General features: G+C 40.5%; 60 protein-coding genes and 1 other RNA gene (2 of these 61 running past the window's edge). 19 read left to right on the top strand and 42 right to left on the bottom strand.

Annotated features, from left to right (window positions below; all coding sequences use genetic code 11):
- Positions 1-124: the 3' end of a hypothetical protein gene (locus tag CXF95_RS30055; RefSeq protein ID WP_198556647.1), read on the top strand. 320 nt of this gene lie to the left of the window's left edge; the window shows 124 of its 444 coding nt (coding positions 321-444); the start codon falls outside the window, past its left edge; the stop codon is at positions 122-124.
- Here CXF95_RS30055 and CXF95_RS19820 read toward each other — a convergent pair.
- Positions 63-572: a PEP-CTERM sorting domain-containing protein gene (locus CXF95_RS19820; protein ID WP_101200307.1), complete on the bottom strand. Its 510-nt coding sequence runs from the start codon at positions 570-572 to the stop codon at positions 63-65. The genes CXF95_RS30055 and CXF95_RS19820 overlap by 62 nt on opposite strands.
- A 969-nt stretch (positions 573-1,541) precedes the next feature.
- Here CXF95_RS19820 and CXF95_RS19815 point away from each other — a divergent pair.
- From CXF95_RS19815 to CXF95_RS19800, 4 genes are all read left to right on the top strand, one after another.
- A complete protein-coding gene (locus tag CXF95_RS19815) occupies positions 1,542-1,949 on the top strand; it encodes a hypothetical protein (RefSeq protein WP_101200306.1) in 408 nt (135 codons plus the stop codon).
- Between the two features lie 279 nt (positions 1,950-2,228).
- The gene (locus CXF95_RS19810) at positions 2,229-2,813 is read left to right on the top strand and encodes a hypothetical protein (protein ID WP_101200305.1); all 585 of its coding nucleotides are present in this window, start codon (positions 2,229-2,231) and stop codon (positions 2,811-2,813) included.
- A gap of 90 nt (positions 2,814-2,903) precedes the next feature.
- A complete protein-coding gene (locus CXF95_RS19805) occupies positions 2,904-3,446 on the top strand; it encodes a hypothetical protein (protein ID WP_101200304.1) in 543 nt (180 codons plus the stop codon).
- Between the two features lie 49 nt (positions 3,447-3,495).
- The gene (locus tag CXF95_RS19800; RefSeq protein WP_101200303.1) at positions 3,496-4,260 is read left to right on the top strand and encodes a hypothetical protein; all 765 of its coding nucleotides are present in this window, start codon (positions 3,496-3,498) and stop codon (positions 4,258-4,260) included.
- Positions 4,261-5,341: 1,081 nt separating this feature from the next.
- Here CXF95_RS19800 and CXF95_RS30050 read toward each other — a convergent pair.
- From CXF95_RS30050 to ssrA, 8 genes are all read right to left on the bottom strand, one after another.
- The gene (locus CXF95_RS30050) at positions 5,342-5,671 is read right to left on the bottom strand and encodes an HGGxSTG domain-containing protein (RefSeq protein ID WP_198556646.1); all 330 of its coding nucleotides are present in this window, start codon (positions 5,669-5,671) and stop codon (positions 5,342-5,344) included.
- Positions 5,672-5,744: 73 nt separating this feature from the next.
- On the bottom strand, positions 5,745-6,398 hold the full coding sequence (locus tag CXF95_RS19790) for a hypothetical protein (RefSeq protein ID WP_198556645.1): 654 nt from the start codon (positions 6,396-6,398) through the stop codon (positions 5,745-5,747).
- A 238-nt stretch (positions 6,399-6,636) separates the two neighbouring features.
- The gene (locus tag CXF95_RS19785) at positions 6,637-6,879 is read right to left on the bottom strand and encodes a hypothetical protein (protein WP_101200301.1); all 243 of its coding nucleotides are present in this window, start codon (positions 6,877-6,879) and stop codon (positions 6,637-6,639) included.
- Positions 6,876-7,121 carry a hypothetical protein gene (locus tag CXF95_RS19780; protein ID WP_101200300.1) on the bottom strand — a complete coding sequence of 82 codons (246 nt, stop codon included), beginning with the start codon at positions 7,119-7,121 and terminating at the stop codon, positions 6,876-6,878. Before CXF95_RS19780 ends, CXF95_RS19785 begins: the two co-directional genes overlap by 4 nt.
- The gene (locus tag CXF95_RS19775; protein WP_101200299.1) at positions 7,118-7,432 is read right to left on the bottom strand and encodes a helix-turn-helix domain-containing protein; all 315 of its coding nucleotides are present in this window, start codon (positions 7,430-7,432) and stop codon (positions 7,118-7,120) included. Before CXF95_RS19775 ends, CXF95_RS19780 begins: the two co-directional genes overlap by 4 nt.
- 10 nt (positions 7,433-7,442) lie before the next feature.
- Positions 7,443-7,721: an AlpA family transcriptional regulator gene (locus CXF95_RS19770; protein ID WP_101200298.1), complete on the bottom strand. Its 279-nt coding sequence runs from the start codon at positions 7,719-7,721 to the stop codon at positions 7,443-7,445.
- Positions 7,722-8,095: 374 nt separating this feature from the next.
- The gene (locus CXF95_RS19765; RefSeq protein WP_101200297.1) at positions 8,096-9,349 is read right to left on the bottom strand and encodes an integrase domain-containing protein; all 1,254 of its coding nucleotides are present in this window, start codon (positions 9,347-9,349) and stop codon (positions 8,096-8,098) included.
- A gap of 186 nt (positions 9,350-9,535) precedes the next feature.
- Positions 9,536-9,892: a transfer-messenger RNA gene (gene ssrA / locus CXF95_RS19760) on the bottom strand.
- Between the two features lie 156 nt (positions 9,893-10,048).
- On the opposite strand from ssrA, the gene CXF95_RS19755 reads away from it, so the two are divergent.
- Positions 10,049-11,287 carry an NADH:flavin oxidoreductase/NADH oxidase family protein gene (locus tag CXF95_RS19755; RefSeq protein ID WP_101200296.1) on the top strand — a complete coding sequence of 413 codons (1,239 nt, stop codon included), beginning with the start codon at positions 10,049-10,051 and terminating at the stop codon, positions 11,285-11,287.
- A 212-nt stretch (positions 11,288-11,499) separates the two neighbouring features.
- Here the strand turns inward: CXF95_RS19755 and CXF95_RS19750 are convergent, their stop codons facing one another.
- A complete protein-coding gene (locus CXF95_RS19750) occupies positions 11,500-12,222 on the bottom strand; it encodes a dimethylarginine dimethylaminohydrolase family protein (RefSeq protein WP_232787941.1) in 723 nt (240 codons plus the stop codon).
- A 31-nt stretch (positions 12,223-12,253) separates the two neighbouring features.
- The gene (gene smpB, locus CXF95_RS19745; RefSeq protein WP_101200294.1) at positions 12,254-12,730 is read right to left on the bottom strand and encodes an SsrA-binding protein SmpB; all 477 of its coding nucleotides are present in this window, start codon (positions 12,728-12,730) and stop codon (positions 12,254-12,256) included.
- 133 nt (positions 12,731-12,863) lie between these two features.
- On the opposite strand from smpB, the gene CXF95_RS19740 reads away from it, so the two are divergent.
- Both CXF95_RS19740 and CXF95_RS19735 read left to right on the top strand, forming a co-directional pair.
- Positions 12,864-13,295, top strand: coding sequence for a type II toxin-antitoxin system RatA family toxin (locus tag CXF95_RS19740; protein ID WP_101200293.1), 432 nt, complete (start codon positions 12,864-12,866; stop codon positions 13,293-13,295).
- A gap of 23 nt (positions 13,296-13,318) precedes the next feature.
- A complete protein-coding gene (locus CXF95_RS19735; protein WP_101200292.1) occupies positions 13,319-13,678 on the top strand; it encodes an RnfH family protein in 360 nt (119 codons plus the stop codon).
- On the opposite strand, the gene CXF95_RS19730 is transcribed toward CXF95_RS19735, so the two are convergent.
- Both CXF95_RS19730 and CXF95_RS19725 read right to left on the bottom strand, forming a co-directional pair.
- Complete coding sequence (locus CXF95_RS19730; protein WP_101200291.1) at positions 13,667-14,350, bottom strand: DUF2461 domain-containing protein; 684 nt, start codon at positions 14,348-14,350, stop codon at positions 13,667-13,669. The genes CXF95_RS19735 and CXF95_RS19730 overlap by 12 nt on opposite strands.
- A 24-nt stretch (positions 14,351-14,374) precedes the next feature.
- Positions 14,375-15,187: a pyruvate, water dikinase regulatory protein gene (locus CXF95_RS19725; RefSeq protein ID WP_101200290.1), complete on the bottom strand. Its 813-nt coding sequence runs from the start codon at positions 15,185-15,187 to the stop codon at positions 14,375-14,377.
- Positions 15,188-15,396: 209 nt separating this feature from the next.
- On the opposite strand from CXF95_RS19725, the gene ppsA reads away from it, so the two are divergent.
- Complete coding sequence (gene ppsA, locus CXF95_RS19720) at positions 15,397-17,772, top strand: phosphoenolpyruvate synthase (RefSeq protein ID WP_101200289.1); 2,376 nt, start codon at positions 15,397-15,399, stop codon at positions 17,770-17,772.
- 106 nt (positions 17,773-17,878) lie between these two features.
- On the opposite strand, the gene CXF95_RS19715 is transcribed toward ppsA, so the two are convergent.
- The gene (locus CXF95_RS19715) at positions 17,879-18,100 is read right to left on the bottom strand and encodes a tellurium resistance protein TerC (protein WP_101200288.1); all 222 of its coding nucleotides are present in this window, start codon (positions 18,098-18,100) and stop codon (positions 17,879-17,881) included.
- Positions 18,101-18,302: 202 nt separating this feature from the next.
- Between CXF95_RS19715 and CXF95_RS19710 the strand changes: the two genes are divergently transcribed.
- The gene (locus CXF95_RS19710) at positions 18,303-21,332 is read left to right on the top strand and encodes an FAD-binding and (Fe-S)-binding domain-containing protein (RefSeq protein WP_101200323.1); all 3,030 of its coding nucleotides are present in this window, start codon (positions 18,303-18,305) and stop codon (positions 21,330-21,332) included.
- A gap of 73 nt (positions 21,333-21,405) precedes the next feature.
- Here CXF95_RS19710 and CXF95_RS19705 read toward each other — a convergent pair whose 3' ends face one another.
- The 9 genes from CXF95_RS19705 to CXF95_RS19665 all read right to left on the bottom strand — a co-directional run bounded on the left by CXF95_RS19705 (position 21,406) and on the right by CXF95_RS19665 (position 30,047).
- On the bottom strand, positions 21,406-21,864 hold the full coding sequence (locus CXF95_RS19705) for a GNAT family N-acetyltransferase (RefSeq protein ID WP_101200287.1): 459 nt from the start codon (positions 21,862-21,864) through the stop codon (positions 21,406-21,408).
- A 15-nt stretch (positions 21,865-21,879) separates the two neighbouring features.
- Entirely contained in the window at positions 21,880-23,037 is a 1,158-nt protein-coding gene (locus CXF95_RS19700; RefSeq protein ID WP_101200286.1) for a cupin domain-containing protein, read from the bottom strand.
- A complete protein-coding gene (locus CXF95_RS19695; protein ID WP_101200285.1) occupies positions 23,021-24,271 on the bottom strand; it encodes an adenylate/guanylate cyclase domain-containing protein in 1,251 nt (416 codons plus the stop codon). The genes CXF95_RS19700 and CXF95_RS19695 overlap by 17 nt, the downstream gene beginning before the upstream one ends.
- Before the next feature lie 102 nt (positions 24,272-24,373).
- Entirely contained in the window at positions 24,374-25,756 is a 1,383-nt protein-coding gene (gene purB / locus CXF95_RS19690; protein WP_101200284.1) for an adenylosuccinate lyase, read from the bottom strand.
- A gap of 9 nt (positions 25,757-25,765) precedes the next feature.
- Positions 25,766-26,413 carry a high frequency lysogenization protein HflD gene (hflD, locus tag CXF95_RS19685; RefSeq protein WP_101200283.1) on the bottom strand — a complete coding sequence of 216 codons (648 nt, stop codon included), beginning with the start codon at positions 26,411-26,413 and terminating at the stop codon, positions 25,766-25,768.
- Positions 26,413-27,543, bottom strand: a complete 1,131-nt coding sequence (gene mnmA, locus CXF95_RS19680) for a tRNA 2-thiouridine(34) synthase MnmA (RefSeq protein ID WP_101200282.1) — start codon at positions 27,541-27,543, stop codon at positions 26,413-26,415. Before mnmA ends, hflD begins: the two co-directional genes overlap by 1 nt.
- A gap of 259 nt (positions 27,544-27,802) precedes the next feature.
- Positions 27,803-29,122, bottom strand: coding sequence for a type II toxin-antitoxin system HipA family toxin (locus tag CXF95_RS19675; protein ID WP_101200281.1), 1,320 nt, complete (start codon positions 29,120-29,122; stop codon positions 27,803-27,805).
- On the bottom strand, positions 29,116-29,451 hold the full coding sequence (locus CXF95_RS19670; RefSeq protein ID WP_101200280.1) for a helix-turn-helix domain-containing protein: 336 nt from the start codon (positions 29,449-29,451) through the stop codon (positions 29,116-29,118). Before CXF95_RS19670 ends, CXF95_RS19675 begins: the two co-directional genes overlap by 7 nt.
- Positions 29,452-29,555: 104 nt before the next feature.
- On the bottom strand, positions 29,556-30,047 hold the full coding sequence (locus CXF95_RS19665) for a GNAT family N-acetyltransferase (protein ID WP_255418943.1): 492 nt from the start codon (positions 30,045-30,047) through the stop codon (positions 29,556-29,558).
- Positions 30,048-30,407: 360 nt separating this feature from the next.
- Here CXF95_RS19665 and CXF95_RS19655 point away from each other — a divergent pair, with 360 nt between their 5' ends.
- Positions 30,408-31,160 (top strand): ABC transporter substrate-binding protein, encoded by a 753-nt coding sequence (locus CXF95_RS19655; protein ID WP_101200277.1) that lies wholly within the window; start codon positions 30,408-30,410, stop codon positions 31,158-31,160.
- An 800-nt stretch (positions 31,161-31,960) separates the two neighbouring features.
- Here CXF95_RS19655 and CXF95_RS19650 read toward each other — a convergent pair.
- Positions 31,961-32,560 carry a pseudouridine synthase gene (locus CXF95_RS19650; protein ID WP_101200276.1) on the bottom strand — a complete coding sequence of 200 codons (600 nt, stop codon included), beginning with the start codon at positions 32,558-32,560 and terminating at the stop codon, positions 31,961-31,963.
- A gap of 273 nt (positions 32,561-32,833) precedes the next feature.
- Between CXF95_RS19650 and CXF95_RS19645 the strand changes: the two genes are divergently transcribed.
- Entirely contained in the window at positions 32,834-35,062 is a 2,229-nt protein-coding gene (locus CXF95_RS19645) for an NADP-dependent isocitrate dehydrogenase (RefSeq protein WP_101200275.1), read from the top strand.
- A 97-nt stretch (positions 35,063-35,159) separates the two neighbouring features.
- On the opposite strand, the gene cspD is transcribed toward CXF95_RS19645, so the two are convergent.
- Positions 35,160-35,378: a cold shock domain-containing protein CspD gene (gene cspD / locus CXF95_RS19640; protein ID WP_101200274.1), complete on the bottom strand. Its 219-nt coding sequence runs from the start codon at positions 35,376-35,378 to the stop codon at positions 35,160-35,162.
- Positions 35,379-35,612: 234 nt separating this feature from the next.
- Here cspD and clpS point away from each other — a divergent pair, with 234 nt between their 5' ends.
- Positions 35,613-35,933 (top strand): ATP-dependent Clp protease adapter ClpS, encoded by a 321-nt coding sequence (gene clpS, locus CXF95_RS19635; RefSeq protein WP_101200273.1) that lies wholly within the window; start codon positions 35,613-35,615, stop codon positions 35,931-35,933.
- 57 nt (positions 35,934-35,990) lie between these two features.
- Positions 35,991-38,267, top strand: a complete 2,277-nt coding sequence (gene clpA / locus CXF95_RS19630) for an ATP-dependent Clp protease ATP-binding subunit ClpA (RefSeq protein WP_101200272.1) — start codon at positions 35,991-35,993, stop codon at positions 38,265-38,267.
- Positions 38,268-38,408: 141 nt separating this feature from the next.
- Here the strand turns inward: clpA and infA are convergent, their stop codons facing one another.
- The 6 genes from infA to CXF95_RS19600 form a co-directional block, all read right to left on the bottom strand.
- Complete coding sequence (infA, locus tag CXF95_RS19625) at positions 38,409-38,627, bottom strand: translation initiation factor IF-1 (RefSeq protein WP_007618153.1); 219 nt, start codon at positions 38,625-38,627, stop codon at positions 38,409-38,411.
- An 84-nt stretch (positions 38,628-38,711) separates the two neighbouring features.
- Positions 38,712-39,425, bottom strand: a complete 714-nt coding sequence (locus tag CXF95_RS19620; protein ID WP_198556650.1) for an arginyltransferase — start codon at positions 39,423-39,425, stop codon at positions 38,712-38,714.
- A 10-nt stretch (positions 39,426-39,435) separates the two neighbouring features.
- The gene (gene aat / locus CXF95_RS19615; RefSeq protein ID WP_101200270.1) at positions 39,436-40,149 is read right to left on the bottom strand and encodes a leucyl/phenylalanyl-tRNA--protein transferase; all 714 of its coding nucleotides are present in this window, start codon (positions 40,147-40,149) and stop codon (positions 39,436-39,438) included.
- 80 nt (positions 40,150-40,229) lie between these two features.
- Positions 40,230-41,183 (bottom strand): thioredoxin-disulfide reductase, encoded by a 954-nt coding sequence (gene trxB / locus CXF95_RS19610; protein ID WP_101200269.1) that lies wholly within the window; start codon positions 41,181-41,183, stop codon positions 40,230-40,232.
- Between the two features lie 138 nt (positions 41,184-41,321).
- Positions 41,322-43,457: a phosphate acetyltransferase gene (pta, locus tag CXF95_RS19605; RefSeq protein WP_101200268.1), complete on the bottom strand. Its 2,136-nt coding sequence runs from the start codon at positions 43,455-43,457 to the stop codon at positions 41,322-41,324.
- Between the two features lie 9 nt (positions 43,458-43,466).
- Positions 43,467-44,657: an acetate/propionate family kinase gene (locus CXF95_RS19600; protein ID WP_101200267.1), complete on the bottom strand. Its 1,191-nt coding sequence runs from the start codon at positions 44,655-44,657 to the stop codon at positions 43,467-43,469.
- A gap of 158 nt (positions 44,658-44,815) precedes the next feature.
- On the opposite strand from CXF95_RS19600, the gene yfbV reads away from it, so the two are divergent.
- A complete protein-coding gene (gene yfbV, locus CXF95_RS19595; protein WP_101200266.1) occupies positions 44,816-45,262 on the top strand; it encodes a terminus macrodomain insulation protein YfbV in 447 nt (148 codons plus the stop codon).
- 31 nt (positions 45,263-45,293) lie between these two features.
- Positions 45,294-45,647, top strand: a complete 354-nt coding sequence (locus tag CXF95_RS19590; protein ID WP_101200265.1) for a PQQ-binding-like beta-propeller repeat protein — start codon at positions 45,294-45,296, stop codon at positions 45,645-45,647.
- Between the two features lie 9 nt (positions 45,648-45,656).
- Here CXF95_RS19590 and CXF95_RS19585 read toward each other — a convergent pair whose 3' ends face one another.
- Positions 45,657-46,148, bottom strand: coding sequence for a SprT family zinc-dependent metalloprotease (locus tag CXF95_RS19585; RefSeq protein WP_101200264.1), 492 nt, complete (start codon positions 46,146-46,148; stop codon positions 45,657-45,659).
- 86 nt (positions 46,149-46,234) lie between these two features.
- On the opposite strand from CXF95_RS19585, the gene CXF95_RS19580 reads away from it, so the two are divergent.
- The gene (locus CXF95_RS19580) at positions 46,235-46,726 is read left to right on the top strand and encodes an acyl-CoA thioesterase (RefSeq protein ID WP_101200263.1); all 492 of its coding nucleotides are present in this window, start codon (positions 46,235-46,237) and stop codon (positions 46,724-46,726) included.
- 334 nt (positions 46,727-47,060) lie between these two features.
- On the opposite strand, the gene sppA is transcribed toward CXF95_RS19580, so the two are convergent.
- The gene (sppA, locus tag CXF95_RS19575; protein ID WP_198556644.1) at positions 47,061-48,920 is read right to left on the bottom strand and encodes a signal peptide peptidase SppA; all 1,860 of its coding nucleotides are present in this window, start codon (positions 48,918-48,920) and stop codon (positions 47,061-47,063) included.
- Positions 48,921-49,080: 160 nt separating this feature from the next.
- Here sppA and CXF95_RS19570 point away from each other — a divergent pair, with 160 nt between their 5' ends.
- On the top strand, positions 49,081-51,108 hold the full coding sequence (locus CXF95_RS19570) for an NADPH-dependent 2,4-dienoyl-CoA reductase (protein ID WP_101200262.1): 2,028 nt from the start codon (positions 49,081-49,083) through the stop codon (positions 51,106-51,108).
- A gap of 81 nt (positions 51,109-51,189) precedes the next feature.
- Here CXF95_RS19570 and CXF95_RS19565 read toward each other — a convergent pair whose 3' ends face one another.
- The 6 genes from CXF95_RS19565 to CXF95_RS19540 form a co-directional block, all read right to left on the bottom strand.
- Positions 51,190-51,987: a hypothetical protein gene (locus CXF95_RS19565; protein ID WP_101200261.1), complete on the bottom strand. Its 798-nt coding sequence runs from the start codon at positions 51,985-51,987 to the stop codon at positions 51,190-51,192.
- A gap of 22 nt (positions 51,988-52,009) precedes the next feature.
- A complete protein-coding gene (locus CXF95_RS19560; RefSeq protein ID WP_101200260.1) occupies positions 52,010-52,792 on the bottom strand; it encodes a trypsin-like serine protease in 783 nt (260 codons plus the stop codon).
- Positions 52,785-53,417: a tetratricopeptide repeat protein gene (locus CXF95_RS19555; protein ID WP_157828190.1), complete on the bottom strand. Its 633-nt coding sequence runs from the start codon at positions 53,415-53,417 to the stop codon at positions 52,785-52,787. Before CXF95_RS19555 ends, CXF95_RS19560 begins: the two co-directional genes overlap by 8 nt.
- A gap of 71 nt (positions 53,418-53,488) precedes the next feature.
- The gene (locus CXF95_RS19550) at positions 53,489-53,932 is read right to left on the bottom strand and encodes a hypothetical protein (protein WP_101200258.1); all 444 of its coding nucleotides are present in this window, start codon (positions 53,930-53,932) and stop codon (positions 53,489-53,491) included.
- A 33-nt stretch (positions 53,933-53,965) separates the two neighbouring features.
- On the bottom strand, positions 53,966-55,189 hold the full coding sequence (locus tag CXF95_RS19545) for a M56 family metallopeptidase (RefSeq protein WP_101200257.1): 1,224 nt from the start codon (positions 55,187-55,189) through the stop codon (positions 53,966-53,968).
- Positions 55,182-55,574 carry a BlaI/MecI/CopY family transcriptional regulator gene (locus CXF95_RS19540; protein WP_101200256.1) on the bottom strand — a complete coding sequence of 131 codons (393 nt, stop codon included), beginning with the start codon at positions 55,572-55,574 and terminating at the stop codon, positions 55,182-55,184. The genes CXF95_RS19545 and CXF95_RS19540 overlap by 8 nt, the downstream gene beginning before the upstream one ends.
- A gap of 299 nt (positions 55,575-55,873) precedes the next feature.
- Between CXF95_RS19540 and CXF95_RS19535 the strand changes: the two genes are divergently transcribed.
- A complete protein-coding gene (locus CXF95_RS19535; RefSeq protein WP_007618104.1) occupies positions 55,874-56,080 on the top strand; it encodes a cold-shock protein in 207 nt (68 codons plus the stop codon).
- Between the two features lie 116 nt (positions 56,081-56,196).
- On the opposite strand, the gene CXF95_RS19530 is transcribed toward CXF95_RS19535, so the two are convergent.
- From CXF95_RS19530 to CXF95_RS19520, 3 genes are all read right to left on the bottom strand, one after another.
- Entirely contained in the window at positions 56,197-56,523 is a 327-nt protein-coding gene (locus CXF95_RS19530; RefSeq protein ID WP_157828189.1) for a hypothetical protein, read from the bottom strand.
- Between the two features lie 48 nt (positions 56,524-56,571).
- Complete coding sequence (lpxH, locus tag CXF95_RS19525; protein WP_198556649.1) at positions 56,572-57,300, bottom strand: UDP-2,3-diacylglucosamine diphosphatase; 729 nt, start codon at positions 57,298-57,300, stop codon at positions 56,572-56,574.
- Positions 57,301-57,389: 89 nt separating this feature from the next.
- Positions 57,390-57,671, bottom strand: the 3' portion of a protein-coding gene (locus CXF95_RS19520; protein WP_101200253.1) for a peptidylprolyl isomerase. Its footprint extends 213 nt past the window's final position; only the last 282 of its 495 coding nucleotides appear in the window; the start codon falls outside the window, past its right edge; it ends in the stop codon at positions 57,390-57,392.

Raw genomic sequence — 57,671 nt, 5'->3', positions numbered from 1 at the left:
GCTTGATGACTATATTACCCGCTGGTTACGATGGGTAAATGCAGGGCTAGATGACAAGCCGATTAATATTGTTTTCTGTATCGAGCAAATGACAAGCCCGCTAAACCCAGCAGCATCAATATAATCGAACTAGGTTCGGGTACTGTCACGCGATTAACAAACGTAGGTACTGGATAGGGTGCTATGAAAATAGTGGGGTCGTACGGTGACCTATAGCCCCATCGATTGGTCCATAAATCGAGGACTCCAACTAACGACGGTGAGTAGACCAAAAACTCGTTACGCGTGATCGCGCCGCCGACGACATCAAAATCATTAAATGCGGGGGCGTCCCAGATCGAACTGTCAAATATATTCCACTCCGGGCGCCCACCGTAAATCCCGGCAACGCTCGTAATCTTTAACCCGGTAGCGGCCTGCCCTGCTGTGTTGTCCACTAACCCTAATATTTCGCCAGTAACTGTACCGTTAGCAGAATTCCAAGAAAAATCAAATATCAACGTCGCATTTGCAGCTCCCATCCATCCTGTTAATGCTATTACTCCTAAAATCTTTGTAATCATCTTAAACATACCTATTTCCTTTTATATAATAAATCGAACCTTGTGTCGCGTGGTCATGAATATGCATTAACTGCGCCATTATAAATAAACCATTTTAATTCAATGGCTTATTATACACTTACAAAAACATGGGATTGAAATAGTAAAGAAACCTGACACATTCATATGGATGAAAAAAACGTAAAAACTGGGGTGTAGGGGATTTCCCATTTTAAAGGGCATAAGATGTGTAAAAATCCCCACCTCATCAATTTGGTTTAAATTGTAAGGTCGGTTGTGCCTGTCATTCTGGGTCCATGCCATCACTTGGTTTGATAAATAAGGCGGTGAAAGGGTGGCCTTTGATGGCATGTCAGTCATGATGTGGACTGCCCGGTATTTGCTCGGTTGAGTCAGATATCATTTTATTGTGAACGGCTGCGATGAGCCAATTTTTGACTTTTACCGAGGTACTCAATGACTTCTTTGGTCAATCGCTTACCATTCACGTTTATTCAGTCGTATGACCGCTTTTCGCTCTAAGAAGACATTAATTTTTTCAATTCGTTATGTCAATTAAGCGCACCAATAAGACCTAAATGACAAAAGAAAGGAACCACAACATGTAGTGGTTGGTCGGGCTAAGTGGATAGCCCTTATATAAAATCAGGTATAATGAAATTTAATGAATAATGCCTATTTCGCTTCGTATTGTGTAATTTTGCCTAGTCTTAATTTGTTTTTCTCAAAAATTCTAAGTCATTCATTTTATGATGGAAAATATTTTGCTCATAGTATTTAATAGGAAGCATAAAAAGTCGCGTTAAAGTCAGTTTTCTTTTTAGGTTTTCATGTTTTTGTAACTACAAAAGTAAAAAACATGTACTTAAATCAAATGGTAAGTAGTGATAACGGCGGCGATTAAATCAAACTGAGCAATTACATATACGAAATGCTCAATAATAAGTGTGATATGTTTTTCAATTAAGGAGTTCATAAATGGATCTTAAAGACTTTGTTTCAGAAACACTCGTTTCAATAATTAGCGGTGTTGCTGATGCACAAGAAAAATCAAAAGAGTTAGGTGCAAATGTTAACCCTTCAGGATTAATGAGAAATACATCTAATGTCGCTAGCAATGCTGTGTGGGATAATTCTAATAACAACTATGCGCAATCTGTTAATTTTGATATTGCGGTAACGGCTGAGGACACTGCAAAAGCAGGAGCTAAAGTTAAGGTTATCACTGGAATATTTGGGGCTAACGCAAATGCAGAGTCTGGTAATAAAAACAGTCTAGCTAGTCGTGTTCAATTTACTGTTCCTATTTTACTTCCACCACAAGATATAAAAAAGCCATCTGCAAGTAAAAGTACTGCTGGTAGCACTCGTTTAATTGGTCCTTAATTCGGTGCATAAACATATAGTAAACAAGTCATTCAAAAGGACAAAAAACAGTTGGCTGTTTTCACTCCGTTCAACATTTTAGCCAACAATTTTTTGCCTCTTAATGAGGCGTTGAGGCTGTAGAATAACTAATTCAGACAAAACCACTAAATTTTAGTGCGCCTGTAACGTACTGTAGACGATTGACTCGATATAGGTAATGCATTTGGCACCCTTATGTTAGGGGGGATTAATAAGAAACGAGTAATTCTACAGCCTCGTTATGCATAGAGATTGAGCATGGAAAGCAAAGATATATTTGAAAAATTAACTTCTTCAGAACCGAAACTGCTAACTGGTTTGCCAGACTCTTTCGGAATTTACGCGCTATGGGATCATGAAAAACAGATACGCTACATCGGCTGTACGCCAAAAGCCACTGAGGGCTTCCGAATTAGAGCTGGTAACAAGCATGTAACTGGAAGTGAAGGAAGAAGCCACAAACTTTCACAAGCTTATTGCACCGGAAGAATGTGGAGGTACTGTAAAAAACTAGACCCTGAGTCCGCATCAAATGATCAAAGCTCAGAAGATGCAACACTAGCAAAAAGGCTCAGAACACTCTTCATTAGAAAGTACTGTGGAATTACATTCGTTGAAATCCCAGAAAATGGAGTCCCTAACTATTTTAACTATCTTACTTCTCTCGAATCTCAAGTTCAGAATATGGCGCCAGCTAGCATGAGAGCGTGGGAAGGCTTAGGGTTTAAGCCATGTAGTGAACCTTCGATACTTGTTGATCAGCTAATTGATGAAAACCCTGATTTGCAGTCGGCTGCCGAAAGGCAGCAGGAAATATATAACGAGCACGTAAGAAATGCATAACAAGGCCAGCCAGAAGGACACAAAAACCGTCGTTTCGCTCTGGTTTTCGTGCCCCTGCTGGTGGCGTTATGCAAAAAAAGAGGAACAACGATGTTAACTTTTACCCAGAGGCTTTTTGGCAAAACTCCATCCAAAGAAACATCAGACCAGCGCAGTGAGCCGGACCATTACCTTTTGAGGGAAGTTGAGAAAAGCGATCTAATCCACAAAGATCAAATCGATTTTGTAATCCAGCATTTAAATAATGAAATCGATCTGAATAAAACGGGAAATAAACTCACGGCGGAAGAAAAAAAGGAGCTCGGGATAAACCCTCGTTTACAAATTACCCATGAGTTGCTTGCTGTGTTAAATGAAAATGCTCGTGCTCAATATGACCCGAAAAGCGTTTTGTCGTCTATTGTGATGAAAGCCAATTTTGCTCGATCTCATGACGAAAATATTCAAAATTACAGAAGCATGGGCCTCAAACAGTATGAGGTTGTTGGGTGCAAGGATGATCGAAACTGTACTTGGTGCAAGTCAATGGATGGGAAGAAACTATCGGTTAGTCAAAGTATCAATGAGCTGATAGAGGAAAATTGCAACTGTGATAGCCACTGTAGATTTGTTACGGTCGCGGTGCTTACCTGACGAGCGTCGCATAATACAACTTTTATGCAAATATAGGCATCAATTATAGATGACAACAGAAGACTGGGCCCGGCAAATCGTTGCCAAAGAATTAAGCACCCAAGTTGAAGTCCATGATAATGGATCCAAACCAGGAATGTACGATCTTCGAATTGGGCCAGTGAGCGATCCTGCATACGCTATTGAATGTGTTGGCTCTGTCGATCCAGTAGCAACCGTAACATGGAATATTGGCCCAGCAAAAGGGCCTATGAAAGTTTGTTCATCGAGGGATTGGCTTGTTTCAATCAAAAAATCAACGAGTATTAAATCGCTCAAGATTCATCTTTCAAAAGCAATCGTTAATTGTGAGAGTCTAGGTCTTACAGAATTTACACCAGTTGATTGGCAGCTAAAACGATTTAATTTAGAGCTTTTCAATAAGTTGGACGAATTGGGGATAACGTCCTTTCAAACATACAAAAAAGATGGAAGTGGTTATGCTTATTTAAGCATGGATGGTGGTGGCGGGCCGATAAATCAAAGTAGTGATGCTTTTATTGATTGGGTCGGCTCGTTTTTAAGTAGTAATAACAAGCTTGATGTTGTTGAGAAGCTTCGCAAATCCTGCGCCAAGGAAAAGCATGCTTTTATACCAATGCTACTCGGCGGTGCACCGTGGGAAGTTGAATCATACTTTCTTGGTAAAATGCCACTTCCGTGTAAAGAACCCAAGCTGCCTAAGCCCATTACAGGGGTTTGGGTTCTCTTAAACGGCAAAGGATTAAGGTACATGAATGGCGGGTGGCATGTTTTTAGCTACTCAGATGCATAACAAAGCCAGGCACGGCGACGGCTATTCCGTTGCGGCTTTTAGCCACCACTACAAAGCTGCGCTTGCTGGCAGCGTTATTGTCCGCTTTACCGTGATAGCTCCATCAAAAAATCAATATCCTCAATGACTTTAATTCGCTCTTAGCAGGCTAAACCACAATAAATCGCTACGTCCTTGGGTAAAGCAGACGGTCGGCTACGATTGGTCGAATGACCTCGCTCATAGGAGCCAGTCAGCTTTAAGTAGAACTAACCACTAACACATTTAGGCAAACTGTTAGTGTCCGCAAGGGGTTTGTTGAGTGATGCGATCAATGCCTGTAGCCATATCCTAATGTTACCCTTTTTTCTTCTGCGTGCCTTCTGACTAAGCCTTAAACACTAACATCGTACTAACAGCAAAATGATGTTTAAGTGAGCTAAATATGAAAGTAGTCAAATTCAACTGGAAAGCAGTCATATTCGACTAGGAAATAGTCAAACCCAACCCTTGACCTAATCTTAACTCTTTGGGTGATATTATAATGTTTAATTGATTTAGCCTTGTTGTGAGCTTATTGCTCTTCAAGGAACGGTCGGGTGGGTTTGAATGTCAACTTTGCTTGAGCTTTGTACCTTGCCGTAAAGTTGCCGTTTCATTTAGTTTGTAAGAGTATCTAATCTCGTTGTTATATCGTTGTTTACACCTCACCCTAATCTCGCCCTCTACATGGGCTTTGTCTAGTTAGTGTAATGTTATGGTTCACATGGGTTTGATGTTTATTTCTTGTTTCTTGAGCCAATAACAACCATTCCACTGCATGTAGTAATAGTTGAACTATCAGCTTTCATAATGCACATAAAGTCGTCGTTTAAATAGCCAGAGTCTGCAAGAGGAATTGCAGGGGAGCTGAGTTTGCTGTGGTTAGCTCGTTTAACTAATCGTCTAGCTACATGAAAAATGAAGCCAAGTATCAATAAGCTGATAACGATATAGTGAGTCTGGCTCATGAGTTAAACTACTATTAATGTTTAGGTTACATCGTATGACGCAACTATCAGAAACGACCGTTTTCAAGGTGCCTCAAATTTACTTTTCAATGTCAGGTTTTGTGAGGTCCACATGGGGTTTGTCGTCTTGAGTTCATTGAAACTCGTTTTTTACCCTCAGGTGTTACAGGACCAGTACTAGCGCCTCCATGATACTTACAGCGACCATTTGCCCAACTTGTACCGTCATTCTTGCAGGGATGGCCTGAGCGCGTTTTAGCTTCGCACTTCATGTCTCTGCAAAACTCAGGGTAGGGTAAACACTCTCTTGGTTGACCTCTATATCCGCCGGCCACCCATTCCTGAAAACGTTCAGTAGAATCTTTGTAATAAGCCTTTAACGCTTTGACTTGTTTGGCTCTTAATATTGGGTCTGTGGTCATGGTGTTTACCTTAATTTATGTTTAGGCCATTTTTTAAAACTATTCATAGTCAATTTTAATTATTCAATATTTGTTAACCTGCTGAATTATAATCTTGTAACCACTCATCATTAGACTGTTCCTCTGGTGCCTTCTTATTAGGTGTTAAAGGTACTACGTTACACGTCATTACTTGATTACTTAAAACGCGGTTTGAAGCACACGCACTTAAATCCCCCGCACTTTCAAACACACGCACTTCATTTGACACGCACTTTGGATCAGGTGTTAGGCCATTTGTGGCGTGACTTGTAGCGATATCCTTGTCACCGTTGCTTGTCACCAATCCTTGTCGCCATTCCTTGTCACCATTCCTTGTCGCCGTGTTGTCGCTGGCTTGTCGCTCGCTTGTCGCTGTGTTGTCACCAAACAACTGCTGTATTACTGCACTTGATAGCGATAAGGGTTGGATAGAGTTGTTGGCTAATTTGTCACCAGACCTTTTTTCAGCAACAAAATAAACATGCTGTAATTTACTCATGGACTTATGCCATTCTGAGAAACGTCTTGGGATATCGATGCCTGTTTTCATCCAAAAGTTATAAAATGCTGCACGGTCTCGAATGTGAAAATGTCTATCTGGTAATGAGTCGCCAGCTTTCTTTGACTTAGTTGCTCTCTGGTATTTTAATGTTGCGTTAAATACTGCATAGGCTTCTTCGCCTGTCAGTAAATCACTAAATTTCATCATTACACCAGGAGATCGCCCGCTGTTGTATATGCCTGTTTGGTAGTAAGAATAAGTGAAAATTGATTGATTTGATTGATGTGCTATTTCACACATTATTTTAGTTCTATTGGTGGCCAACCAAGCCCGAGGGACTGGCTGGCCGCTAAGAGGCGTGATGATTAGTTGCCCGTTGCATAAAGCTAAGTTATCGCCCTTCTTTAATAGGGCGTTTGTTAGGTTGTTAACCATTGTCAGATTACTCTATGCCGTTGACACAATCATTCACTATCCCAAGCTGTATAAAACTCTGAGCAATGATTTCTTGGCTGGCTATAAGGTCATCAGACAAATCAAACAAGATACTCATACAGCCGCGCAAGTCGTTATCAGAATGCGTAGATAGCCTGACAGCATTTACCATCATATTAGACAGACTATTAATTTGATTTAGCTGGCGCTTTTGGTGGTCTAGCATGGAAAGTACTTTTTGTGTTTTCATGCAGCCTCTCCAATTTTGATGGGTTTAGGTCTTTGACAATACAAAGGACAATTAGCACTAGGACAAGCTGCTACTTGTTGCCGCCAACTACCCACATCCGTCTTATCATAAATACAATCGTAACACTGAGCATTTATGGCTAATCTTAGCGACTTGGTATGTAACCTAGACCTTTGTGTTGGGGTAATGGTTTTAACGGCTATTCGGTCGCTTAAATCGGGCTTCACGCTATCAAAATTCATACTGCCACCTCAATGTCTTGATTATTAGCTGGTGGAACATATGATAGGTAATATCGGGCAATTCCTCGATGTAGCATCCCGTCAGGTGTTATTACATTTTCCTTGTTTGCTTTGATGTTATGGCCACGGTATTTTAGCTCTAAAGTTCTTGATGCAGGCGAGACAAAAACTAAGGCTCTTAACTCCAAAGTATTTAGTGATGGTGTGTTTTTAAAATGTGTTAGAATTTGATCACGTTGTGTTGAAGCACTCGTATCAGTATCTGTAAGTAAGGCACTATTCTTTTGAACGGGGGTAGTGTCGTCTTTCATATGTTTCTCATTATGCCGCTAAATGTTTGAACAAGTCATTTGCTGACTGTTCACGTAATTTGATTAGAGCTTTAACGATTTCTCGTAGTTCATCATCTGATTTGCCAGCGGCTCTGGCTGTAGTAACAGTTGTAATTTCATCCTCATAAACTGCAACAGCCCTTGCGCCAATACTAAAGAACGGAACCGTTAGTCCTTTGTTTATTTGTTCAAAATAGCTAGTGTTAGACAGTCCTGTTAAAGCTTTTATTTCTGGTTTGCGGATTACTTTTCTTGTTCGTAGATGCATGATACTTACCTCGTTTGTTTGTTAATGTTCGACGAGATTAATATATAACGCTTCAGTCGATTCGTCGCCTTTAAACCTCTTATCAACAACAACCAAATACAACAAATAAGTTAAGGAACATCAAATTTGGTTTGGTGATCTATAGCTATGAGTGCTTTAGTGCTTTTAAATGTGACTTGTCACTGCTGGGCGAAAAAATACTCAAAAAAGCTTTGTGTGAATCAAGACGCTCAATTAGGCAAGAAGGAACTACCCTAGACTTGGTAAACCATCAAACGACTATACTGTCGTCATCGTTAACTCAATTTGAAAATGCTTGCGCAAATGAAAAGTAGCGCTGCTGCGAACCCATAACCAGAAAGCACCCTGTTTTATTACTGGTTAACTAATCTAAGTGTTTTAGTGGCATTGGCTAGGCTCATGTTGCCATTGGCCGCCTGCTCGATATGTTCAGACCACCATTGCATTAGCTTTCTTCTGCGCTCTATATACTCCGCACGATTGTAAGCTCGTCTAACTTCGTTCTTATCTACGTGGGCTAGGGCGCTTTCAATCACGTCTGGATCGAAGGCTTGTTCGTTTAATGTAGTGCTGGCTAATGCTCGCATTCCATGGGCTACAAGTTCTTTGTCAAACCCCATTCGTTTAAGCGCCATGTTGGCTGTTGAGCTGTTTGCATGTGAGCGAGGATTTCTATCTGCAGGGAAAACATATTCTCTATGTCCACTAATAGGCTTTATAAATTCTAATAGCTGGATAGATTGCTGAGTTAGTGGGACAACGTGATCACCATTGCCTTTTTTCTTCATATTTACGGCGGGAATAGTCCACACTTGTTTTTCAAAATCTATGTCTACCCACCTAGTTGTAGCTGCTTCGTTTGGCCTTACCATTGTATGCAACTGCCATTCAATCAGACAACGAGTGACTATTTTGATACTTGCGATGTTAAGTGTCTGCATCAATCTTGGTAGGTCGCTTGGCTTCAACGTTGGTAAGTGCTTTTTAGTTGGCGTTAAGAACGCTGCATTCATCTTTGAAAGTGGATTGATATGAATTACACCAGTGTTAACAGCAAAGTCCATTACCTCATTGATACGCTGACAGAGCCGCTTTACTTGTTCTGAATGACCTTTAGCTTGAACAGGTTTTAGTACTTCTATGACTTCTGCAGCCATTAGTTCGCTGATAGGACGATTACCAATCGCGGGCAAAACATGCTTTTCTAAAGAACCTTGTATTTTGTTTGCATGGTCTTGGCTAACTTTGGTCGATTTAACCACTATCCACTCCTGCATAACCTTTGCAAAACTATTGGAATAAGAGTTTAACGCAGCTCGTTTTGTTTGTTCCTTAAATGCCCGAGGATCAATATCCTTCGCCAACAACTCATGTGCTTTTGTTCGAAGCGTTCTTGCATCAGCTAACGATACTTTGGGGTAAATTCCAAAACTCATATCAACACGTTTAATTGTGAAGGGTAGCTTGTATCTAAATATCCAATCCTTTGTCCCACCAAAACGCACGCGCAAAGATAGCCCTTGACCATCAGTTAGAGTGTAATTTTTATCTTTTGGCTTTGCTCTGGCTATTTGAGAGTCAGATAGTGGTTTTGCTACTCTTGGCATCTTGGTGGTACAAATCGTTTGGTTAATAGGCGTGTACCACTAAATGTACCACTAAATGTACCACTATTATTCCGACTGTCAATGAACGCTATCGAACGGAAAACTGTTTAAAAGGCATAAAAAAACCCTCCAAGCCTTGTTTTAAGAGGCCTGGAGGGTCTTTCCGATTCTTAACGAATCTCGAGTTGGTGGAGCTGGCGGGACTCGAACCCGCGTCCAGAACACGTCAACCATCGGTACTACATGCTTATTTTGTCTTTTATTTAACTAATTTGAACTCCGACAAACAGGATTTCTCATAGCGGGCCTAATACTATTTCGCGGTTCACCCTTAGACAAGGTTCCCTCGCTATCCTGCTGGGATGACCTTCCGAACCTCTACTAGCAGAAAGAGTATGAGTGGAAGGGCACTGCCGGTTATTAAGCGGCTAGTGCGTAGTTTTCGTCGTTTGCGACTATTTTGATGCGGCTTTTATAGAGGCAAACCGCTCCTCTGCATGCACCTAAAGCTTCTAGAGTCCTGTCGAATCCAAAATCAGCCCCAAGTTGTTGGTTGCAAACTACCAACATTTGTATTCTAGCATAGGCCGGTTAGCTGTGAATACAATGTTTGGGAAAATGTTGTTACAAACCTTGTGTGTACAGTCACTAGCCCAATATATTGGCTACAAATTATGCAGAATTAGTTGATACATCAATATGATACCTTCAATTTTTACCCCATTTACTTTACCCAATGGTCAAGTACTGAAAAATCGCTTGGTCAAAGCGGCTATGGAAGAAAATTTAGCGACTTCTGAACATTTACCAGGAACGGAACTTAAACGTTTATACAAGGCTTGGGCTGACGGTGGAGTAGGGCTGATTATTACCGGTAATGTGATGATTGATCACTTGGCGATGACAGGTCCTGGCGGTGTGGTATTAGAACAGGATACTGACTTAACCCCTTTTAGTGAATGGGCAAAACTGTCAAAAACTAATGCCACTAAAATATGGATGCAGGTCAACCATCCTGGACGGCAAGTGTTTAAGAAAATGGGTGGTAAGGTGCTGTCTCCTTCTGATGTGGCGTTGAATATGGGTAAACATTCGTCGTTGTTTTCCCCTCCTAAACCAATGGATGAGTCGGAAATTCAAGATGTTATTCAACGATTTACTACAACAGCTGTTCGGGCTGAGCAGGCGGGCTTTGATGGAGTGGAAATACATGCGGCCCATGGTTATTTGCTGTCCCAATTTTTATCCCCCTTGACTAATAAACGAAATGATCAATGGGGAGGTAGCCTTGAAAATCGGGCGCGTTTGTTGATTGAAGTAGTGAAGTCGGTTAATGAGGCCTGTGGTGAGGGGGTTGCTATTGCAGTGAAACTTAATTCAGCTGACTTTCAACGTGGCGGTTTTGATATAGAAGATGCTGAACAAGTAGTAAAAATGCTCGGTGAGTTGAATATTGATTTAGTGGAATTATCTGGAGGTTGTTACGAAGCACCTGCTATGCAGGGTCGCAGTGCAGATGATAGAACGCTCGCTAGAGAAGCCTATTTCTTAGAGTTTGCCAGTAAGATTGCCAAATATGTATCTGTACCCATTATGACCACAGGTGGCATTTGCCGTTATGAAGTGGCCAAAAAAGTCGTTGATAGTGGAGTGGAATTGGTGGGAATGGCCAGTTCTCTGGCATTTACACCAGATTTAGTCAATCAATGGCAAAATAATACAACCGTTCTTGGACATATACCTGTGGTTAATTGGAAAGACAAAACGCTGAGTGGTTTAGCCACAATGGCGATGGTTAAACAACAATTACGTCGGATTGGAGCGGGTAAGTTACCTAAATTATCGGCGTCGCCGTTATGGGCTTTAATTACTGATCAAGTACGTGGAGTAAAATTGACTAAGCGTTATAAAAAACAACATGAAAATGAAATTTTATAATTAGCGTTGATCAAGCAAAGCCTCTTGCGTGCCTTGGGCTTTGTTTGTCTTTACTAGCGTGTAGTGCGATAAATGCGGTAAGTAAGCCGTTTAGACTTGAGTTATGTCAACGGCTGCCCACTTCTTTAGGTTACACTAAACACTATCTACATCTAAGAAGATGAAGGGTGTCACTTACACCTTTTTGGATCTTTATGAGTTGGGCGCTGCAATCAAAAACGCAGCGATAAACAGCTTAATCCACCGTCTAATTTTTGAAACTCCGACATTGATACCTCTATGGTTGGGTAACCCAATTGCTGGATGGCTTTTAGGGCATTTGGAAAACCTTTAGGTACTAAAATGGTGCCGTTTATCCATACACTATTGGCGGCATAACTTTCTTCTTTAGCAATTTCAATACGCTTAAAGTGATTGAAAATAGGGTGGTTGTGCATCTCACCAAAGGTCAGTAAATTGTTGTTTTCTAAATAACTGACGCCTGTCTTTAAATGTAGTAATTCTGACATCTCGACCATTGACCCAGTCAAGTTGTACTTGCCAAGTATATCGATCAGTTGCTCCGCACCTTGAGCATTTGTACGGGCGGATAAGCCGATATAAAAATGATCTTTTACCATCATGATATCCCCAGCTTCAACAGTTCCGGGTAGATTGATATGCTCAAGGCTAGGATAAAATTGTTCCACAGCTTTGACTATATGTTGCACTTCTCCACGGCGACTTGGTGCACCTGGATGGGTAAGAATGGCGCACTTTGGTGTCAACAAGGCAACATCTTCAACAAAACACGAGTCAGGATAACTTTCTAATGGCGGTAGAACGGTCACCTGCAAACCACACTCCTCAAGGGCAGCAATATATCCTTGATGTTGCTCCCATGCCAAGTCGTAGTTTGGTAAACCCATATTGGCTTCAGTAAGGCCTGCTGACATGGATTTACATGGTGTTCTAACTATGGCTTTGCTAAACACTGTGTTTCATCATGCGTTCTTTATCACGAGCCCAATCTCGGTCTTTAACTGCGTCTCGTTTATCATGTTCGTGTTTACCTTTACCTAAGTAGACTTCGACTTTTACCCAGTTTTTCTTCCAATACATGGCTGTGGCGATAATCGAATAACCTTGGCGTTCAACTGAGCCGATCAATTTGTCTAACTCTCGTTTTTTGAGTAACAGTTTACGCTTACGTGTAGGCTCACATACTACGTGACTAGACGCTTGGTTTAGGGGTTGAATAGTTGAACCAATTAGAAAGGCTTCACCTTTTTCTATGGCGACGTAACTTTCTGCAATATTAACTTTACCAGAGCGAATGCTTTTCACTTCCCAACCTTGCAAGGACATACCACATTCGAGTTTGTCTTCAAGATTGTATTCGTGACGAGCTTTTTTATTAAGCGCGATGGTGTTATCTGTTGATTTTGACTTCTTTTTATTCATGGGTAGTATTATAAAGATTGTATGAAGTGGTACAACAAAAAATCCAAACTATTCAAAAACTAATGGATCGTCACACCCTAAATGACTTATGTTATCCGATAATACTTAAAGCTTTACCAATTTTGGAGAATAAATGGCCAATGTATGTCGCAGCGCTTTGGTTGGCTTTAGCGCTGAATCCATGTTTGATTTAATTAATGATGTAGAACTGTATCCAGAATTTATCCCAGGATGTGCTGAAACCAAAATATTGCAGCAAGATAATGACAATATGCGAGCATCACTGCTTATTTCAAAGGCAGGCGTTAAGCAATGGTTTACCACTCACAACACTTTAAAGCGTGGCGAGTTTATCCATATGAACTTAGTTGATGGCCCTTTTTCACGACTCACCGGTGGCTGGACAATTAAGTCTCTCAGCGATACAGGCTGTAAAATAGAGTTAAATTTAGATTTTGCATTTTCGAGTAAAATCATCGAAATGGCTTTTGGGCGGGTTTTTAACTCGATTGCTGCTAATATGGTGGTCGCTTTTACTGAGCGCGCAAAACAGGTTTACGGCTAAAGGCTAGAGGTTACTTAGAGCATATGACAGACCAACAAATATCCCTTGAGGTGGTGTATGGTACCCCCGAAAAACAAGCGTTGCTTGAAGTGGTGGTTGAACAAGGTACAACAGTTGAACAAGCTATTTTGGCTTCGGGCATCGTAAAACGTTTTCCAGAGATTAACCTTGAGATTTTAAAAGTTGGCATTTGGAACCGCACTTGTAAATTGACCGACCTACCCAAAAAGGGCGACAGAATTGAAATCTATCGCCCACTAATTGCCGACCCTAAAGAAGCAAGACGACGCAGAGCAGAAAAGGCCATAGAAGAAGGTCGTGCGAATAAAACTACTGGTGGTAGAGCAAAAGCCAAAACTCCAACGAATACATCAGAATCTTAGTCCTAAGGCCTCGCAAATAAACTTTTGAAATGGCTGGGCACGTCCAAAACGACTGGCCACCATTTTACAAAAGTCTGGTTGATACAAATCACTTTCTTGTAACGGGCATAGAGCAATAAAATCTTTGCGCTTTATTTCTTCGATTAATGGATGGTCTTTGTCATAACCTTTTGGGGGCCTGATTAGCTTAGTGCCTCCAAGTTGGTAAAATTCGGTAAAGGGTTCATGCTCTATCGCATCTAAATAAGGACCAGGCTTGGTCACAATATGATCTCTAATAGCAGCCAATGAATCTCTATCCGGTTGCCAAGTGCCTACCCCTAAAAAAATCTCGTCCGCCGCAATATGTAAATAGAAACCTGGAGCGTGAACATCTTTGCCCACCTCATGACGAAACTGAATGCCCACATTAGTTTTGTAAGGTGATTTGTTTTTTGAGAATCTAACGTCTCGATAGATACGCATCAGCGAACCACCGACTTTTTTAGCGCTAGCTTCATAGTGGGGCGAGATAAGTGGGATCCACTGTTCCATTTGTTCTATAAAAGCCAAGGCAGGCGTGCGAACGTGGTCTTCATATTGTTGTTTATGGTCATTGAACCATTCCCGGTCATTATTGGCCTGTAGATTTTTTAAAAACGTTATTAATGATGGTTCAAAATGGTTGAACATAAAACTTTTCCTTAGAACTTAGGTTTAATATTTCTTACGTTGTAAACCAGTTTGAGCTAATATTTTGGCTGAAATCTCTTCAATTGAAAATCGAGTGCTGTTCAGAAACGGAATTTTCTCTTTGCGGTATAAATTTTCTACTTCACGTAATTCCATGCGACATTGCTGTAACGATGCATATTTACTATTGGCCCGTCGCTCTGAGCGAATTTGGTGTAATCGGTCTGCTTGGATGGTCAGTCCAAATAATTTGTCCTTAAAGCCACGTAAAGGCGCAGGTAAACGTAAAATGTCACCCATATCATCTTCGGTAAAAGGGTAGTTTGCTGCTTTAATACCATATTGCAGCGCTAGATAAAGGCTAGTAGGGGTTTTACCCGACCGAGATACACCCACTAAAATGATATCAGCCTCGTGATAGTCTTTTAAGTTTGACCCATCATCATTGGCTAAGGCATAGTTTACGGCTTCAATTCGAATATCATAGGTTTTTTCATGAATACTATGAGTGCGATGTTTTTCTGGCTTAGATGGCACACCTAACACTTTTTCCAATGGCGCCACAAACTGGTCCAGAAAGTTGTAATTAATCCCCACTGATTTTGAAACGATTTTGCGCACTTCGATATTAACTATGGTGTAAAACACTAAAGGTCTCTGACCGTCATCTTGAAAACTTTCAGATATTTTTCGAACTACGTCTTTTGCTTGATCTGCGGTTTCGACGAAGGGAACAGTGATGTGTTTGAACTCAATCGTAAACAGGGAGAGCAATGCGTGTCCAAACACCTCTGCAGTAATGGCCGTTCCATCTGAAATATAATAGGCTGATCTCAAAACATTTCCTTAACATTGTTGTAATTTAATTACGAAAAATAATTAAATTTTACTTTCATGATAACAACATTCTAAAATCCCCTTAATAATTATTAAGTAGTTATAAGGATGTCGTTTTTTATTCTGTTTTTTAACAGTCTATTTAAGGTGATTATCCTAAAGTAACATGATACTAAAGTAACCAAACCAACATTTTGGAGAAAGTAAGAATGCAAGAACATGTTTTGTGGTACCAACAACTAGGTATGGGAGATGTTGCAGTCGTTGGCGGCAAAAACGCGTCCTTGGGCGAGATGATTTCAAATTTAGCAAATGCAGGGGTGCAAGTGCCTGGAGGATTTGCGACCACAGCTCATGCATTTAATTTATTTCTAGAACAAAGTGGCTTAGAAGCCCGTATTCATAGTTTGCTAGACGAATTAGATGTTGAAGATATTGCTGCACTAGGAAAAGCAGGCGAAACTATTCGTAATTGGATTATCGACACGCCTTTTTTACCAGAGCTAGAAAGCGCCATACGTACTGCATTTAAAACCTTGCAAGGTGAGGCAGGTGATGAGGCATCGTTTGCAGTTCGCTCTTCAGCCACAGCAGAGGACATGCCAGATGCTTCTTTTGCGGGTCAACAAGAAACTTTTTTAAACGTTAAAGGTTACGACTCAGTCATGGTCGCAATCAAACATGTATTCGCTTCACTGTTTAACGACAGAGCCATTTCTTATCGAGTACATCAGGGTTACGACCATAAAGGGGTAGCTTTATCTGCCGGTATTCAACGAATGGTGCGCAGCGACTGCTCAGCCTCAGGCGTAATGTTTTCCATTGATACTGAGTCTGGTTTTGAAGACGTTGTTTTTATTACGTCATCTTATGGCCTAGGTGAAATGGTAGTGCAAGGCGCCGTAAACCCAGACGAATTTTATGTACACAAGCCTACTTTGGCAAAAGGTTTCCCTGCCGTAGTGCGCAGAAATCTTGGCAGCAAACTCACCAAAATGATTTATTCAGAGGCACTTGAGCACGGTAAACAAGTGGAGATTGTTGATATTGATTCCCCAGACAGTCGTCAATTTTCACTCAATGATGATGAAATAATGGAGCTGGCCAAGCAGGCCGTTATTATTGAGAAACATTACCAACGCCCAATGGATATTGAATGGGCCAAAGATGGCATAGACGGCAAACTTTACATAGTACAAGCTCGTCCCGAGACGGTACGCAGCCGTGAAGATATGCAAGTGATTGAACGCTTTATGCTTAAAGGCAAGGCCAAAGTAGTGTGTGAAGGGCGAGCCATTGGCCACAAGATTGGCGCTGGCGTAGCAAAAGTCCTCAAAGGTGTGGAAGAAATGGACAAGATCCAACCGGGAGATGTGTTAGTGACTGATATGACTGACCCCGACTGGGAACCGATCATGAAAAAAGCGTCGGCTATTGTGACAAACCGCGGTGGCCGAACTTGTCATGCGGCTATCATTGCCAGAGAGTTAGGTATTCCTGCCGTTGTAGGGTGTGGCAATGCTACCGCTTCAATTGAAAATGGTGACAAGATCACTGTTTCTTGTGCAGAAGGCGACACGGGGTTTATCTACGGTGATGTATTGGACTTTGATGTGGTGACATCACGGATAGACTCTATGCCAGATATTCCGCTCAAAGTGATGATGAATGTAGGTAACCCTGACAGAGCCTTTGATTTTGCGCGTTTACCGCACGCTGGCGTTGGTTTGGCGCGACTTGAATTTATTATTAATCGCATGATTGGTGTACATCCCAAAGCGTTAATTGATTTTGATAATCAACCCGATGAATTGAAAGTAGAGATTAACGACATGATAGCGGGCTATGCTTCGCCAGTAGAGTTCTACATCGAAAAATTAGTTGAAGGTATCTCAACCATAGCCTCGGCGTTTTCTCCTGAAAAAGTCATAGTGCGTATGTCTGACTTTAAGTCCAATGAATACTTTAATCTGGTTGGCGGTTATCAATACGAACCCGATGAAGAAAACCCGATGCTGGGTTTCCGTGGTGCCAGTCGTTATATTTCAGCTGACTTTCGTGAATGTTTTGCGTTGGAATGTGAGGCGATAAAACGGGTGCGTAATAAAATGGACTTAACCAATGTTGAGGTCATGATCCCCTTTGTCCGCACCCTAGAAGAAGGTGCAAAGGTATTGGAGTTGCTTGCTGAAGAAGGATTAGTACAAGGCGAAAATGGCCTGCGCGTTATTATGATGTGTGAACTCCCTTCGAATGCACTTTTGGCAGACCAATTCCTGGATATGTTTGATGGTTTCTCAATTGGTTCTAACGATTTGACCCAGCTAACGCTTGGCTTAGACCGAGATTCTGGGTTGATCGCTCATTTATTTGATGAGCGTAATCCAGCGGTTAAGGCATTGTTGTCGATGGCCATTCAAGCCGCTAAGAAGCGCGGTAAATACGTCGGCATTTGTGGTCAAGGCCCATCTGATCATGAAGATTTGGCGCAGTGGTTGGTCGAGCAAGGTATAGATAGTGTGTCACTGAACCCCGATACAGTCGTCGAAACCTGGTTATATCTTGGTGAGAAACACCCAAAGTAAAGTAGAGTACGAGATCTAAAAAGCCCCTAACGTGTTAACGAAAGCGGCTTTTTTAATGCTTAGAATAAAATGAAATGTTTAGATTTAAATAAAAAGTGCGATAGTTTTAACGTCTCAGTTTTCTATCTAAAATGATTTTATCTAATTTTCGAGCCGACTTTGACATGATGTTTTGACAAGTGCGCAACCAATCTCTTGCTTTAGGCACATCATAACTGAGCATTAAAAGCCCTAATAATAAAACAAATATTGAACCAGGTAGAATAAAAAACACTACGCCAAATAAGGCCAGTAAGCCACCCAATGCGAGACGTAATTTTTTCTTCATGTTTGTCACCTAATGTTTTGAAAGTGGCTCACTAATGAAATGAGTATATCAGCTCATTTATAACTGAAAGTTTTCATATGTTACAAACTATTTGTATCATATGAAAAATCAATAGGGCTAATGTCAAAGTGATATAGAGCAGGGATGATCATTTTAGGTATAATCATCGTTCTATTTATATATTAATTACTGAATGCTCCCTATGTTGCCAGCGTTAGACCCTCAAGCTCTTATTGAAAGTAACTATCAGGACTTTTTGACAGACTTGTCCAAATCCACTTTTTCTGGTGATATTGAATACAGTTATGGCAGTCGCTTAGCTGTGTCTACCGATAATTCTATTTATCAGAAGTTACCTCAAGCTGTTGTTTTTCCTAAGAGTATTGAAGATTTATCGTTAATTGGTAAAACCGCTAATCCTTATGTAGACGTGAAGTTTTCTGCAAGAGGTGGTGGCACGGGCACTAATGGACAATCACTTACCAGCGGCATTATTGTGGATGTTTCCCGCCACATGAATCAAGTTTTGGAAGTGAATGTTGAGCAAAGTTGGGCGAGAGTTCAGGCTGGTGTGGTCAAAGATCAGTTAAACGATGTATTAAAACCATTGGGATTCTTTTTTGCACCTGACTTGTCCACCAGTAATAGGGCAACTGTTGGTGGCATGATCAGTAACGACGCATCAGGGCAGGGCTCCTTGGTGTATGGTAAAACCAGTGATCATATATTGGCTCTCACATCAGTGATGGCTGATGGCACGGTTTTAAATACGGCTCCGATGACGCTAGATGATGCTAAAAAACTTAGCCAGAAATATACGCCTATAGCAAAAATAACCCAGCAGTTACTTGATACCTGTTTGGGTAAACGCCAACAAATTTTAGATAAGTTTCCTCGTTTAAACCGGTTTTTAACGGGTTATGATTTAGAACACCCATTAAATGAAGAGTTAACAACATTAGATATTAGCCGCGTGATTACTGGCTCTGAAGGCTCCCTTGTTTTTGTGGCTGAGGCGAAAATAAACATTACCCCCATTGCTACTTTTAAAGCTTTAGTCAATGTTAAGTACAACTCCTTTGAATCAGCCCTAAGACATGCTCCCAGTATGGTTGCGGCTAATGCTACCTCGGTAGAAACGGTTGACAGTAACGTGCTTAACTTGGCCAAGCAGGATATTATTTGGCATTCAGTCGACAGTTTGATTACCGAGGTTGAGGGGAAAACGGTACTAGGCCTTAATATGGTTGAGTACAACAGTAATGATCAAGCTGATATCGAACAAAAAATTGCGACCTTGAGTGCTAAATTAGATACAGCAGAGAATTTAGGGGTTATTGGTTATCAAGTTACCTATGACAGTCTAGATATTCAAAAAATTTACGCTATGCGAAAAAAATCAGTCGGTATATTGGGCAAAACAAAAGGATCAAAAAAACCTATCGCTTTTGTTGAGGATACGGCTGTACCCCCTGAAAATTTAGCTGATTTTATTATGGAATTCCGTGCTTTATTAGACGGCCATGGTTTGAAATACGGTATGTTTGGACATGTAGATGCAGGGGTACTACATGTGCGTCCCGCTTTGGATATGTGCGACCCTGAACAAGAAAGCTTGGTGCCGGAAATTTCAGATCAAGTGGTGGCATTAGTGGCTAAATATGGCGGATTATTGTGGGGTGAACATGGCAGAGGCTATCGCAGTGAATATGGACCACAGTTTTTTGGTAAAGAGTTATTTGCAGAGCTGAGAAAAATAAAAACGGTATTTGACCCTCACAATAAAATGAATCCTGGAAAAATCTGTACACCATTAGAGTCACCAGACTCTTTAGTGACAGTGGCGGATCAAAAGCGTGGTGAATTTGACCGGCAAATTCCTATCGACGTTAGAACCTCCTTTGAGCCGGTTATGAGCTGTAACGGTAATGGTTTATGTTTTAATTACGATACTACCTCACCTATGTGCCCCTCTTTTAAAATTACCGGTGATAGACGTCACAGCCCAAAAGGTAGGGCAGGCATGGTGCGTGAATGGCTGAGGTTATTGTCAAATCAAAACATTGATGTCAATGCATTGGAACACAACGAAGATCCCCCTAGTTGGTTTGAACGCTTCAGAAACAGCACTGACAAAAAAGTTGAGAATGACTTTTCCCACGAAGTGCTAGCAGTGATGGATGGGTGTTTAGCCTGTAAAGCTTGTTCTAGCCAATGCCCCGTTAGTGTGGATGTGCCCGGATTTAGATCGCGCTTTTTAAGTATGTATTACCAACGTTATATGCGCCCGGCCAAAGACCACTTGGTTGGCAATATTGAAAAAATGGCGCCTTTGATGGCCAAAGCACCTGGGTTTATTAACTTTTTCTTACGCCAAGGTTGGGTGAATACCGCTATTCGTAAAACGATAGGGTATATCGATACACCTATTTTATCCCAGCCCACCCTAGATCAAAGACTAAATGGTCACCCCGCAATGCAATTTGATTTAGTGGCATTGCAGCAGTTAAGCCCAGTTCAGTTAGCAAAAAAAGTCTGTATTGTGCAAGACCCCTTTACTAGCTTTTATGATGCACAAGTAGTGGAGTCTTTGGTGACTTTAATAACTAAACTAGGTTACGAACCTGTGTTATTACCTTTTATGCCAAACGGTAAACCGCAACATGTAAAAGGCTTTTTGAAGGAGTTTGCTAAAACGGCTAAAACTGCGGCAGATTTTTTGAATCAGTTAGATGATTTGGCCTTGCCAATGATAGGAGTCGATCCTTCTATGGTGCTTTGTTATCGGGATGAATATGCCAAGACACTAGGCGCGAAACGTGGTGAATTTAAAGTTCAGCTAGTACACGAGTGGTTGTTGCAACTTGAACTGCCAAACGTCAGCCAAAGTAAAAATCAAGGCAAAACCCTAAACTATGCACTGTTTGGCCACTGCAGCGAAAAAACGGCTTTGCCTACCAGTGAAAAACAATGGCAACTGATTTTCCAACAAACAGGTTTAACGTTATCTGCGGTATCTGTCGGGTGTTGTGGTATGGCGGGGACCTTTGGTCACGAAGCAAGCCATATAGAGGAATCTACAGGCATTTATCAATTAAGCTGGCAACAAGCTGTCAGTCAATATCAGCCACAACAAATAGTCGCTACTGGTTATTCATGTCGGAGTCAGGTGGCCAGATTCGAGAATTTTAAACCTAAACACCCTTTACAGGTATTAGCCGAGTCATTGTAAGTCAGTTCTAGATTTTGATGGAAAATCCATAAGGGAAAATTAGGTGAAACGTCAAGTTTCACCTAATTTTTTTCTAATGGGTAAGCTCTACTCTTTCGAGGTTAAAGTGATTGAGGTTGCATGACAAATTTTGTCTCGCTACACCTGCATCCATAAATACCTTGCCCACTGGGCGGAATCCTTGTTGTTGGTAATAGTTAACACCTTCCAACGCACATTGTATTAAGACATCTGGTATACCATGCTCTCTAGCAATATTAAGTAATGCATTAAAGAGTGCTTGATATACTTCTGGACCTCTAAACTCAGGCTCAACCGCTATGCGACCTATTTCTCCCTGGGGAGTGATACGGCCCGTGGCTATATCTTGATTGTGGTCGTCCACCACTAACACATGAAATGCAATGCTATCTTGGTGATCAAACTCAGACTCCGTGGGAATACGCCATTGGCATACAAATACTTTCTCTCGAATTTTTTTGAGAGTGTGACGTTCGTTGTCCCAATCGACGCTTTTTGCAAAAAACGCCATATGCTCGCTCCTCGTTTATTCAGGGTACCAATACCCTGAATTGACCATTGTAGTGACTAACTGAGTGAAAAATATACTACTTTGGTCTAAGGTATTATTTTCTAGGTAAAAAACGGGACGATTAAGAAAGTTTAAAACTAACTCTTTGTCATTTAATGGAACTGAAAATACCTCACCTTGAATATAAAACATAAAATCTTCAATCTTTTCAATATTAGAGAGTGGTTGCTCAAGAAAAACCGCTTTAATTGCTGGACATCGAACAAATGGCACGCCTGCTTTCAGTTTGCCAACAATATCTTGATGACTGAAAATTTGTATGTCCTGCTCGTCAAACTCTTGTTTTTCACCGCTTTGACTTAAAAACTGAGCAGCCCAATTAGAAAACTGCTCGGTTTCTAGAAGTTGTTGCAGCATGTGCTTAAATCTTGTGACTTCTTGTTGTTTTATTTCACCGCTGAATTCACGAGGAGCGAGTTCTTTATCTGTGTAACGTTGGTTAAATAAGTTGTTATCGATAGCAAAGTCAGCAAGTGAAGACAGCATGTCTTGTTGGGAAGGTGCGCGGAATCCTACTGAGTAGTTTAAGCATTCTTCCAATGCTACTCCGTTGTGGGGATGATTGGCTGGGATATAGATGATATCCCCAGGCTGTAAAACTTGGTCAATAACGGGTTCAAAGCCAGAAATTTGTGCTAAATCTTTATGGGGATTGATTTTGTTAAAATTCCCGGGTAAGCCTACTTGCCAGCGTCTAGAACCTTTGCCTTGAATGATAAATACATCGTATTGGTCGAGGTGAGAGCCTACACCGGCATCTTTATTGGAAAAACTCACCATAAGGTCGTCCATTCGCCAATGGGGAATAAAGTCGAAGGCACGCATGAGTTGGTCTGCTTCGGGAACAAAATGGTCTACTGACTGAACCAGTAGGCTCCATGCACCTAAACAGTGTGCGTTAACATCTTCAAAAGGCCCGTGACTTACCTGCCATGTGTTAGCTGTTTGGCTCACTATTCTTGAGTCAACGGATGGCTCTTGGCTTAAGCCAGCTAAATCGTGTTCATCTAGGGGATCAATAAAGTTATCGAAACCTTGTTTGATCACCAGTGGTTTTTTTTGCCAATATTGGTTAATGAATTGTTGTTTATCAAAGTTATTTAGAGAGTACATATGTTTCCGAATTATTTTTTCTGCTGACTAACCAATAGGTATTTATCCACCCAAGACCTTTTACCTCAATTGAGCCTCGTTTATCAAACTGAAAGCAGTTTTTGGTGATTTCGTAAGTTGATTCAGTGACTTGAATTTTATTACTCAAACCGTGACTTTCCATACGTGATGCTAAGTTAACAGCCTCACCCCAAAGATCGTAGCTGAATTTACTTTTTCCAATGATTCCAGCAATCACTTCGCCGCAACCTATACCTATGCGTAGACCCGTGTTTAAATGGTGCTTTTTACAAATATCTTTAAATGCATCCTGCATGTCTAAGGCGCAGTGACAACATTTAACGGCATGGGAAGCACTAATAATAGGTAACCCTCCAGCCACCATGTAGCCGTCACCACTGGTTTTAATTTTTTCTAATCCGTATTTTTGGGTAATGCTATCAAATGCACAAAACACTTCATTTAAAAGGCTAACAAGCTGTCGTGGCGAGAGGTTTTTACACAAGGGAGTAAAATCTTGAATGTCGGCAAATAGAATACTAACTTGTTCAAAGTAGTCAGCTATTAGATTGGATGATTTTTTTAGCCGTTGGGCAATGTTGGCGGGTAAAATATTTAACAGCAACCTTTCTGAACGTTCACGCTCTGAGGACAGCTTTTGCCAATTACGATTAATGTTTCTTCGAATATGATAGCTGCAAAGTAAACAGGATAGGGCAAATGAAATACTGCAACTGATTTTAACTATCTGTTGATGGAAGCTCAGAGTATTGACGGATGAATAGTAAAACCAAACTTCGAAACCAACAAATAGTAAAAAATATGACAGGGTAATTAAAAACATTAAACCACTTTCCGTTTCCTTAAATAAAAAGGGACAGATGACAACTGCGAGTAAAAAAAAGTACTGAATGTTTAAGTTTTCTTGTCGTATTAGGCAAGATATTAATATGTATGTGGCAAAAACGGTGACCAAAAATAGCTTGCTAATTAAATAAGCTTTAAGACGATTAAAAACAGGTACTAGGGTCAACAATGATACAGATATGATGATCAGTAGTAATTCTTGATAGCCAGATTGTGCCACAAAATATAGGACGATTGGTACGTGCAGGGCTGATACAGAAATACATAATAAAGCAATAATGTTAGTGATGCGGATCGGGTTGAAATTTTCTGAAGACCCTTTATTTATTCCTGACCAAACCCAAGTTTGTAAGATCGACTTTAACATTTTTAAATCCCTTTAAAAATCGGAGTGAAGACTAAGTGTAGTTCACCCCGACAATTTTCGGGTAGGAATTTAGGCTAATGTAGTTTAGATGGCGGCGCTCTTTTATCTTTCTAACTGTTCAACAAACTCAATAGCACGACCAATGTAATTAGCCGGAGTGAGTGTTTTAAGTTGTGCTTTGGCGTTGTCGGGCAAAGCTAAGGTGTCTATAAAGTCAGCCATAATTTGTTGGTTTATTTTTTTGCCTCGCGTTAACTCTTTGAGTTTTTCATAAGGCTTTTCAATACCATAACGACGCATCACTGTTTGTACTGGCTCGGCCAATAATTCCCAGTTGTTATCTAGTTCATTCAGCAGACTCTGTTCATTGACTTCAAGTTTACTGATCCCTTTTAGAGAAGACTGATAAGCAATGATCGAATACCCTACACCGACACCTAAATTTCTGAGTACGGTTGAATCAGTTAAATCTCGTTGCCATCTCGAAACCGGTAGTTTACTCGCGAGATGTCCAAACATAGCGTTGGCTAAGCCTAAATTACCTTCTGAGTTTTCAAAATCGATAGGGTTAACTTTGTGAGGCATGGTAGAGGAACCAATTTCGCCAGCAATGGTTTTTTGTTTGAAGTGACCTAGAGCAATATAACCCCATGCATCGCGATCAAAATCTAGCAAAATAGTATTAAAGCGAGCAATCGCATCAAATAATTCGGCTATGTAATCATGTGGTTCTATTTGAGTGGTATACGCATTCAAAGTGATACCTAGGCTATTCACAAACTCTTCTGCAAAGGTATGCCAATCCAAATCAGGGTATGCGCTAAGGTGAGCGTTGTAGTTCCCTACAGCGCCATTTATCTTGCCTAATATTTGTACTTGTGCAATTTGATCACGTTGGCGTTGCAAACGGATCATCACATTGGCCATTTCTTTACCCATAGTCGTGGGAGAAGCTGGTTGTCCGTGGGTACGCGCCATCATAGGCACTGATTTTAATTCTATGGCTAAACGTTTAAGCTCTAAAACCAATTTATCGCAGTAAGGTAAAATTACTGCATTTCTGGCTTCAGTTAACATCAATGCATGAGATAGATTGTTGATGTCTTCTGATGTACATGCAAAGTGAATAAACTCATTCACGGCCTGAAGCTCAGCGTTGCCAGACACTTTTTCTTTCAAAAAGTATTCGACGGCTTTCACGTCGTGATTAGTGGTGCTCTCGATATCTTTAATCCGCTGGGCATCGGCTTCAGAAAAATCACTTACAATATTATCTAAAAATGTGTTGGCCTGTGAACTGAGTGCCGGGACTTCTTGAATATCTTCGGTTGCCGCTAATTTTTGTAGCCAACGGACTTCAACAATGACGCGGTATTTTAGCAAACCAAATTCGCTGAAAATGTGTCTTAACTCAACTGTTTTGCTCCCGTAACGCCCGTCTACTGGAGAAACTGCTGTGAGTGCAGATAGTGCAGATAAGTTCATGAAATGTTCCTAATTTGGTGTGCTAATGTTGTTTAAAGTCTGTTGTGCGCTATCTAATATTTGTTGGCGACTAAATAATATATGTCGGCGTTTACCACCCAGTTGTCGCCATAAAACAGCCGCGCGCACGCCGGCTAATAATATAGCTCGCACACGGTGCTGATTATCAGGGCGTTTCAATTTTTCTGGATCTCCAGCTACTTGGATTTTTCTAGCGACTGGGCTCACCACATCAGTATAAATACTGGCTAAGTTACTCAACATTTGACTGTCGGATATATCTAAATGCAGCTGTTGCCTTTGAATATTTGAAATACGTTCACCTAGCAGTGCCATAGTCTTTTTACTTGAACTGAGTTTTCGCTCTATAGATAACAAATTGGCAATATAACGTGTGACTTCTACGTCTTTGTTAGTTGATTGATTGCTAAGCTGAGACAGTATGGTTTGATAACCCAAAGCTAAGTGATTGACATCACCAAATACTTGTTCGGTATTGTCGGAAGTAGTAATGGCAATGCTATTGAGCGATGTCGTTAAAGCTTGACTATCATATTCATTACTACGGGCTATTTGTTTCACTAACGCTGCCGCTTGACACAAACCTGCTAAGGCGATGTTGCTCTCATGAAATCGACGATGATTATTAGTACTCATTAACGGATATAATTCTCAATTATGCCACCACCCAAACACATCTTGTTTTGGTAAAAAACAGCAGACTGACCTGGGGTAACGGCTTTTTGTGGTTCATCAAATTCAACCAATAGACTACCATCAGTATTGGGTGTTATTTGGCAAGGAATATCTTGTTGGCGATACCGGGTTTTTACCGAACATTTTATGGCTTGTTCAGGGCCTTTGCGATCAACCCAATGCAATTGATTTGCTAACAGTCCAGTTGAGTAGAGGCGAGGGTGATTGGCACCTTGGCCTACAATCAGCACATTACGCTGAATATCTTTATCTACAACATACCAAGGCTCTTCGCCGTACTCTTTCATACCACCAATCAACAGACCTTTACGCTGCCCTAATGTGTGGTACATCAGACCTTCATGTTTGCCGATGATTTTACCTTCAGCGGTTTCAATTTCTCCCGGTTGTGCAGGTAAATATTGCGCCAAAAAGTCTTTGAATTTGCGCTCACCGATAAAACAAATGCCGGTGCTGTCTTTTTTATCGTGAGTCACTAAACCCTGCTCTAAGGCTATTTCTCGTACCTTGGGTTTTTCTAAATGACCAATAGGGAAAAGTGTCTGAGCGATATGTTGCTCACCTAAGGTATATAAAAAGTAACTTTGATCCTTGTTGTCATCCAAACCACGCAACATCTGCCAATTGCCAGTGGCGTTGGAGCACTGCACATAATGGCCTGTCGCAATATAATCTGCGCTTAATTCTTCAGCTGCAAATTCCAGAAAGGCTTTAAATTTGATTTCTTTGTTGCACATAATGTCAGGATTAGGGGTACGACCTGCTTTGTACTCAGCCAAGAAGTACTCAAATACGTTATCCCAATACTCAGCCGCAAAGTTAATTGTGTGTAGGGTGATCCCCAACTTATCTGATACAGACTGGGCATCTTTTAAGTCTTCTGCTGCAGCACAATACTCATCATTGTCGTCTTCTTCCCAGTTTTTCATAAACAGGCCTTCCACTTGGTAGCCTTGCTGCTTGAGAAGATAAGCTGAAACAGAAGAATCCACACCTCCAGACATCCCTACCACCACTTTTATTTGGCTGTTGTCTTGAGTGTCATTGTTGCTTTGGGAAGTTGTTGTCATAAATTTTGAATGTGAAAATTAGAGGCTAAAAAATGGGCAGGAAGTTTAGCAGTTTTTTTGTGGGAAATCATCTGCTTAATCATCGGATTTAGGTATATGAAAGTCTTTGTTTGAAGGTGATAATTGGCGAACATACATGCGAGGGTAGGTCAAAAGCATCGGCGAAGCCGACAACCGATTTAGTGGCTCCGCCACAGCTGTTCTGCCTTTAAAGCTTCAGAATAATCCACTGATCCCATCGATTACTGTTAATTCCAAACTACAAAGAAAGCCTTAGGTTATGGCTTACTTCTTTTATCAGTGTGTTCGGTACATCTTGTTCTAAGGCCAGTTTATCCCAGTGTGATACCGCTTCTATGGTTTGATTTAAAACATCATCTATATTTCGTTTGCTAAAAATAGGGCTTAGTTTTTCAAAACTATAGAAATCATTTCTTGTGAAGTTGTCTTGTTTACCATTTAGAGTCATCCAATGTTTACTTACCCAATGGCTGTCGGGTTTGTAGCTATAGGCTAGATCATAAGCTGGGGCGAGTTGCCATTTATTATCTGTATCTAATAAAAAACCAAAATTTTTGCTGTGATCATCATGATTGCGTGCAATAACGTTAAATACCATGCGTTTGAATAACTGCATCGCATCGTCTGGACTCAAGCTCAGCTTTCTAGCTGTGCTAAATAGTTCAGCATAAGAGTACGAACCAACTTGTTTGTAGCTTACGTGCTCAAGAGCGTTCAGGGTTTGTACGTGTACTTTTTCATTGCCGATACGATCAAATCTTTCGGTAATAAAATGTCTTCGTTTGCCCTCATTAAGTAGACGGCATGGCATCATATGGATACCGCACTCTTTAGCTAATAAGTGGTAGGTATACTCCATCGCGCCATAACCCATAGGGTCGCCAAAGGTCTCTTTATTTTTATTGTGTTCGCTGACGCCGTCAAATTTCATGAGATAGTGCGTAAAGCCATTTGGTGCATCAGTTTGACCTGAACGTACTTGGCTGAAATCGTTGTTGAAGGCAAGAACAGCTTTCGGCCTTGCTCCACCTGCGCTCATACCAACTGACAGTAGAGACATCATTTCTTCTTGCTTTTCTTGCCCGTCATTGTTCAGTTTAACGTTAAATTGTTGACGTTTATCTAACACCTCTTGGGCGATAGAAATAAGTGACTCGATGTGTATTGGCTGAGAAGCATTAAGATTTTTTCTTTTTGTCGCTGGTGAATAGGTTAAGGCCCCCATCCCCCGCATGCCAGTGTACTGAAGTCTTTGTAAAGGAGTGATATCCCTTGTTGATTTACCTAGACTGGCTATCCATGCATTCATCACAGCATTACCAAAATCATCCGGCAGTGAATCAGCAATAAGTCCAGGTAGCCCTTTGAAAGTTACCTGATCTATCTGGGGAAAGGAGTAAATCTTTTTAGCTAAAGGCATTTTTAGTGGCGATAATTCAATACCTGTTTTGATAAAGCTCGGGAAATACTCAAACGCTCCCATTTGGGTCTCTGTGTTATAGCTAACCGCGCCTACGTCGTATTCTTTGTATCTAACCTTTACTACCTCGGTTACCATTTTGCGGTGTCCTTAGTTTGGGCGCTGTTTTTGGAGCTGCTAGTGGCTCTTTTGCGTTCTTTACCTTGCAGTTCAATGAGCTGAACGGGAGAGATTTTCTGTTTTGGTATAAATGAATTTAGCTGCTCTGACATTTTAAGGGCTATGAGAATAGCAATCATTGATTCAAGTGTTGATTTGCCTTTCTCACCATTAGTCACAGCTTTGAGAGATACCCCCGCTTTTTTAGCTAAAGCTTTTTGGGTGAGATTAGCGTTCAGCCGAGCGGTTTTAATTCTAGCGCCTAATTCGCCTGCAATGGCATTAGCCGTCAAATGATCGAAATCCATAATAAGCCTTAAAAGATGTTTTGTGTTGCATATGCATGATTATGCTCCTTTAAGGGAGTATTGCATGACGCACTCAAATAATCAAATTAAGCCATTAGCATCCTTTAAAGTATGTTTAAAGTCTTAAATAACCAATTGGGCTCCCTAAAGGGATTCTTAGCTATGTTGTTCCATTCTGATGCGAGTAGGCCATAGTCGTATTGATCAGTCCATTCAACCCCTAGCAAATAGTGCTCTTTAAAAATGGCTTCTCTTTTAAATCCCTGTTTCTCCATTACGCGATATGAACCAGTATTTCTAGGATCACATTTGGCTAGCAGCTTAAAGAAGCCTAGGTCTTTAAATAATAAATCCACAAGCAGTTTTAAAGCTTCTATAGACACGCCTCGACCCGCTGCGGTTTGGTTAATACGATAGCCAATCTCGGCTCTTTGGTTATGCCAATCCTCTACTCTAAAAACTATTTCACCAATAACAGTGTCATCACCGGTCAGACAAATCACAAAACCATTCCACTGTCCTTCTGTGAATCGCCATGGTTTGCATAGCCCATCGATGATCCTTAATGTATCATCGTCATTCTCTGGTGGTCTAATATATTTAGAATTTTTCAGGATCTTGTCTATAAACTTTAATAGCTACAAAATCAGACATCCTAGCGGTTCGTAGATAAATGTTTTGGCCAGTTAATTTTGTGGGGACCAGCTCAGAGTTTTCTTCTACATTCATAACAATTTTCTTATGTTTTTTAATAGGAGGGAATATACATATTGTAAATTTTAGAGATTTAGCATCACATAAACTGAGTTTCATTTGAAGGTTTACTGAAACAAAATGAGATATTAAATACCTAGAGCAAAAGAATCGGTTTCGGCACTGCGTTTTCGAATCTAAAATTTATTAAATGAGTTTCTAGTAATGTTTATTCTACTGCGCACTCAAAAACAGGGGTTATTATGCAATTTACAATAAACTCATTGGTATTATTTTTATGTCTTAGCGCTTCTTTATGCCCTTTCGCAAGGGAAAGTATAGAGACTAATTTATTGGCAGTCGCCAATGACAATCGCCTACTTCAATATTTTGAAAACGGTGAGAGTAAAGGTCCTTCCATTGAGATCCTTCAAGCCATTTTAAAAGAAGCACAACTCGATGCCAAAATTGAGTTTATGCCCTGGGTACGTGCTTTTGCAACCGCGAGCAATAATCCTAATACCTTGATTTTAAGTATGATAAAAACACCTGAACGGCAAGATGATTTTCATTGGCTTATAAAGGTCAGTAATTTAACAAGAGTATTTATCTCTTTAACAAGCAAGCCAGAAAATTATGTCGATAATATGAAGCAAGCTAAGCAAAAATTGATCGCTATAGTGAAAGACTCTGCAGGATACAATGAGCTCACCTCACATGGCTTCTCAGAGCAAAAAAACCTGTATGTCGTCTCTGAGGGGAAACTAGAGGTTACTTTACTAGAAAATGGTCGAGTCGACTTAGTGTATGGCGATCCTGTTAATATTAAGAACGTCTTAAATAAAAGAGGAAGATCAGACGTCGCTATTAGCTACAAAGAAATAGTCCCAGAAAACCAACGCAGTAGCTATATAGCTATTAGTAAAACAACAGACATCAAAATAGTGAATCGCTTACAACATGCCGCCCGCAAATTTGAAAAAACCGCTGAATACGCACAACTCCTTATCAAATGAGACGTTTTGAATAAGTATTATTCAATAATCATACACAGGTGCATGGACATCCAAGAAGGACGTTTGGAACGACCCAATAAAGCCCCACATAACAATGTGAACTGATAACCCACTCACGAATTACATCGAATTATCATGACTCGAATCCTAATTCAGGAGGAACTGTTAACCCGTATAACAGGCAAAAAAAAGCCTGATAAAAATCAGGCTTAAAAATGAGAACACACATAAAAACTGTATATTCAGAGGGGTAGTAACAATATAAGTTCAATTTGTAGTAAATTATTTTTCAATAAGTGTTAACCAACCTCAGAAAGAACGTTTAAATTAAATAGTAAAATCAAGCGCTCTGAAAATCCTCAAGTCAGCCTCCGAACCTGTGTTCAGCTATGCTACTGGTTTGTTACAATGGATGTCTCAATAAAGTGATGGTGTCTCAACAGGGTGAATTATTTGGCAAATTTGAGAATCCCTTCGCAACCAGGTTCATACACTTTAGGTTAGTCAATTACTCGTCCATGATGATCAGCACCCAATCTCGACCTCGTTGTCGAGCTGTTCAACTGGGCGAAGCCGTGCTTCTAAAAAATCCATTTTCACCCAGCTTAATTTACAAAATAACCGGATGAAGAGCATTGCCCTCGAGCGGCTTTTTTCTGGTGACTTTTTTTTAGCTGCAGCAAAAAAAGTAACTGGCTTGAAGGGATTCAAGTCAAAAACTGGCATGGAGGCCAGTAAGCGTCAGCGCATGCTTTTACTCGTTTTAGAATCTCACATGCAAAAGTGAGATTCTAAAACACTCAAACCTCCACATACTCCCCATTCCCAATCCCATCAATCGTCCAATCCCCCACGCTATAACGAATTAACCGCAAAGTAGGCAACCCAACATGCGCTGTCATACGCCTTACCTGTCGATTTCGACCCTCAGAAATTGTAATAGATAACCAACTAGTAGGCTTATTTTGCCTAAAACGTACGGGAGGGTTACGATCCCAAAATGCAGGTTCGTCGATTAAATCGACCTTAGCAGCTTGGGTCATACCGTCTTTTAAGTTAACGCCATTACGCAACTGTTCTAAATCTTTATCCTGAGGAACGCCCTCGACTTGCACCCAGTAAGTTTTGGCTGTTTTAAACTTCGGCGAGGCCAGTTTGTTTTGTAATTTTCCGTCGTTAGTTAATACCAATAACCCTTCGCTGTCTTTGTCTAAGCGACCCGCGGCATAAACATCTGATATGGGAATAAAATCTTTGAGGGTTTGTCTGCCAGCTTGGTCGGTAAACTGGGTCAGTACATCAAAAGGTTTATTAAACAATACAATACGTGTTTTAACGGGAAAAGTTGTTGCGGGTTTAGGCGTGATTTTTTTAGAACGTGTATTAGGTAGTTTTGACATATTTAACTATTGATTAGGCCGTAAATTGATTGATCGATTACTGTACATATTTGAATGAATGTGTGATTTTTAGAATAAATTATGCAAGCAAAACTTGTACTTCACAAATCAACCCATATATTAATCATTGTCTTTCTAGATCTAATCTAGATGAGAAATTTTTTAATTTCGGTACAAAACACCGATCCATGTTGTCACAAAATTGTGATTTTGCGTGTTTATTTTATCGCGAATATGGGTTGTCAGTGCTTTGCCAATAACATGAGGCTTATAATGACGATTTCCAAGTCAAAGATTATCTACACTAAAACGGACGAAGCGCCGGCGCTTGCTACTTATTCACTGCTTCCCATTATTCGCAACTTTACTTCAAGTGCGGGGATTGAAGTTGAATTAACTGATATTTCATTAGCGGCACGTATCTTGTCTGTATTCGGCGATATTCTTCCAGCCGACCAACAAGTGCCAGATGCCTTAGCTGAATTAGGAGCTTTGACTCAAGAAGCATCAACCAACATTATAAAATTGCCTAACGTCAGTGCTTCTATTCCGCAGTTAAGAGTCGCCATTAAAGAGTTGCAAAGTAATGGTTTTGCTTTACCTGAGTTTCCTGAAGATCCTCAGACAGATGCAGAAAAAGATACTTTAGCCCTTTACGGTAAAGTATTAGGTAGTGCTGTAAATCCAATATTACGTGAAGGTAACTCTGACCGTCGTGCTCCTGTTGCTGTTAAAAATTATGCAAAACGTCACCCCCATTCAATGGGAGCTTGGAGTCAAGCCTCTCAGACTCACGTTGCACATATGCGTAAAGGTGATTTTTACTCTGGCGAAAAATCAGTCACTGTGACTAAAGCAGGCTTTGTCAATATAGAATTCACCGATAAATTTGGGAAAGTCACAGTATTAAAGCCAAAAATAGATTTGTTAGCTGGCGAAGTAATTGACGGCATGTGTATGAGCAAAAAAGCATTATGTGAATTCTTTGAAGAACAAATTGAAGATGCTAGAAACTCTGGCGTTTTATTCTCGTTGCACGTAAAAGCGACCATGATGAAAGTGTCTCATCCCATAGTATTTGGCCATTGTGTTAAAGTTTTTTATAAAAAACTATTTGATAAATACCAAACTTTGTTTGATGAACTAGGCGTTAATCCAAATAACGGTTTAGGTAGCGTATACGACAAAATATCGACTTTGCCGCAGTCTCAAAGAGCTGAAATCGAGCACGATATTAATGCTTGTTATGCCGACCGTCCTCCTATCGCTATGGTGAATTCAGATAAAGGTATTTCGAATCTACATGTACCTAGTGATGTAATTGTGGATGCATCTATGCCAGCGATGATCAGAAGCTCTGGTAAAATGTGGGGGCCAGATGGCAAGTTACATGATACTAAAGCGGTTATCCCTGAAAGTACTTATGCCACTATTTATCAAGAAACGATCAATTTCTGTAAGACTCATGGTGCATTTGATCCAACAACTATGGGCACAGTGCCTAACGTGGGTTTGATGGCGCAAAAAGCCGAAGAATATGGTTCTCATGACAAAACGTTTGAAATGACTGGTGACGGTAAAGTTCAGGTCGTCGATCAAGACGGTACTGTACTTATCGAACATGCTGTTGAAGAAGGCGATATCTGGAGAATGTGCCAAGCCAAAGATGCGCCTATTCGTGATTGGGTTAAGTTGGCGGTTAATCGCGCTCGCCAATCAGGTATGCCAACAGTCTTCTGGTTGGATGACGAAAGAGCTCACGATGCTCAAATGATTTTAAAAGTGAACGAATATCTTAAAGATCACGATACCAACGGCTTAGATATATCTATCATGTCTCCGGTTCGCGCTATTCGTTACACTATGGAAAGAGCGATACGTGGCCTAGACACTATCTCTGTAACCGGTAATGTTTTGCGTGATTACCTGACTGATTTGTTCCCAATTTTAGAGCTAGGTACCAGTGCTAAGATGTTGTCTATTGTGCCTCTAATGGCCGGTGGTGGCTTGTTTGAAACGGGAGCGGGTGGTTCTGCACCTAAACATGTTCAACAATTTGTTGAAGAAGGCCATTTACGTTGGGATTCACTGGGTGAGTTCTTAGCTTTAACCGTATCTCTTGAAGACTTAGCTATCAAGACTGACAACAGCAAAGCAAAAGCGTTGGCAATTGCCTTAGACCAAGCGACGGAAAAACTGCTAACTGAAGGTAAATCACCACTTCGTAAAGCAGGTCAGTTGGATAACAGAGGCAGTCATTTCTACTTAGCTATGTATTGGGCAGAAGCCTTAGTTAATCAGGCTGACGATAAGGAATTGGTGGCTAAATTTAAACCATTATTTGAATCGTTGTCCGCTAACGAAAGCAAAATCATGGCAGAAATTGATGGGACTCAAGGCAAGCCTGTAGATATCGGTGGTTACTATTACCCTGATATTGCCTTAATAACTCAAGCCATGTGCCCAAGTGCTACATTGAACGGTATACTTGCTGCTAGTTAACTGATACGCCATGTTTATGGCGTGTGATATAAGTACACACTATGCACCAACAAAAAAGCAGACGTTAAAGTCTGCTTTTTTTATTTCAGATAAAAGATTATCTTTCAGGCTCACCATTGAAATCAATATTTTCTGCATGCAAACCTTTTGGGCCTTGCTGCACTTCATATTTTACTGCTTGGCCTGCTTTGAGAGAACGATAGCCCTCCATCTTTATTGTTGAGTAATGTGCGAATATATCTTCACCGCCATCATCGGGCACAATAAAGCCAAACCCTTTTGCATTATTGAACCATTTTACTTTTCCGATTGCCATACTTCTTGCTTCCTTTTAATCCCTTGAACTAATACAACTTTGCCCCCACACTAATGATTAGGGAAAGACGTGTTAACTACCGAATACAACCGTCAAATTAAAATGTAGTTTTTTTAACCTGTTTTTGTCAAGGTGAATTTGACATTTTGTTAAAATTGTAAGATTGCTGCAACATTGGTGATAGTTGCAACCACAGGAAATTATCTTAAAATATTTGGGCTAAATAAGTGAACTATGAGTAAAGATAACATCATCGATATTGAGCGTCAGAAAGACATTGATGCGGTAAAGAGAAAAGCCGCACCTCCACCCATGTACAAAGTTTTATTGGATAACGATGATTACACACCAATGGATTTTGTAATTGACGTACTGATGCGATTTTTTAATGTAGACGGTGAAAGAGCACAACAAATAATGCTTACAGTGCACTACCATGGTAGGGCTGTTTGTGGCATCTATACTGCAGAGATTGCAGAAACTAAGGTGATGCAAGTTAGTCGATATGCAAAAGAACACCAACATCCACTCATGTGTACCATGGAGCAAGCGTGATGATTGGATTGAGAAAAGTATCATCTTCGAATAGGCTAGTAGTCAGAGGGCATTCTTATGTTAAATAAAGATTTAGAGCAGACGTTAAATGAAGCGTTCATTTTTGCCAGAGAGCATCGTCATGAATTTATGACAGTTGAGCATCTATTGCTTGCCTTACTTGATAATAACGCGGCTAAAGATGCGTTAAAGGCCTGTGGTGCCAATATTGAGTCAATTAAACAAGAACTCACCGATTTTGTTAAAGATACCACGCCTTTGTTGTTAGACGAGCAGGGTAACGAGCGCGAAACTCAGCCCACGCTTGGTTTTCAACGTGTGCTGCAACGTGCTGTTTTTCATGTTCAGTCATCGGGTAAAGAGGAAGTCACTGGCGCTAATGTATTAGTGGCTATTTTCAGTGAACAAGAGTCTCAAGCCGTTTATATCTTGAAAAAATCTGATGTAACACGTTTAGACGTAGTGAATTATATCTCACATGGTGTATCCAAGGTTGATGATGAATCTCCGGCGCACAGAGAAAGTGAAGAAGAAACCAGCGAGCAAGAAGAAGCTGAGTCTATGCTGGATAAATATTCCACCAACCTTAACCAAAGTGCCAAAGACGGCAAAATCGATCCGCTTATCGGTCGTGATAGCGAATTAGAGCGCAGTATTCAAATATTATGTCGTCGTCGCAAAAACAATCCGTTATTGGTAGGCGAAGCTGGTGTGGGGAAAACCGCTATTGCTGAAGGTTTAGCTTATCGTATCGTGAGTAAAGAAGTGCCAGAGGTCATTGCCGAGGCGACGGTTTATTCATTGGATATGGGGGCTTTATTAGCGGGGACTAAATATCGTGGTGATTTTGAGAAACGTCTTAAAGGCATATTGAAAGAGTTAGCAGCCTGCCCGGACGCGATTTTATTTATCGATGAAATTCATACCATTATTGGTGCAGGTGCAGCTTCGGGCGGTGTGATGGATGCCTCGAACTTGCTCAAACCAAAACTCAGTAGTGGCGAATTACGCTGCATGGGGTCAACTACCTATCAAGAATATCAAGGTATTTTCGAAAAGGATCGTGCCTTAGCCCGTCGTTTCCAAAAAGTGGATGTGATCGAGCCTACAGTAAGCGATACCACCAAAATTCTGATGGGCTTAAAATCTCGTTATGAGGCTCACCACAGTGTTCGCTTTACACATAAAGCTATTCGAGCAGCTGCTGAGTTATCGGCTAAGTACATCAATGAACGTCATTTGCCTGATAAAGCAATAGATGTCATCGATGAAGCGGGTGCAAGTCAGCGCTTGTTGCCTGCCTCTAAGCGTAAAAAGACCATTGGTGTGAGTGATATTGAGCTGATCATTTCTAAGATTGCACGGATTCCAGAAAAGTCTGTATCAGTCTCTGACAAGCAAGTACTTAAACATTTAGATCGTGACTTGAAAATGGTGGTATTCGGGCAAGATCAGGCCATAGACACCTTAACAGATGCTATTCGCTTGTCTCGCTCTGGTTTAGGTAATGAAACTAAACCTATTGGTAACTTCCTGTTTGCTGGCCCTACTGGTGTGGGTAAAACTGAAGTGACCGCTCAATTAGCCAAGGTCATGGGCGTAGAGTTATTACGATTCGATATGTCTGAATATATGGAACGTCATGCGGTGAGTCGTTTAATTGGCGCACCTCCGGGATACGTGGGCTTCGATCAAGGAGGATTATTAACAGATGCGGTCATTAAAAACCCGTACTCAGTCATCTTGTTAGATGAAGTAGAAAAGGCCCATAGCGATATCTACAACATCTTATTACAAGTTATGGACCATGGTACGTTAACGGATAATAACGGCCGTAAAGTAGACTTTAGAAACGTGGTGTTAGTTATGACCACAAACGCTGGTGTGCAGGAGACTATTCGAACTTCTATTGGTTTTAAACAACAGGATCATAGCCATGATGCCATGTCTGAGATTAAGAAAATATTCACACCTGAATTCAGAAACAGGCTAGATGCAACCGTTTGGTTTAATCATCTTGGTCGAGACGTCATTTTACAAGTAGTGGATAAATTTATTGTTGAACTGCAAGTGCAGCTTGATAACAAAGGTGTTTCACTTGAAGTCAGCAACCAAGCGCGTGATTGGCTAGCTAACAAGGGTTATGATAAAAACATGGGCGCACGTCCGATGGCTCGCGTTATTCAGCAGCATGTTAAGAAAGAATTAGCAAACGAGTTGTTGTTTGGACGTTTGAGTCAGGGGGGTAGTGTGAAAATTAGCCTGAAAAATGACGAGTTAAGTTTCGAGTTTTTCTCTGACAGTAAGGCAAAACCAGCTGCGCTTAACTCTTAGTATCGTTAAGTAGTATCGTTAAGATTAATTAGCCAAGACATAAAAAAACCGATATTTTTCAATATCGGTTTTTTTGTATTTTAAATCTAAAATTAAGTTAAGAAATCTGCCTCATTAACCCAAAAATAAATTGCTAATTTATTATCTTGCGCGGTAAATGATACGACCTTTGGATAGGTCATAGGGCGTAAGTTCTACTGTCACCTTGTCGCCGGTTAAAATACGAATATAGTTTTTCCGCATTTTACCTGAAATATGGGCAGTAACAACATGACCATTTTCCAATTCAACACGAAACATAGTATTTGGAAGGGTATCCAACACGGTGCCTTCCATTTCAATACAATCTTCTTTCGCCATCTAACTCTGTTACCTCTAATCAATAAAATAAGTGTCTAAAAATGCCGCGCAGATTTTGCCCAATAAGGGAGCGAGTGTAAAGCTTTACCCTGCTTTTTTTGTAATTAGTTGCCATTTATCGTTAAAAAAGCGCTCATGGGGTAAAAAATTCTGTTTATAGCTCATTTTTTGACAGGTATCTATTTGATATCCCAAATATAAGAAAGGTTTATTTAACGACTTAGCAAGTTCGATTTGTTGCAAGATAGCAAAGCTTCCTAGTGACCGTTGTTGTTGTTCGGGCTTAAAAAAAGTGTATAAAGCTGAAAGAGAAGATACAAGGTTGTCGGTGACTGCTACAGCAATAAGTTCATCGTTAGCGTGTTCGTCAGTTGCGTAAATCTCAATAAACAAAGCGTTGTTCCAAGGACTTAAGATAAAACCTTGATATTGTTCTTTAGTAGCCGGGTACATGCTGCCGTCGTCATGGCGTTGGTTTATATAGGACTCATACAGCGGATAATATTCTGGCTTGTCACTATTACTAATACGTATTGTCAGGTCCTGGTTGCGCTTCATGATGCGCTTTTGACTCTTAGACGGTGCAAATCTCTGGACTGGTAGTCGAATAGACTCACAGGCGTTACACGAGCCACAATGTGGTCGGTACACTTGTGTTCCGCTACGCCTGAAGCCCGCCCCAATTAAAAAGTCATATTCAGAGATAGTGGGTTCTGTATCGCTCATAAAAACCAATAGCCGCTCATCTTCCTCTGGTAGATAACTACAAGTAAAAGGTGTGGTTATGCCGAATTTCATACCCATAAGATTATAGCCATTTCGTGAGGTTAAGTGTTTGTGGCCGCCAAACGTCTGGATCAAATAATTGTAGGCGTTGCTCTTGCAACATAGTTAAAAACTTATCTCTAGGCACTTCAATACAACCTAAACTGGCTAAATGGGGATTTTGCATCTGACAATCGATAAATTCTGCTGCTTGGGATTTGAGTAATTCAACTAAAGACAACATCGCTAATTTAGATGCATTCGTGGCTTTGTGAAACATCGACTCCCCACAAAAGACCTTACCCACTGTTATGCCGTACAGACCACCCACTAAGTCATCCTCGCTCCAGACTTCGACTGAATGGGCATGACCAAGTTGGTGAAGCTTTTTGTAGGCATTTAGCATGTCATTCGTAATCCAGGTGCCAGAATCGTTTCTAGGAATGGCTGCACAAATATCTATGACCTGGTCAAAGGCGCTATTGATGGTGATGTGATAGTCACAGTTTCGGGCAAACTTTTTTAGGCTTTTACTGCACTTAAAGTTATCTAAGGGCAATATCCCTCGTGGGTCTGGAGACCACCACATAATAGGTTCATCTTGACTGAACCACGGAAATATACCAGATGAATAGGCTAAAAGTAGCCGTTTGGCACTCAAGTCCCCACCAAATGCTAACAAACCATTTGGATCGGTTTGAGCTATGTCTGCGGGTGGAAATATAAGTTGTTGATTTAGCTTAGTCAGCGTCAGCATAGGAATATCATTGTTGCCTGTTATGCCAATAGTGAATAAAAAAAGGCCTCAAGTCGAGGCCTTTGTATTCTATATAACGGTTACTCTTGAGCGTCTAAGAATTTCTCAGCATCCAATGCCGCCATACAGCCTGTACCTGCTGAGGTAATGGCTTGGCGATAGATATGATCACTGACATCACCTGCGGCAAATACCCCTTCAACACTGGTCTGGGTGGCATTACCTTCAGTACCGCTTTGCACTTTGATATAGCCGTCTTTCATCTCTAATTCACCTTCAAAGATGCCAGTATTAGGTTGGTGGCCAATTGCAATAAACACCCCCATCAAATCTAGGTTTTCCGTAGCATCAGAGTGTGTGTCTTTAATGCGAATACCGGTTACACCCATTTGATCACCCAACACTTCGTCTAATTGACGGTCTAGGTGTAATGTAACATTACCATTCTTGGCTTTTTCCATTAAACGGTCAGCCAGTATTTTTTCACTTCGGAACGAATCACGTCTATGAATTACGTGTACTTCAGAGGCAATGTTAGATAAGTACAAGGCTTCTTCAACGGCTGTATTACCACCGCCTACAACGGCTACTTTTTGGTTCCGGTAGAAGAACCCGTCACAAGTTGCACAGGCTGATACTCCTTTACCCATAAAGGCAGTTTCTGATTCCATACCCAGATATTTAGCAGAGGCACCAGTACAAATAATCAATGAATCACAGGTATAAGTGCCTTGATCACCGGTTAATGTGAAAGGTCGCTTAGACAGATCGGTTTTGTTAATGTGATCAAAAATAATTTCAGTATCAAACTTTTCAGCATGCTTTTGCATTCTGTCCATTAAATCAGGACCTGTTAGCCCTTCAGGATCGCCAGGCCAGTTTTCTACGTCAGTTGTGGTGGTTAATTGTCCACCTTGCTGAATGCCGGTTATTAACACCGGGTTCAGATTCGCGCGAGCAGCATATACCGCCGCTGAGTAACCAGCAGGGCCAGAGCCCAAAATTAGTAGCTTAACGTGTCTCACTTCAGACATTTAACTCTCCAAATATGTTTCAGAAGCCACCTAAGATGACCAAAATTTTCATTTATATATTGCTGGTTTAATATGTGGGCAAGTCGTGTACTTTCAATATCCAGTGTGTAACTAAATTATAGTCAATGTCTTCATTTTTCACTGTGTTGCCTGAATTGCGGTCAAGGCTATCGTATACACAATATCATCTACCAGTGCACCCCGGCTTAAATCGTTAACGGGTTTGCCCATGCCTTGCAACATTGGCCCAATACTGACCAAATTAGCACTACGTTGCACTGCTTTGTACGTTGTATTTCCGGTATTCAGATCGGGAAAAATAAACACTGTGGCATGACCTGCGACTTTGCTGTTGGGCGCTTTGTTCTTGGCAACACTTTCCATTACCGCCGCATCATATTGCAAAGGTCCATCGATTAACAAGTCAGGGCGTTTTTGCTGCGCTAATTTAGTGGCCAATTTGACTTTTTCAACGTCTGTGCCAGTACCTGAATTACCTGTGCTGTAGCTGATCATAGCTACTTTTGGTTCGATACCAAAAGCCGCTGCTGAGTCGGCCGATTGAATAGCGATATCCGCAAGTTGCTCAGCATTAGGGTCTGGGTTGATAGCACAATCGCCATACACTAATACTTGCTCTGGCAATAACATAAAAAATATTGAGGAAACTAAAGATGCCCCAGGTGCAGTTTTAATTAATTGTAATGCTGGGCGAATAGTATTGGCTGTGGTATTCACAGCACCTGACACTAATCCATCCACATGATTTTGCTGCAACATCATGGTGCCTAGCACCACGTTATCGAGTAAAAGCTCTTTAGCTACTACAGCCGTTAATCCTTTATGTTTACGTAATTCAACCATAGGTTTTACATACTGATTGCGGATGTCTTCAGGCTGTATGATTTTAACTGAATCAGGTAACACAACGCCTTGTTGTTGGGCCACTCTTAATATCTCTGTTTTGTTGCCAAGCAAAATGCACCGTGCGATATTTCTATGGGCACAAATGGCTGCGGCCTTGATTGTTCTTGGCTCTTCACCCTCTGGGAGTACCACGGTTTTGTTAGCTTGCTGTGCCAGTTGGGTTAATTTGTAGCGAAATGCTGAAGGAGAGAGTCTTAAGGCTCTATTTGAGTCCTTTGAGATTGACGCTACCCAATCAGGATCCACACATGCCGCGGTGTGATCCATCACCCTGTTGATACGTTGTTCGTCGTCGGCGGGTACCTCTTGATTGAACATATGTAAATTGAGAGATGTTTGCCAAGTGTTATCATTTGTCAGCAAAACGGGTAAACCGGTTTCTAACGCTTGAGAACAAAGCTGCCAAATCCGCGGGTCGGGTTGATAGCCGCCAGTCAACAACAATGCTCCAATTTTTGTACCATTTTGTGCCGCCAAGCAGGATGACACCAGTACGTCACTTCTATCACCGGATATTACCAGCAGTGCGCCGGGTTTAAGGATGGATACCATATTGTGGATTTCGCGAGCACAAAAATGCACGCTTCGCAGCCGTCTGTGTTGATAATCGCCTTCGTTTAATAGCTGCGCATTCAGATGTTTACAGACATCTACAACACGGGGGGCGATAAGCTCAAAGCTCCAAGGGATAGAGCCTAGTAAGGCAAAGGATTTTGAGAAGATAGGCAGCTTGGATAACTTATTGACCACATCAGTGGTTTGACTGTCGTCATGATTTTCGATTAATTCGCTACTTAAACGACCTTTGTCATCAATGGGGGCATTGACCTTATTAAAAATACAACCGATGACCTTTTTACCTTTGTGGCCCCCATAACTGTCAGCCACAATTTCTAGTTTGTCGTTAAGTTGATTCAACAGCAAACTTCCAGGGGCACTGACCAACACAATCTGTGCATCTAAGGCATTGCAAATTTCCCTATTCAAACGTACGGCATAAGGATGGTTTTGGGTCGACACTAAACCTTCGATAATGGTGATATCTTCTTTATCAGCGTGTTTCTCAAACAGTGCAATGATGTCTTCTAACAAAATATCAATTTTGTCTTGACTGATCATCTCTTCAACATATGAGGTAGACAAAGGCTTAGCGGGTTTTAATAATCCTACGTTAGTCGCGATGGTCGTAGACTTTTCTGCTTCACTGTCTCCTTGCCTTGGTTGGCCAACAGGTTTGAAAAAATTAACCTTTAGACCTTGCTGCTGCATGACTCTAACCAATCCAAGGCTAACGCTGGTTAAACCCACATTGGTACCTACCGGTATCAACATTATTCGACGTGGCATAGTGATCCTTTAATGAACGTATTGCATGGCATCTTTAGCAATCACCCATTCTTCATTGGTGGCAATGGCAAAAATGGGTTTTGTATTGATACGGCTAATGAGCCCAGACTGCCCAAAACGCATTTCTAGATTTTTGTCTGGGTCAAGCTGCAATCCCATATGTGTCAACTGATTAATGGTGTTTTCCCTGACATAGGCAGAATTTTCACCAATACCGCCAGTAAAAACCAAAGCATCTAATGGGCCTACAACCGCTAAATACGCGCCAATATATTTGACTAAACGATAGATAAACATATCGAGAGCCAGTTTAGCTTGTTGGTTACCTTCTTTGGCTTGTTGTTCAAGTGTTCTGCAATCATTGCTTAGTTTTGAAATACCCAGCAATCCAGACTCTTTATTCAACAACTCTGTTACCTCAGCAGATGAGTAGCCTAGTTGCTCAATGAGATAAGTAGGTAAACTTGGATCAAGATCACCACAGCGGGTACCCATCACTAAGCCTTCTAAAGGTGTAAAACCTAAACTGGTGTCAATAGCTTTTCCTTGCCTTATAGCCGCTATGCTGCATCCATTACCAAGGTGTGCCGTGATCAAGTTACAAGTCGATAACTCTTTTTTAAGGGTATTCGCCGCCTCGTGTGCCACAAAATAATGACTAGTGCCATGAAAACCATAGCGCCTAATATTATGTTGTTGATAAAGCTCATAGGGTAGCGCATAGAGGTAAGCGTGTTTAGGCATAGTCTGAAAAAAGGCCGTGTCAAATACAGCAATATGAGGTAAATGCGGGAACGCGTTTTGAGCACTGGTGATACCAGTTAAGTTGACTGGATTATGTAACGGCGCCATCAGTGATGTTTTTTCAATGGCATGTTTAACCTGCTCATCTATCAAGGTTGAGCGAGTAAAAGATTCACCGCCGTGCACCACTCTATGTCCTACTGCAACAATCCGTTGGCTTAAATATTCGAACTGCTTGAGGGTATCAGCAATGACAGCTAATGCTTGTTGATGGTCAGTATTGACTGGCAATTCGCCATCATACTGTTTGTGTTGGTAACTAAAACCAAACTTGCTAGAAGCAGTGCCAAGATTTTCTGCCAATCCATGTAGGGGAGATGTTCCTGTTTTGGCTTCGATAATCGCAAATTTAATAGACGAGCTTCCACAATTAAGAACGAGAACGTATTGATCCATAAGTAAAAACTTTTTATATAAAATAAGAATGAATATTAATAGTAGCGTTATGAGAAATCTTTGGGTATCGATAGTTGATTTTATATAACTTTAGGATGTTAGCTTATGCGTGATTTAGCCGTTAGTATAGGCTCAAGCTTTATTATGGAGTAACTGAGTTGCCACAAACTATTACAGCAATGGTAAAAGATGGTCAGCAATATATGCAGACTTGGCCTATGCAACAGCAGTTGTATGGCATGTTTCCTGAATGCAGGGTTATTTCAGCGACTAAATTTTCCATAAAAGTGATGCCGGCTCTAGCCGTTTTAACGGTTGTAGCATTAATTAATTTGCAAGGGGTTGAACAATTGCCTCAAGCACTGGCCATAGGTATATTCTTTTTATCCTTACCTATGCAAGGATTGATGTGGTTAGGACACCGTTCAAATCAAAACCTGCCACCAGCATTAAAAAGTTGGTACTTAGATATTCATCACAAAATGCAAATGCAAGGTTGTGCGTTGCGTTCCCCCAAAGCTAAGCCTGAATATAAAGAACTTGCCAGACTATTAAAAACTGCTTTTGACGAGTTAGATAAGGCTTTTACTAAACGTTGGTTCTAAACATCATAGTTATAACTAAAGAGTCATTGGTGTGAATAAACTTTTTATAGGTATACAAGGTAAGGCTGTTTGTCTAGACAAAGCAACTGGCGATATTCTTTGGACCAGTAAGTTAAAGTCTTCTAGTAGTGTGACCAATGTTTATTATGAAGATAATCAGGTTTTTGCTTATTCAGGTGGGCATTTGTTTTGTTTAAACGCCGACACAGGTGATATTGTTTGGGAAAATGGTTTAAGTGGTTATGGCTTTGGGGCTTGTATTATAGCGAGTGAAAATCAAAGTTCGGCGGCTGCTATTTCTAGTCAAATTGCCTCACAACAAGCTGCAGCGTCAAGTACTATAGTTGCCACATCTAGCTCTGGTACTTCTGGTGGTGGCAACTAGACCTTTAGGTTAAAGGGAAATATCGACCGTTAACGGAGTTCGACACTTTCTGCAAATGTAGGTTTGTTCTCCCTTGAGCACTTTATTGTGTCTTCTTATGCTTAATTCTATTGGTCCACATTCACATCGATAGTTGAAGCTTTTGCCTTTTACTTTTGTGACATCCATCTGATGATAGGTTTGCCCTTTTACATCAAAAAGCTCGAGCATTAGGCTTTGCCATTCTTTACCGTGAGGGCGCACTTTTCCAAAAAGTCTATAAGCCAATAAATGGCAAACTTCATGAGGAACAACCACCTCCAAGAATGCATCAAGGTTGTCAGATAGCAAAATGGGATTAAAACGTAACTCGTTTAATTGCAGTCGCGCACAACCTGCAATTTTACCCCTCTGGTTAAAGCTTATTTTGGGCAACGTGAAGTTTTGCTCAAAGTAACAGCCAGCATGACTAATACATTGTTCAACTTTCTGAATAACTAATTGTTGGGAATTCAATGACAAAAAATGGTCTACATCTTAGATGAGTTACTGACATTAGGTGTATTTTAACCAATAATCACGCAAAGCCAATCCTTTTGAGACTATCAATGCAAGATCAACAACAACGCCGCTCTTTAGACTTTCGATTTTTAGCCGAGCCTACTGATGTCAATTTTGGTGGTAAAGTGCATGGCGGTGCTGTGATGAAGTGGATGGATCAAGCCGGTTATGCTTGTGCCGCCCAGTGGAGTGGACATTATTGTGTCACAGTATCTATTGGAGGAATTCGATTTATTCGGCCAATTTTAGTAGGGCAGATGGTGACTCTTAATGCTCAAATAGTGCATACCGGAAAAACCAGCATGCACATCTATATTCGGATTGTGGCTGGTGATCCTAAACAAAATAGAATGGTCGAAACGGGTCATTGCATTATGGTATTTGTGGCCAGCGACCAAGCGGGTTACCCAGTAGAAGTACCCAGCTGGCAGCCACAAACAAAACAGGATTATGCCCTAGAAAAATATGCGATTCAGGCTAAAGAGTCGGCACAAAGTCTTGATAAGGAGTTATTGGCTGCTTTAAGTGAAAAGGAGTAAAAGGGGAAGGCGTGCCGGGTGTCGTGGTTTAATTCGGGAAAACTCGTCATTAACCCATTGCGCCGTAGTCCAAAAAATTAATCTCTCATTGCGCATTCAGTCACAACTTTTTCTGAGTTACTTAACTGTGTTCATAATACAAGTTTCTTGAGCCTAAATATTAGGCTTCACTGAGCAGCAAAATATTTCCCTTTTTAACCCTGTTATAGACACATCTTGGGTATAAAACATAAACGCTGATATTTGCTCTAAAGCAAAAATCCCAACCATGGTAGACATGCTTGGGATTTTATTATTCAGCTATTAGGCTGATTTATCTGAGATACTGAGGAGCTTACAACTCACAAGCCAAGCAATAAGCATAAACACCTTTAGGGTCGTTTAGCTTTGCTACTGCTTCTATGTCTGCGGTTAATTCTTTAACGAGACTCAAAATAGTACTGGATTTTTCTACTTCAAAAGCACCTTCAAAAGAAACACTGACGTTTTGAAATAATTCTTTCCAGAATAATTCACTTTTAGACAACGTTCTTTGGATATATTGGGTATCGTAGGTTTCCAAGTTAGCTAACTCAGCAGCAGCTTTCACCCCGTCATCTAAATAACCTAACTCATCCACTAAGCCTAACTCTAGTGCCTTTTCTCCAATCCAAACACGTCCTTGGGCTATCTCGTCGACTTGGTCTTTGCTCATATCGCGCTTATCGGCAACCAGTGAGATAAATTGATCGTAGCCATGCTCGATGCCTCTTTGCATAATGGCCGCGACTTTAGGATTAAGTGTCTTAGTGATCCCCATGCCAGCAAATTCAGTGGTGCCGACACCATCGGTATGTATACCTAAATAATCTAGGGTGTTTTCAAAGGTTAAAAACATGCCAAATATACCTATCGAACCGGTAATAGTGCTTGGCGCTGCAATTATTCTGTCTGCACCAGCAGAAATCCAATATCCGCCAGATGCTGCATAGGTGCTCATTACAGCAACCACGGGTTTGCCTACAGCTTGTAAATTTTCAACCTCTTGACGAATGATTTCTGAAGCAAAAGCACTGCCACCCGGAGAGTCGACATATAACACAACCGATTTTACAGTATCGTCATATCTTGCTTTACGCAGAAGTTTAGCCGTACTGTCACCACCAATTTGTCCCGGCTTTTTAGTGCCATTTAAAATAGTGCCTTTTGCCACGACAACAGCCACCTTATCAATATTGTTAGGTATATTGGGTAATACAGGATTGATGACTCTTAGGTAACTTTTGTAACTGATCCCATTAAATCCCATGCCACTTTTGTCTTTACCTACCACGGCCACAATTTCTTGTAGAGCTTGTTCGCGAGTTTTAAGTGCATCAACCCATCCATAATCCAATGCGTATTGTGCAAAGTCACCTTCTGATTTTTCAAACTTTTCTATAAATACATCGAGTTCTTCATCAAAATGATTGACATCCAACCCGCGGGCTTGTGCAACACTTGTTTTGTATTGTGTCCACATTGCCGTTAACCAAGCTTTGTTTGCTTCTTTTGCTGCGTCTGACATATCGTCACGAATATAGGGTTCAACAGCTGACTTGTACGTACCCACTTTGAACACGTGAGTTTCTGCTTTAAGCTTTTCGATAGCAGATTTGAAATACATACCGAAACGTCCATAACCTTCAAACATCATAAAACCCATTGGGTTCAGATATAGGTGATCAGCACGGCTGGCGAGGTAATATTGGTTTTGAGTGTAGTAGTCGCCAATAGCATAGATTTGTTTGTCGCTTTCTTTAAAGCTTTCTAATGCCACAGCAATTTGTTCTAACTTATCTAACCCTGCACTGCCAAAGCTGTGTAAGTCTAAAACTAAGGCTTTAATTCGACTATCTTGTTTGGCATTTTCGATAGTTAGTAATATATCTTGTAGTAATACTTCCGGGTTGTCGTCCTCTTGCTCAAAAGCTTCCTCCATAAATTCGGTGAAAGGATCGACAGATTCTTTCTCAATGACCAGGTTACCGGCTAACTTCAGCACTAATGCAGAATTTGCTGGAACTGTGACTTGATTATCATTATTTAAGAAAACCGAGATAAAGGCTATAAAGATAACAATGAAAATAATATTTAAAAATAGCTTTCGACTAAAATTAAGCGCGGTCCATAAACCAACAAACAACGACTTAGTCCAACTTTTACCTGAAGACATAAATAGGTATACACACTGGTTAAAAAATAATAGGACATCCTATCTAAAATTGGCCGTGGTGAACATTTTCAAATGTAATTTTTTGTAACTTTCTCATTTGAAATATAAGCTTTTGAGATAGACTTTAGTATCCACAGTGATCAATTAGGCTCATTTGTATATGAATGTACATCCCCATTATCCCCATTTGTTTGAAAGTCTTAACCTTGGTTTTACCCAATTACCTAATCGTGTATTAATGGGCTCGATGCACCTAGGTTTAGAAGAAGAAAAACATGGTTTTGAAAAACTAGCTGCGTTTTATGCAGAGCGAGCTGCTGGGGGAGTAGGATTGATAGTGACGGGTGGGATTAGCCCTAATCGACAGGGGTGGTTATTACCTTTTGCTGCACGTATGAGCAATAAAAAACACGCTAAAGCACATCAAGTCATTACCGAAGCGGTCCATCAATACCAAGGTAAAATCTGTCTACAAATATTACATGCTGGGCGTTATGGTTATCATCCTTTTGTGGTTGCCCCTTCGGCTATTAAATCGCCTATCAATCCTTTTAAACCCAAAGCCATCTCAAAAAAAGGCATTGTTAGCACCATTAAGGATTACGCCAATTGCGCCGCTATTGCCAAACTAGCGGGATACGATGGTGTGGAGATAATGGGCTCTGAAGGCTACTTTATTAATCAATTTTTATGCCCCCGAACTAATCAACGGGATGATGAATGGGGTGGGAGTTTTGAAAATCGCTCGCGAATTGCGGTTGAAATAGTCAATGCCGTCAGGCAAAAAGTAGGCACTGATTTTATCATTATATTTCGTTTATCCATGTTGGACTTAGTGGAAGGTGGCAGCAATTGGGATGAAGTGGTGGCGCTAGGTAAATTAATCGAGCAGTCTGGAGCCACATTGATTAATACGGGTATTGGTTGGCATGAAACCAGAGTACCCACTATTGGCACTATGGTACCAAGAGGCGCCTTTACTTGGATCACTGAGCGTATGAAAGGCGAGCTAACGGTGCCTTTAATTGCAACTAATAGGATCAATACGCCAGAAATTGCTGAAAAAATATTGGCCAGTGGACAGGCCGATATGGTTTCTATGGCCAGACCCTTTTTAGCAGATGAAAACTTTATACGCAAAGCACAGCAAGGTCGAGGTGACGAGATCAATACTTGTATTGCTTGTAACCAAGCTTGTTTGGATCATAGTTTTGCTCGCAAACGTGCCAGTTGTTTGGTGAATCCGCGAGCCGGTTACGAAACAGAACTAAACTTCCCCCTTACTACTCACAAGAAAAAAATAGCCGTAGTGGGTGCAGGGCCAGCTGGTCTTGCCTTTAGTTGTTATGCCGCGGAGCGAGGTCATGAGGTACATTTGTTTGAAAAAAGTACCGAAATTGGCGGGCAATTTAACTATGCTAAACGCATCCCTGGTAAGGAAGAGTTTTATGAAACTTTGCGTTACTTCAAAAAGAGGTTAGAAGTCACAGGTGTGCATCTACATCTGGAAAGTCAGCAAAGTGTTGCGTCTTTAGCCGATGCTAACTTTGAACAGGTGGTGCTTGCTACAGGCATCAAACCAAGAAATGTCAATATTGAAGGCATACAGCATCCTAAAGTTATGAATTATCTTGATGTGCTTAGAGACAACAAGCTGGTGGGTAAAAAGGTAGCGATAATAGGGGCCGGTGGCATTGGTTTCGATGTGGCTGAATTTTTGGTGGAAAAACAATCTTTAACTACTGAGTCTGAGCAATGGCTAAAAAGTTGGGGAGTCGATAAAGAGTACAAGCAAGCTGGCGGATTGACTAAAGCTGCCATTGAGGAGCCAGCTAGAGATATCTTTTTACTGCAACGAAAAGCGACTAAAGTAGGCAAGGGGCTAGGTAAGACAACAGGTTGGATCCATAGGTCTGCTTTACAAAGGAAAAAGGTGCAAATGATCGCAGGCGTTGACTATGTAAAAATTGACGATCAAGGTTTACATATCCAAGTGAACAACAAACCGCAAATATTAGCAGTGGACAATATTATTTTATGTGCGGGTCAAGAACCATTTAAAGATTTATTGAAAGGGTTAGAAGAGAGAAACATCAAGACTCATTTAATCGGTGGCGCGGATGTGGCATCAGAGCTCGACGCGAAACGTGCTATTAGGCAAGGTGCAGAGTTAGCAGCGATTATCTAATTAAAAGTTCAATTGGGAAGGCAAGGTCATCATAAAATATAATCTGTAAAAGGTGGCTTTCTACAATTGCACTTCCATAATTTATTGTTGGAGAATAACAGTAAACTCGAACTCGCAGTTATCGATGAAACCATCGTTTTTATTTGGCGCTAGTACCCACCCCTTCTTTAGACCATATTGGGTCGCTTCATCAATTTTGGTCAGTCTAAAGGAGGTCTTAGCTTCGTTGTCTTGGAAAAGAGTAATGATTGATATTTCTTTTTTCCAAATACCATTATCACTATTTTGGATTGACTCATTGGCATTGTCAGTCCCTGTGGTCAATTCATACTTACCATCTTCAAAAAACTTGAGGTATGCATAACCGATGCTATCGCATTGTGTCGCTGCAAATTCATTTAGAAACGATATGGACTCGGTCTTTTGTGTTCTTGCTGAAGGATTACCAAAAAGGTATAGTCCGATGTTATTTTTGGTAAAACTATGTTTACCCCTACCGAAATAACTAATATTAAGTTTTTTACCTATAAAATTTTCTATGAGACCTGTGATTTTTGATATTTGTTGATTTGAAACAGAACCAAGTGAAAATACTATTGTGTCGCTAATAATTTCTTTTGGGAATTCATGACTATTTTCAATAACTTCATAATTATTTTTTGTTAAGGTTTGTACGATAGGGAACATTTCTTGGTCATTAGCATTTGCCGTAAATAGATGCACTTTTGGTTGCATTGTGCATCCAGAAAGTAACAACGCAATAAAGCTAACAAGAATTACTTTTGACGATTGAACAATCATTTCAAATGTTTTTATTAGGGTTAACCCAGCTAACGATCTGGGCAAGATATTCAAGTATTTTGGATGTGCATGTTTCAATCGTTACTTCCTTTTTAACTATTTATTTGGCGCATTCTTTTTTCTGAGCACAGTCAACAGTGTTCTCGCGTATCCAATCAATAAAATAAGACACGCGAGAGTAATTTTCTATTACGTTATATCTGGCCTCTAGCCAATTTGTGGGAGCGGCATCTTGCCAGGAGCTAACGCCTATAATGAATAAGCCTTTATCATTTGAAATGAAAGCTGGGCCGCCAGAATCACCGGGACCGCTAATACCTTCTAGCGCCAGCGCTTTGTCACCTTGATCGAATTTAAACCTAATCCATCGTGGGTCTACTTCTTCAACGACATTTTGAGCGGCCCTTAACAGTCCGTCACTATTTATAATACCTTTAAGCCCATTACCAAAATTACCTCTACCCAAAAAAGTAGCGATCTGACTTACTTCATCTGACTTGTCGTAAAGATTTGTGATAACCATGCGTTCTGGCGTCATTTCGATTTTTACTAAAGCAATATCGAAAGGAAATTTTCTATCTTGCCATTTAGGATGAATAATTATTTTTTGTATTTTGCTATCAACGTAAACGTCATCACCCACTTTTAATATATTAGCTACATGAGCAGCCGTTAGAACCCAATTGTTTCTTATTATTGTACCGGTCCCTTCCACAACATCCTTTGTGTTATGTAACATTGTGAACGTGATTGTCGGATTGAAGTGCGAAGCTAAATTTATATATTCACTATCATTTACATCATGGCGGATAACCATCGCTTTTAATGAAGCGCAACACAGTAAGCAACAAAGTCCAGTCACCTTAAGTATTTTGTTATTCATCAGAGCTTTTATTAGTTAGTTTGTTATTAAATTTATTTAAGAATTCAAGCATTCTGTTTCTATGCCAAGTTAACATTGTTTCTGATTTACTGACCGCCACTTTTTGTTGGATTAGCGCATTTTCATAATCGCCAATCTCCCCGTAGCCTCTAGCTAAGTTGTGATAGCTGTATGCGTCGTCTGGAAACAATTTAGTTGCTTCTTGAAGGATCATAATTCCCTTTTCATGGGAACTTTTCAGTAAATGGAAACCTCTTTTTTCTATAGATTTTTTTGGTGACACTTCGAATCCGTACTTCTGGTTAGATAGATATTCGTAGTGTTTTACTATTTCAGAGATACCTTTTTGAGATATGTCAGAAGTAGGTTCCAATCCTGAATGTATATCGTTGAAAAGTTGCTCAATACCCAGAATAGTGGTTAACAGAGGCATTGACATAAAGTAGTTATCATTCAAGTCTTTGTGATGCCACTCAAGGGATTTAGGTGACGATGATTTCAAAATCATTTGAAGTTTGTTATACGACTCCTGCTGAGATTCTTCTTTAATCGAGTCCCCCTGTGTAAAATAAAGGAATCGAGGTTTGTTATTTAAACGCTTAAGCTTGCTGCTGGCGGTTGACAATATTCTTGCGAAATTATCGCTTAGTTGAGGACTTGTTACGAAGTACGCGTTAATCATTTCGGGTTTGTTGATCAAAGCAGATAAAATAAAGTGGCGTTGACCTTAAACCCACTCATTATTTTGAAGCCATTTGTCCGATACTTTCGGTCTATCTCGGGGAATAACCTATTTTCAAAGAAGTCGAGAAGCGTTGTTGTCTTCCCTGTTTCGTCAAATAACACACCCACACTGTTTCCCAACGCTGGCATTACAATTATCGTTTCTAACCAAGGCCATTCGCCATTATGACTTAACCAATCATGCATGCCGTTTAGATAGTTATTAGCTCTTGGATGAAAATCAAACATTAATATGTAGGATTTTGAATCGTTTTTTTCGTAATTTGGTGGGAGCATTATATTGAAATTAAGTATTTCAGAAAACGTGGGGTGCTTTATTGAAATAGTCTCAAATTCATCTGCATCAGCTATTGGCGAAGTGATTAAAAAAAAGACAAACATGAGTGTGTATTTCATTCGGTTATCTAATCCTTTTATTTAATGTTGGACTTAGATTTTTTCAATACTGGAATTTATCGCAGTCTGACCTTCATAAGGTTTATCCAGTTTGAAATCTAATTGTACTTTTAGACCGCTTTGTATTTGTGCCTGACCACCTTGTATTCGGGGTTTGTAAGTCCACTGTTTTAAAGCGGTGATGGCATTTTTGTCGAACACTTGTTGTGGAAATGATTCAATCACTTCAATATTGTCGGTTGAGCCATCTTGAGTAATATCAAACTGTAATATTACAGATCCCTCTTGATTATCGCGTGCAGCTTCAACTGGATATTTGGGTTCAATTCTTATTACCGGGATTGCCATAGAGGGCTTATCGACTGAGTGAGCAGTCTCGGCTAAATTGGCAAACGCGACACTGGCAAGCAAGGTACTGGATAATGCGATAGATAGGCCTATTAATGCAGGTTTGATTTTTGATGGGCTTTGAATGTTTATGATACGTTTAAACATAGTGTGTTTTTCTCCATAGGGTGAGTAAATCGAAAAGCTGTGTAGTGAACGTTCAGCGCATTGCACCAGTGCTTTGCTGTAGCTGATTTGATCTTCGGTAGTTGATTGTTTGAGTACGGCTGCGTCGCATGCTAATTCTTGGCTGCGCCGAAAGGCACGGTAAGCCAACCAAGTGAGTGGGTTGAACCAAAATACGGCCACAAACAATAAGGCAAATAAATTATAAAGGTTATCACCGCGGTGAAAGTGCACTAACTCGTGGTTTATCATTAACTGTTGTTGACGCACACTGAATTGACTGTGGAAGCCCTCGGGGATAAGTAAGGTGGGTTTGAATATACCGCTCAGTATTGGGCTTGATAATTGATTGTTTTTGACAACTGTCAATGTATTGGGTAACGCTATACCAAGTTCTACTTTGCGAGATCCAAAGTGAGCAATGCGGTAAATTTTCCACTGAGCAATTGCACCAAGAGATAAAATAGCAAGGCATCCAGATAACCATAACAATGCCCAGTTAAAGTTAATATTTACGGTATTTGTTGCTGCGCCTATTTCAACTATATAACGGTAGATAGATTTATCGTCTACTGTAATAACATCTTGGGGTAGGTTATTAGCAATCAATAATAAAGGGACTAATAACCAAAGTGCGTAAATCACCTCGGCTCCTAGATTTTTCATGGCTTTTGCTTCAAGGGTGATCAGCGTTAACAATAAAAAACTGATGACAATTTGTTGTTCAATTAACCAATTAGACATTGTCTTGCTCCCACTTTTTAATCAGGGATTTAAGCTCATCTACATCTTCTTGGGACAAGGAGTCGGTGTTAGCAAAACCCGCAACTAATGGTGCTACCTTTCCACCAAACAAACGACTGACTAAACTTTTACTTTCCTTTTCGATATAAGTGCTGCGTGCAACTAAAGGAAAATACAAATAACTACGTTGTTGCTTATCAAAGTCAATAATGTGTTTTTTTACCAGTCTACTGATCAGGGTTTTAACGGTTTTTTCATGCCATGGTTTGTTTTGGTTTAAGCGCTGGATGATGTCGTTGGCTGAGGCAGGGTATTGTTCCCATAATACATCGAGCACTTCAAATTCTGTTTTGCTGATATCTGTTTTTTTTGTGTCTGTTGTCATAATTTTTGTCTTTGAATTGAATCCTAAGTTGATTACAAGTGTAGTCGGAAACCTAGAGATTACACCTGTAATCAAATGTGGCAAGTATTTATTTTACGTTTTATGGGATTTATGAGACACTAGGTGCCTAGTTTTTTGCGGTGATTTTTACTGAATTAGATATTTATTCAATAAAGTTCAAATTATTCAGACATTTTGTAATTAAGCTGCTAGACTACGTCCCGTATTCAATATCCTTTTGCGCGATGGTGATAACGCAAAAGGAATTAAACTATTTCACTACAAGAAGAGAGTTCAAAATGAGTAAAGGTACAGTAAAGTGGTTCAATGCAGATAAAGGTTTCGGTTTTATAGCTCCAGAAGACGGAAGCAAAGACTTATTTGTTCACCATTCAGAAATCCAAGCTGGTGGCGGTTACGCTACTTTGACTGACGGCCAAGCTGTTGAGTTTGAAGTTGGCGAAGGTCAAAAAGGCCCATGTGCAAATAAAGTAGTTCCTTTATAAGAACCACTGTTAAACTAGCAATTTAGGCTCGTAGTTTGAGCCGGATCTTAACAAACAACTTGTTAAGATCTTTGCTAGATAGTTCTCATCCAGACCTTACCACCAACAATATTTGTTTATTCATTGTGATGGTTACCAATAATTTCCCCTTTATCATTGTAAAATCCTGAAGCACCCCCTTCGACAAATCCCAACGTTAACATTTTTGCAAAGAATTCATCTGTATGATCGTCTCCAATATCAGCATACTCTGTACTTTGATAGGTATATAACTTGTCAAAATAAGCTTCGGTTTTAGCTGCTTGAGTATCAAGCTCTATCAGTTGCCAGCTTTCTTGACGCTGTTGACCCTTGAATTGAAAAGATTTTATTAATTTCAGCTGTGGCATCCACTCGATCAATAACCCGCTTTTTTTTTTGGACAAGTTGAATGACTTTTTCACAGGCTTCTCCATGACTTGCATACTCTTTATCAAATTATCAAAGTGGTTTCAGCTAAATTTTTGCTGTTTTAGCTCAATAGCTGCAGCGCTAACTTTGAGTATACTGCCCTGATCATACCAATCACCTAACACTATTCGCTGAGCTGGCTGGCCGTTAATTTCTAATGGGTGTATGGCAGGTCTATGAGTATGTCCATGGATGAGTTTTTTCACTGCAAACTTTTGCATGTAGGTTATGACTTCTTCGGATGTGACATCCATAATCTCAGCGCTCAGGGCCGATTGCTTCTGTTTACTGGTAGCCCGCCCTTTGTTTGCTAGCTTTCGCCGTGTCGATAAAGGTAGGCTCAACATGATCCTTGGCCACCACCAACTGCGGGCTTTTTTACGAAAAGCTTGGTATTCAGTGTCCTTGGTGCACAGTTCATCACCATGCATGATGAGGGTTGGGTCGCCGTATAAATCTATTACCACTTGCTCCGGCAATATTTTGAATCCTGCTTGTTTAGCAAATCGTTGACGGATTAAAAAGTCTCGATTGCCATGAATAAAATAGATCGGCACCCCTGATTGTCCCAAGGCGTTAAATGCCTTAGCGATGCTCAAAGTAAAACTATTTTGATCGTCGTCGCCAATCCATACCTCAAATAAATCGCCTAACACATATAAAGCATCGGCTTGAGGTGCTTGTTCAGACAAAAACGTAAATAAACATTGGTTAATGTCGTCTCTATCAGCAGATAAATGTAGATCGGAGATAAAGTAAGTAAAAGGGATCATGTAATGGAACAGAATGTTGAGTGTTTATAGGCAGTGCCAAGAGAGTCAAATAGATTGAACCGATTCAACTCTCTGGCCTTTGAATGTTATTCGACTATTTCAGCCTTTTGAATAACCACATCTTCCTCGGGCACATCTTGATGATAGCCAGAGTTACCGGTCGTTACCGCTCTAATTTTTTCAACTACGTCCATGCCTTCAGATACTTCAGCAAATACGCAGTAGCCCCATCCATCGGTGCTTTCACTTTTAAAGTTTAAAAAACTGTTATCGCCCACATTAATAAAAAACTGTGCTGTGGCTGAATGAGGTTCGTTAGTGCGCGCCATGGCGACTGTTCCAAGGTTATTAAGCAAACCATTATTGGC

The organism is Paraglaciecola sp. MB-3u-78 (genome assembly GCF_002835935.1).
Classification (GTDB): Bacteria; Pseudomonadota; Gammaproteobacteria; order Enterobacterales; family Alteromonadaceae; genus Paraglaciecola.
Note: the sequence above shows the minus strand (reverse complement) of the source record. Positions and strands in the feature narration are given on the sequence as shown.

Coding starts and splice junctions, on each gene's coding strand:
- CXF95_RS19765 (WP_101200297.1), bottom strand. CDS start 9,349: ATGCCAAGAGTAGCAAAACCACTATCTGACTCTCAAATAGCCAGAGCA.
- trxB (WP_101200269.1), bottom strand. CDS start 41,183: ATGTCTGAAGTGAGACACGTTAAGCTACTAATTTTGGGCTCTGGCCCT.
- CXF95_RS19710 (WP_101200323.1), top strand. CDS start 18,303: ATGTTGCCAGCGTTAGACCCTCAAGCTCTTATTGAAAGTAACTATCAG.
- CXF95_RS19820 (WP_101200307.1), bottom strand. CDS start 572: ATGTTTAAGATGATTACAAAGATTTTAGGAGTAATAGCATTAACAGGA.
- aat (WP_101200270.1), bottom strand. CDS start 40,149: ATGCTGACGCTGACTAAGCTAAATCAACAACTTATATTTCCACCCGCA.
- pta (WP_101200268.1), bottom strand. CDS start 43,457: ATGCCACGTCGAATAATGTTGATACCGGTAGGTACCAATGTGGGTTTA.
- CXF95_RS19805 (WP_101200304.1), top strand. CDS start 2,904: ATGTTAACTTTTACCCAGAGGCTTTTTGGCAAAACTCCATCCAAAGAA.
- CXF95_RS19655 (WP_101200277.1), top strand. CDS start 30,408: ATGCAATTTACAATAAACTCATTGGTATTATTTTTATGTCTTAGCGCT.
- CXF95_RS19740 (WP_101200293.1), top strand. CDS start 12,864: ATGGCCAATGTATGTCGCAGCGCTTTGGTTGGCTTTAGCGCTGAATCC.
- cspD (WP_101200274.1), bottom strand. CDS start 35,378: ATGGCAATCGGAAAAGTAAAATGGTTCAATAATGCAAAAGGGTTTGGC.
- CXF95_RS19620 (WP_198556650.1), bottom strand. CDS start 39,425: ATGAAATTCGGCATAACCACACCTTTTACTTGTAGTTATCTACCAGAG.
- CXF95_RS19645 (WP_101200275.1), top strand. CDS start 32,834: ATGACGATTTCCAAGTCAAAGATTATCTACACTAAAACGGACGAAGCG.
- sppA (WP_198556644.1), bottom strand. CDS start 48,920: ATGTCTTCAGGTAAAAGTTGGACTAAGTCGTTGTTTGTTGGTTTATGG.
- CXF95_RS19570 (WP_101200262.1), top strand. CDS start 49,081: ATGAATGTACATCCCCATTATCCCCATTTGTTTGAAAGTCTTAACCTT.
- CXF95_RS19550 (WP_101200258.1), bottom strand. CDS start 53,932: ATGAAATACACACTCATGTTTGTCTTTTTTTTAATCACTTCGCCAATA.
- CXF95_RS19735 (WP_101200292.1), top strand. CDS start 13,319: ATGACAGACCAACAAATATCCCTTGAGGTGGTGTATGGTACCCCCGAA.
- CXF95_RS19785 (WP_101200301.1), bottom strand. CDS start 6,879: ATGAAAACACAAAAAGTACTTTCCATGCTAGACCACCAAAAGCGCCAG.
- CXF95_RS19540 (WP_101200256.1), bottom strand. CDS start 55,574: ATGACAACAGACACAAAAAAAACAGATATCAGCAAAACAGAATTTGAA.
- CXF95_RS19730 (WP_101200291.1), bottom strand. CDS start 14,350: ATGTTCAACCATTTTGAACCATCATTAATAACGTTTTTAAAAAATCTA.
- CXF95_RS19715 (WP_101200288.1), bottom strand. CDS start 18,100: ATGAAGAAAAAATTACGTCTCGCATTGGGTGGCTTACTGGCCTTATTT.
- clpS (WP_101200273.1), top strand. CDS start 35,613: ATGAGTAAAGATAACATCATCGATATTGAGCGTCAGAAAGACATTGAT.
- CXF95_RS19560 (WP_101200260.1), bottom strand. CDS start 52,792: ATGAATAACAAAATACTTAAGGTGACTGGACTTTGTTGCTTACTGTGT.
- CXF95_RS19650 (WP_101200276.1), bottom strand. CDS start 32,560: ATGTCAAAACTACCTAATACACGTTCTAAAAAAATCACGCCTAAACCC.
- CXF95_RS19695 (WP_101200285.1), bottom strand. CDS start 24,271: ATGTTAAAGTCGATCTTACAAACTTGGGTTTGGTCAGGAATAAATAAA.
- CXF95_RS19790 (WP_198556645.1), bottom strand. CDS start 6,398: ATGAAATTTAGTGATTTACTGACAGGCGAAGAAGCCTATGCAGTATTT.
- CXF95_RS19580 (WP_101200263.1), top strand. CDS start 46,235: ATGCAAGATCAACAACAACGCCGCTCTTTAGACTTTCGATTTTTAGCC.
- CXF95_RS19755 (WP_101200296.1), top strand. CDS start 10,049: ATGATACCTTCAATTTTTACCCCATTTACTTTACCCAATGGTCAAGTA.
- mnmA (WP_101200282.1), bottom strand. CDS start 27,543: ATGACAACAACTTCCCAAAGCAACAATGACACTCAAGACAACAGCCAA.
- smpB (WP_101200294.1), bottom strand. CDS start 12,730: ATGAATAAAAAGAAGTCAAAATCAACAGATAACACCATCGCGCTTAAT.
- CXF95_RS19675 (WP_101200281.1), bottom strand. CDS start 29,122: ATGGTAACCGAGGTAGTAAAGGTTAGATACAAAGAATACGACGTAGGC.
- CXF95_RS19810 (WP_101200305.1), top strand. CDS start 2,229: ATGGAAAGCAAAGATATATTTGAAAAATTAACTTCTTCAGAACCGAAA.
- CXF95_RS19750 (WP_232787941.1), bottom strand. CDS start 12,222: ATGTCAGCAGGCCTTACTGAAGCCAATATGGGTTTACCAAACTACGAC.
- CXF95_RS19670 (WP_101200280.1), bottom strand. CDS start 29,451: ATGGATTTCGATCATTTGACGGCTAATGCCATTGCAGGCGAATTAGGC.
- CXF95_RS19600 (WP_101200267.1), bottom strand. CDS start 44,657: ATGGATCAATACGTTCTCGTTCTTAATTGTGGAAGCTCGTCTATTAAA.
- CXF95_RS19700 (WP_101200286.1), bottom strand. CDS start 23,037: ATGTACTCTCTAAATAACTTTGATAAACAACAATTCATTAACCAATAT.
- CXF95_RS19705 (WP_101200287.1), bottom strand. CDS start 21,864: ATGGCGTTTTTTGCAAAAAGCGTCGATTGGGACAACGAACGTCACACT.
- ppsA (WP_101200289.1), top strand. CDS start 15,397: ATGCAAGAACATGTTTTGTGGTACCAACAACTAGGTATGGGAGATGTT.
- CXF95_RS19800 (WP_101200303.1), top strand. CDS start 3,496: ATGACAACAGAAGACTGGGCCCGGCAAATCGTTGCCAAAGAATTAAGC.
- CXF95_RS19775 (WP_101200299.1), bottom strand. CDS start 7,432: ATGAAAGACGACACTACCCCCGTTCAAAAGAATAGTGCCTTACTTACA.
- CXF95_RS30050 (WP_198556646.1), bottom strand. CDS start 5,671: ATGACCACAGACCCAATATTAAGAGCCAAACAAGTCAAAGCGTTAAAG.
- infA (WP_007618153.1), bottom strand. CDS start 38,627: ATGGCGAAAGAAGATTGTATTGAAATGGAAGGCACCGTGTTGGATACC.
- purB (WP_101200284.1), bottom strand. CDS start 25,756: ATGAACTTATCTGCACTATCTGCACTCACAGCAGTTTCTCCAGTAGAC.
- CXF95_RS19535 (WP_007618104.1), top strand. CDS start 55,874: ATGAGTAAAGGTACAGTAAAGTGGTTCAATGCAGATAAAGGTTTCGGT.
- clpA (WP_101200272.1), top strand. CDS start 35,991: ATGTTAAATAAAGATTTAGAGCAGACGTTAAATGAAGCGTTCATTTTT.
- CXF95_RS19545 (WP_101200257.1), bottom strand. CDS start 55,189: ATGTCTAATTGGTTAATTGAACAACAAATTGTCATCAGTTTTTTATTG.
- CXF95_RS19770 (WP_101200298.1), bottom strand. CDS start 7,721: ATGCATCTACGAACAAGAAAAGTAATCCGCAAACCAGAAATAAAAGCT.
- hflD (WP_101200283.1), bottom strand. CDS start 26,413: ATGAGTACTAATAATCATCGTCGATTTCATGAGAGCAACATCGCCTTA.
- CXF95_RS19815 (WP_101200306.1), top strand. CDS start 1,542: ATGGATCTTAAAGACTTTGTTTCAGAAACACTCGTTTCAATAATTAGC.
- CXF95_RS19780 (WP_101200300.1), bottom strand. CDS start 7,121: ATGAATTTTGATAGCGTGAAGCCCGATTTAAGCGACCGAATAGCCGTT.